We start from the raw sequence: 57671 nt of genomic DNA on the forward strand, positions 1-57671 counted from the left end.
CTGTTAGCTTATAACCATCATGACTATTTAGATAGTGCAATACGGCATCTATCTTCTGTTGAACACTATATTTTTTGCTCATATTTAACCCCCATAGTTGGTGTCCAACTTATGGGGGTCAGTTCATTATTAGGGGTTTTTCCTATTGAAACAACAAATCAATAAATGTACTGTGCAAAATGCACTTCTAGTAACTTTATTCCATGATGAGTGACGTGCGGGAAGTTGCACAAACAATGCCTTTACTGACATCGTTACCCTATATTATTATGTTTCAACGTCAGGTAAAGAATCATTCCTAGCTGCTCTGATGTTTGCAAAGACCTTACATTTTATACTCACCTTATCGTGCAGTGGAATTGCCATTGGTGTTGGTGTCCATTTTTCTAAAAGTTGGGGAAAAATGGACTTTCAATGTGCTAAAAAAATCTACGTCATCGGAATCATCTTCGCATTGATTTTAAGTACTATTCTAGTCATTATAATGTCTCATTTTTCTCCTTACATACTACTAAAGTTAGGTGCACAACAGGATATCGCATCAGTCGCGTATGAATACCTACTGATAGCCTTGCCAAGCACAATATTTCTATCTGTTGCACAAGTCTCTTTACAAATTCTACGCTCCGTCAGACGCAATCAAATAGCCCTTTGCCTGCTCCCTCTCACTAACACAATAGGGCGGATATTTCACCTTAACGCTGATGGATTTCAATTACTACAAACATTCACACATATAGGAGTGTTTCTATGGATTCCCATTGGATTACTCTTTGTTTCGATCTCTATCTTGCTTGTCATGAACCACGCAACCTATGTAACGCTCATTGCTTGGGCTAGAGCCACTGTAGCAACAATTCCACTTATATGGCTGGGAAGTAAGTTAGCTGGATCCTCTGGTGCTCTTATCGGGCAAATATTAGGTGCAGCTTCCTTGTCAATTATCGTATTTCTATTTTCTTTTAAAAAACTAGAGAGATATTTAAAAAGTCTAGAGCATAATTTTTAGTAAAGACTTATAGGAGAACTTTCTGGCACAACATCATTGAATACAGCATCCTCAACAAACCATCCCTTATAAAAAAACTATTTTATTTTAAGTGTAAAGTTGTTATGATGTTACCTACTTCTTCTCTTTAAAAAATTTCTCCACTTAACGACATAGCCCATGGATATTGTGACTCTTTTTATTGCACTTGGTGCTTTAATTGCTGGTTTTTCCCAAGGCATCTCTGGTTTTGGTTTTGGGCTAGTAGCCATGTCTTTTTGGGCTTGGGTCGTGGATCCTCAGCAAGCAGCTGCACTTTCAGTCATTGGAGGGTTCACTGGACAAATTATCGCTGCCTTTACTGTCCGTCGAGGATTTAACTTACGCTTATTGCTTCCTTTTATTGTCGGAGGACTTTGCGGTATTCCTATAGGGGTTTATCTTCTTCCCTACCTAGATATTTATAAATTTAAAGCACTTCTTGGTACTTTTTTAATTATCGTCTGCCCTTTTATGCTGTTTGCTGACAAAATCCCTAAGATGACCAAGGTGCATCATTTCTGGGATATAGTAGGAGGCCTTGGTGGCGGTGTTATGGGGGGCTTTGGAGGCTTTACAGGCACATTACCAGCCCTATGGTGTACCTTGAGAGGGTTTGACCGAGATACTCAACGGGCTATTATGCAAAATTTTAATTTTGCCATGCTGGTTGTGGTACTCATCAGCTATAGTGCCAAGGGTATCATACGAACAGAGATGCTGCCTACTTTTCTCATTGTCTCCCCTATCGTGATATGCACATCTTATCTTGGCACAAAAGCCTACCACCGTATCAGTCAACAACGATTCAGACAACTTATCTTATCGTTATTGACTTTATCGGGATTAACTATGCTAGTAACTTCTGTACCAAAACTCCTCTAGTGCTTAATCGTTGGTAGAGTCAAACTCTTTTAACTTTCGCGTTACTGTGTTACGCCCTATCCCTAGACGAGCTGCCACCTCAATCTTGCGACCTCGACATTGATTAAGAGCAGTTTCTAACACTGCTTTTTCAAATATGCGAGTCAACTCATCCATGATGTCTTGGTCTTGTGCAGCAAGACGACGTTGAACATCAATACGCAGTCCTTCTGCCCAAGGGGGTTCAGATGAAAAAACAGGCTCTTGATGAGAAGCAACGGAAGGCATGCCTAGTAGTGCCACATTAGCTCCTGTCAAATCAGCACTACTTGCCTCAGGATGCACCACATGACTACGCAAACTTGCCAACAGCTCTTGAGGCAAATCATCTAGCGTAATCAATGCAGCGGGAGACATGACTGTCAGCCAATGGCAGAAATTTTCTAATTGGCGAACATTACCTGGAAAATCAAAGCTCTTAAGTACATCAATTACCTCTGGACTTAATTGCTTTGCTGGTACTCCTAAACTTGCTGCAGAGGCTTGCAAGAAATACTGGCTTAACTGTGGAATATCATCTTTGCGTTCACGCAAAGGGGGTATACGCAAACGAATTACATTAAGTCGATGGAATAAGTCCTCACGGAATGTTCCTTGTTCAACTCGTGTTTCTAGCGGTTGGTGTGTTGCTGCAATAATGCGAACATCCACATGAACAGGTTGAGTACCGCCAATACGATAAAAACTTCCCTCAGCAAGTACACGCAACAATCTGGTTTGCAAGTCGAGCGGCATATCCCCGATTTCGTCAAGAAATAAAGTGCCACCATTCGCTTCCTCAAATCGTCCTTTACGCAACTGATTAGCACCAGTAAAAGCCCCTCTCTCATGTCCAAATAACTCTGCTTCTAATAAATCTTTGGGGATAGCAGCAGCGTTAATGGCAACAAAAGGCTTATTTGCACGACTACCATGCTCATGTACTGCTCGTGCAATTAACTCTTTACCTGAGCCTGATTCACCAGTAATTAACACTGTCACTTTAGAGGGGGCTAGACGTCCGATTGCTCTAAACACCTCTTGCATCGCCTTAGAATGTGACTGTGTCATCATTTTCTTGAAGGCAGGTACAACTGGCTCTGGTTCTGGCGCTGGTGGTTCATAACTGAGTGCCTTACCATGTTCGCAGGCTCGCTGAATAAGTGCAACTGCCTCATTGACATCAAAAGGTTTAGGCAAGTAATCAAACGCACCATCTTGAAAAGCAGTTACTGTACTATCCAAGTCAGTGAACGCCGTCATCACAATAACAACGACTTGGGGGTACTTTGTTTTAACTTTCTTAAGTAGCTCCAAGCCAGACATGCCACTCATACGAATATCAGTAAGCAATACATCCGGTATGTCAATCTCCAACGCTTGCCATAAATCCTCTGCTTGCTCAAAGAAGCGTGCAGCCATGTCAGAGCGTTGTAATGCTTTATCTAATACCCAACGGATGCCTTGGTCATCATCGACAATCCAAATCTTGCTCATGTTCTCTCCATGGGTAATAAAATCCTAAATTCTGTACGTCCGGGATGACTATCAAACTCAATCACCCCTCCTTGTTGACGTGCTAATTCCTGTGCCAAACTTAAGCCCAAGCCCGTACCATCAGGGCGACCAGTCACCAATGGATGGAAAACACGATCAATAATATGAGTAGGAATACCAGGACCATTATCAATCACTGAAAGCACAATGACCTGCTTATAGACCTTATCCAATAGGAATTGACGTGTTTTCACGCGGGTTCTCAAGATAATCGTAGGTTCACCTTGATTCAATTTTGCTTCTGGTGCACCAGATAACTCAAACTCGGCCTCTGTATGTCTAGGAGCTACTGTTGCTTTAGCGGCTCCCAACAAAGCCTGTGCTGCATTACGACAGATATTAAGGTAAATCTGAACAAGTTTTTCTTTATCTGCATAAATATCTGGTAATGAAGCATCGTAATCACGAATAATCGTAATCTTATCCTTGTACTCAGCACCTATCAGCATACAAACACGTTCGCAGACTTCGTGAATATTGAAAGAACTTAGTAACAGGCTAGCTTGAGCTGGACGAATCAACCTATCAACAAGTTGTTGAAGTCGCCCAACCTCGGCAACAATGACCTGCGTATATTCTCGATGCGCAGGATTATCTAGTTCCATTTCCAACAACTGTGCTGCCCCACGAATGCCTCCAAGTGGGTTCTTCACTTCGTGAGCAAGGTTGCGGAAAGTTTCTTGGTAAATATCAATTTCTCTTGCAAGACGCACATTACGATCTGAGATGGTTTGCTGATCAATAGGATGAAGCTCTACCATAAGTTTGTCATTATTACCATCGAAATGTAAAGAAACACTCACTAATGAAGCATCATCTAATTTTGCAATCGTCCCAGTAAACGTCACAGAGATTGCTCGCTGCGAGACAACAGTCTCAAATGCTTTTTGAAAATTCTCCTTATCTTCAAATAGGCTTGCCAAAGGCAAATCCTGAAAGGAGCGGCGAGAACGTTCAAAAAGATGTTGAGTAGCGATATTCACCCACTCAATTCGACCTGCACGGTCGGCAACGACCATGCAAGTCAGGAGTAAATCAAATGACTGCCAACCTTGGGCAGAATTCAACGATGGGTTCGACATAGTTTTCCTCCTGCAAAGTTGGCATTCAAATGGTTATAGAGAGTAGTACATATCAAACTCGATTGGATGAGTTGTCATGCGAAGACGTGTAACTTCTTGCATCTTAAGATCGATATAAGCGTCAAGCATATCATTGCTAAATACGCCGCCACGGGTCAAGAACTCACGATCTGCATCAAGAGCTTCAATGGCTTGCTCTAGTGAAGAAGCCACTGTTGGCACTTTCTTGTCCTCTTCAGGAGGCAAATCATACAAGTTCTTGTCTGCTGGATCGCCTGGATGGATTTTGTTTTGGATACCATCAAGACCTGCCATCAACAAGGCAGAGAATGCCAAGTATGGGTTAGCCATTGGGTCTGGGAAGCGGGCTTCAATACGACGACCCTTAGGATTACCAGTGTAAGGAATACGGATAGAGGCAGAACGGTTACGTGCTGAGTAAGCCAATTTAACAGGAGCCTCAAACCCTGGAACTAAACGTTTGTAAGAGTTAGTTGTTGGGTTAGTGATTGCATTTAATGCACGGGCATGTTTGATAATACCACCGATGTAGTAAAGCGCTGTTTCAGAAAGACCTGCATAGCCATTGCCTGCAAATAAGTTTTGACCATCTTTCCAAATTGATTGGTGTACGTGCATACCAGAACCGTTATCGCCTACGATTGGTTTTGGCATGAATGTCGCTGTTTTACCATATACGTGAGCTACATTATGGATAGTGTACTTAAGGATTTGATTCCAGTCAGCACGACGTACCAAGGTGCTAAATTTAGTACCAATTTCTAATTGACCTGCATTAGCTACTTCGTGATGGTGAATTTCTACAGGTACACCTTGTTGCTCAAGGATTAAGCACATTTCAGAACGCATATCACCAAATGAGTCTACTGGCGATACAGGTACATAACCACCTTTTACTCCTGGACGATGACCATGATTACGACCATCATTTTCTAATGCACTAGCACCAGCCGCTTCGTCAGAGAATACTTTAACAAAGCGATTGTACATATCATCACCCCATGATACGCCATCAAATACAAAGAACTCTGGTTCTGGACCAAAATAAGCAGTATCACCAATGCCTGATGATTTCAAATAGGCTTCTGCACGACGCGCTAAAGAGCGAGGGTCACGGTCATAACCTTTAAGATCTGAGGGTTCCACGACATCACATGTAAGAATAAGAGTAGACTCTTCGCGGAATGGGTCTAAACGTGCAGTTTCTGCATCAGGCACAAGCAACATATCTGATGCTTCAATGCCTTTCCAACCAGCGATAGATGAACCATCAAAAGGTTGACCTGATTCAAATTTATCCTCATCTACTGTGTGAGCAGGAACAGTCATGTGATGTTCTTTGCCCAAAGTATCTGTAAAGCGGAAATCAACGAACTTAACTTCGTTATCGCTCATTAATTTTAATACGTCACTTGCGTTTGCCATATTGATTTCTCCTAAAATCGTAAATAGTTGGTCTTGTTTGACCTATCGATTTACCTATAGCAATTATCGTGCCAACTTTTTTATGCCATAAAAAGGGCATTTATGCTTTAGGTAGGAGTATTGTTGCACTATTTTGGTGATTTATTCAAGTGTGTTCGTATTATTTTGGTGCAAATATGATTTTTTGCACCATTTTGGTGATTTTGGTTTGGGCTATTATCAATATTGAAATTACCGCAAGAATAGCTCTTGCAGGTCATTGAGATACCTCCAGCCTAGCTCCGTCGCCCGCAATCGCATTGGATCATCCACTAACAAACCCTTATGCACTGCCTCATCAATCATCCCCGTCATGATGCTGAGATTCACACCACAACGCTCAGCAAAATAATACGTTGGCACTCCTTGCTTGAGACGCAAAGCATTGAGCATAAATTCAAACGGTAATTCCTCTGGCATTAGCAACCGCTCCTCAGCGACATGTTCTCCTGTTGCCACCTTTGCCATCCAACTTTCAGGATTCTTTACTCGTGCGGTACGCACAATACGGTCATGAGAGGAAATCTTGCCATGGGCACCAGGACCTACTCCAATATAATCCCCAAATTGCCAGTAATTTAAATTGTGCAAACAGCGCGCTTGGTTCTGTGCATAAGCAGAGACTTCATATTGTTCAAACCCTGCTTTGGCTGTCTCTTCGATTAATAAATCTTGTATATCGCCAGCCAAATCATCGTCAGGCAAACCTTCTGGCGGATATTTAGCAAAAACGGTATTCGGCTCTAAGGTCAGGTTATAAAGTGATAAATGCTCAGTACCAAAAGACAGTGCAGTACTTATTTCTTGATGACAAGCCTCTAGGGTCTGATATGGCAATGCATACATCAAATCTAAATTAACACGAGAAAAATATTTCTGTGCAACATCAATCGCTTTTTTCGCCTGTTCACTGCTATGAATGCGTCCTAGACGGCGTAGACTTTCATCATCAAAACTTTGAATCCCCAACGACACACGATTAACCCCAGAGGCAGCAAAGTCGGCAAACTTTTCCACCTCAACGGTACCAGGGTTGGCCTCCATAGTAATCTCTGTTGCAGGAGCCAGGTTAAATAGATTACGCAACATTGTTAGTAACCCATCCATCGCCTTGGCAGACAATAAACTAGGAGTTCCTCCTCCGATGAATACTGTATGAATAGGTCGCCCCCATACAGATGGGAGTACGCCGATTAAATCCTGCTCCAAAGCACGTAGATAGGCCTGTTCGAGTTCTTCACCCAGTGAATGCTCCCCCCCTCTTATGGCATGTGAATTAAAATCACAATAAGGACATTTACGCACACACCAGGGTACATGAATGTAGAGTGATAATGGAGGCAAAGACTGGGTAAATTGAATTCCCTGTTGTAAGCTACGTTTTAACTGAATATCCTGCATGATAGTCTAGAGATACGCCTGTATTTCTACTAATAATTTACGTAATGCCTGACCTCGATGGCTGACTTTATTTTTTTCTTCTGGACTAAGCTCTGCCGCCGTTTTCCCTATATCAGGCAAATAAAAATAAGGATCATAGCCAAAACCATTTTTTCCAGCTGCCTCTTTTGCAATTTCTCCAGCCCAAAAGCACTGAGCTACAATAGGGCATGGATCATCTGCCGAACGGACAAAGACAAGACAGGCAACATAATAACCTTTTCTGTCATTAACATTTTCAAGGGCTTTAAGCAGATAGGCGTTATTTGCAGCGTCAGACTTCTCGCCCCCCTTGGTCACAGCATAACGAGCTGATAGCACGCCAGGCTCGCCATTTAAAGCTGGCACGACCAATCCTGAGTCATCGGCAATCGCAGGCAAGCCTGTCGCTTGACTAGCAAAACGTGCTTTGGCTAATGCATTTTCTAAAAAAGTGAAATAAGGCTCTTCACACTCTCCTACCCCTAAAGCACCTTGAGGAACTAGCTCAAAACCTAATGGTTGGAAAAGTTGCTGAAACTCCGCCAACTTACCCTTGTTATTAGAAGCCAATACGATTTTCTGCATTTTTAATACCTTTTGAATTTATTAATCCAAGCATTCATTACCCACAATGCACACAACAATTTAAGTATGCTTTTATGCATCATCACTCAATACATCACTGTGTAAATGATGGAGGGCATCTTAGACAAAGACATGAGACCAGTTTATACTGACACTCTAGCAGTATTTTGTGCCTTGACTAAATCTTGAATCCCTTGCTCAGCTAATCCTAACAAAGTATCCAGTTCTCTGCGTGTAAAGGCTTGCCCTTCAGCAGTACCTTGAACCTCAACAAAATGCCCAGCTCCAGTCATCACCACATTCATATCTGCATCACAACCAGAATCTTCTATATAGTCAAGGTCTAGCACGGCTTGCCCATTAACCGTACCAACAGAAATGGCAGCAACATTGTCTCGGAGAGGATTTTCAGTCAATACACCATCATCCAATAATTTCTGTACCGCATCTGCCATAGCAATCCAAGCCCCTGTGATACTAGCACAACGCGTACCACCATCTGCCTGAATCACATCACAATCCAAATGAATAGTGCGTTCACCAAGTTTCTCTAAATCAATGACAGCTCGTAAACTGCGACCAATAAGACGTTGAATTTCTTGAGTACGCCCTGTTTGTTTGCCTTTTGCCGCCTCACGATCGGAACGACTATGAGTTGCACGGGGTAACATACCATATTCTGCCGTCACCCACCCCTGACCTTTATCTTTTAAAAATGGGGGAACTTTGTCAAGTACACTAGCATTGCAGAGTACATGAGTATTGCCCACTTTAATCATTACCGAACCTTCTGCATAGGCAGTGTATTGGCGTTCGATAGTGATTTTACGTAGTTCGTTAGCTTGACGACCGCTATGACGTGAAGTAGTTACTTGTGACATGATAATCTGTGTTCCAATAAAATTATGTTATCCGAGATTGTAAACGATTCAACTGTTTTTTTCTTGCGATGTTTAATACTACAACTGCTAGTATAGCCTTTCAAAGAATTCATGCTCTTTATCAGAGAGTATTATGTGTGACAGTGTTGCAATTTCAATGTTTTACAGATAATAACACCTCTGCGAGTTTGGTAAATCAAGCAGGACACCGTTAACCAAATGGTTCACAAACATTGAGATTAGGGTATTGTTGTATGGTAAATCAAGTAGGATACCGTAAATCAAGTGAGACATCGTTGTGCAACCCTTTTCCCCTTGGTTAATACAATCGTCCTATCATGACATATTCGAGATATTTCCGTGACATTCGCAGCCATAAGGGCTACAATCCCTACCTATATTGTCGAAATTTCTTCACATTGATGCCTATTTCTTAACGCCTATTTCATTACCTACTCATGGCTAAATAAGCATCATCCTACTTTTTTAAGAGACACAGAATGACTATTTACAGCATGACCGCTTTTGCTAGCCAACAAAAAGAACATGAATTTGGCAGCATTACCGTGGAACTAAAGAGTGTTAATAACCGTTTTTTAGACCTGAACTTTCGTTTGCCAGATGAATTGCGTGCAACTGAAAGTGCTTTAAGAGAGCTCATTAGTACCCGTTTAAGTCGCGGTAAAATTGAAATCCGGGTAAGTCTTAATAAAAACAAAACATTAGCAGACATTACTTTAGATGAGAAATTGCTTACTGTGCTTTCTCAGCAATATGCACATGCTCGTGGCTTTATTCCCGAAACTCAAGCCCCCACCCTCTCTGAATTGATTAATCTCAGTCATCAACAACAGAGCCATAAAACCGATGAGTCCTGCGATATATGGTCAAATCTCTGCATAGAATGTGCCAATCAAGCTATTGATAGTTTCCTACTCAATCGGGCTCGTGAAGGGGAGCGCCTCGCTACAACAATGCTTGGCTATGTGCAGCAAATAGAAAAAATCCTGGTGACCGTGAGAGAACAACTGCCTCGCATTCACGAAGAATACCGAGAAAAGCTAGCACGTAAATTACGTGAAACACTAGAGTTGGTAGCTCCCAATGGTTTTGAAGCAATTAAGGGGGAGGAATTAAGTGCGCGGATTGCAAGTGAAAGCAGCTTGTTTAGTCTACGTATTGATGTGGCAGAAGAGTTAGACCGTCTTGATTCGCACCAAAAAGAATTAACACATTTATTGGCAATACAACCCCCCATTACAGAAACCCAAATTCCTAAAGCCAAAAATAAACAAAGTCTGGGGAAACGGTTAGATTTTCTTTTTCAAGAAATGAATCGCGAAATCAATACACTAGGTTCTAAATCTACTGCCATTACGATTACACAAGCAGTGATTGAATTAAAATTATTGGTTGAACAACTACGGGAACAAGCACAGAATATTGAGTAAACTTACTTATCTTATCTATAAGTAGATAACATAGTCACCAATGGGTTGGTAATGCACAATATGACTAATCATACTGTATATACCTACATTATGAGGTCAAGGCAATTTTTAATTGGATTATGTCACTGATTACGGTTAATCTTATTCTTGGGGATGATGAGGGTTTGCTAGATACAAGGCTACGCTCCCTCACCTCTACTGCTCAGTTTGCCTCGCTAACTCAAACTCCCATACTTACACAGCAAGGCTGGTGTCTTTGTTGTCAAATGCATAACGAGACCTCTGAAGTGCTGCGAGGTTTATTTATGCAAGCTTTACACAAACAAATCCCCCCCTTTTCACAAGTCTTTTTGCGTTGTGCTACTGGCATAGACCCTGCCAGTATAATTTATACCTTGTCCCAAGACTTTTTCTTAAAAGAGCGATTTCGCTGGGCTGGGGCCTTATTGCTTGTGAGCCAACCACTGGTAGATGAGCTCATTCATAAAGCTGGTGGAGACTATTGGGATATTAGCCAAATCAGCACTTATATTCCACTGTTTGCTAATGCAGATGTCATGCTATTTACCCAGGATGCTTTTAAACAACATGACAAATCCCTGTTTGAACAGTTAATGACCCAAGTCTATGAGCATATAGGCTGTTTCCAACCAGATATAGTGCCAGCCCCTCTACTACCTCTGGCAACATTAGATAAAGCCCTCCTATCAACCTACCAACATCAATGGCAAGAGCGAAAATCCATCAGCAAAAAGCATTCACTATTTCGGTAATTCAGTGCTTTTCATGCCTTGTTTTATTTATTGTGGTCCTTGTGACCAAACTGATTAAATGCGTTTAGCATAGAGTTTGTCTGACTTTGCATCTGCTCTTGCATTTGCAAAAAGATGTTCTTAGACTGCTCTACGTAGTTGTTCATCATCTTGTTAAAAGTGGGGGCTTGGAAATTCATAAACTGTGCCCAAGCCTCTGGGTTAAACTGCTGGCTATACAAGGCATCAGACTGATCACTCATGCGATTTTGCATCTCAGCCAATACTTGAAGATTCTTTTCTAAATAGGCACCCATCACACCCTGCATTGCATGTCCATAAAAACGAATAATCTGTTTGAGAGTGTTGGCGTTAAACATAGGTACCCCTTCACTCTCTAGCTCTAGGATAATCTGCAAAAGAATGTTACGCGTTAAATCATCCCCTTTCTTCGCATCCACTACTTGAAATGGTTCATTATCCAAAACAAACTGCTTAATATCAGCCAAGGTGATATAAGTACTCGTCTGGGTATCATAAAGTCTACGATTAGGGTATTTTTTAATAATGCGCATTGAATTACTCACTCAAAAATAAAAGTGATGCATCACCGACTCAGTGATACATCACTTATCTTTATATTAACTCATATGTAAGCCGCCATTGACAGAGAAATCAGCTCCTGTTGCAAAGCCTGAATCATCAGAGGCTAACCATGAAACAATAGAGGCAATCTCCTCTGGAGTACCTAGACGGCGAACAGGAATAGTCGATACAATTTGCTCTAACACTTCAGGGCGGATGGCACGCACCATATCCGTACCAATATACCCTGGAGAAACAGTATTAACAGTCACTCCACGACTAGCCATTTCCTGTGCCAAAGCCATGGTAAAACCATGAATACCTGCTTTTGCAGTAGAGTAATTGGACTGACCAAATTGCCCTTTTTGACCATTTACTGAACTAATGTTAATGATACGCCCCCAACGCTTTTCATACATAGCATCAATCACTTGTTTAGTGACATTAAAGAGACTATTAAGATTGGTATCCATCACAGCCGTCCAGTCTTCTAGGCTCATCTTACGGAACACTCCATCACGCGTAATACCAGCATTATTCACCAATACATCAACATCACCGTGCTCTTCTTTGACTTTATTAAAAGCAGCTACTGTAGAATCCCAATCAGACACATTACCCACAGAGGCATAAAAAGTAAATCCTAAAGCTGCTTGTTCATCTAGCCACTTCTGGTAGTTACGGCTAGGCCCTGCACCTGCAATCACTTTAAAACCATCTTTTGCCAGACGTTGGCAGATAGCCGTACCGATACCGCCCATACCACCCGTAACATACGCAATTTTGCGACTCATTGTAATCTCCTAAAAATAAAAACCTCTACTTATTCTGACTAGCTTAGCGATGTCTAATGACATTTTTGTTGCATTGTTTTTGACTTTATAAACACAACTAACCTTAGCTCTCCTCAGCCATTACTCACCCAATTATTGCACAGCCCGCACTTTCACGTAGTCACCTGGAGCATCTACACTCGGACGATATTGACGACTGCCAAGGGTCTTTTTAGCCTTAATCTTACGCCCTGCACGTGGAGCAAGCCACTCATACCAATTAACCCACCAACTGCCAGGGTGTTGGGTGGCATCTTCAAACCATTGTTCACTACTGAGATAGCCATCGTCATATTTGTATTCATTGGTCCAATAATGACGTTTATGGCGAGCAGGAGGATTCACCACCCCTGCAACATGACCCGAGGCTCCCAGACAAAATTGCACCTGACCACTCAAAATATCGCGACTAAGGTAGGCTGACTTCCAGGGAACGATATGATCATCTTTAGAGGCATATAAATAGGTATCCATATCCAAAGTGGATAATTTTAAAGGCTCTCCTAGCACAGTTACCTTGCCTGGTTGGCGTAAATTATTCTCTAAATAGGTGTTGCGTAAATACCAGGCATAGAAAGGACCTGGTAAATTCGTACTATCTGAGTTCCAGTAAAGAATATCAAACGGGACTGGTGTCTCACCTTTAAAATAGTTCTGAACTACGTAGTTCCAGATGAGTTCATTTGGTCGCAAAATAGAAAAGCTCGCAGCAAGATCCTTGGCAGGCATTAACCCTCCCTGCCCTATAGTCTGCTCTCTCATCACCACACTAGGTTCATCCACAAAAACATGCATTACACCAGTATCAGAAAAATCAAGAAAAGTAGTTAATAAAGTCATGCTATTGGCATAGTCTTGACCTCTAGCCTTGGCTACCGCCAATGCCGTCGCCAGCATGGTACCGCCCACGCAAAAACCTAAGGTATTAATTTTAGGTTGTTTCGTAATATCGCAAACAGCTTGGAGGGCTCGTATAACTCCTTGCTCCATATAATCGTCCCAAGTGAATAAGTCAGGCTGATCAACATCATTGGGCAAGGGATTACGCCAGGAGATTAAAAATACTGTATGTCCTTGCTCTACAGCACCGCGGACAAAGGAGTCATCTTCTTGTAAATCAAGGATATAGAACTTATTGATACAAGGAGGCACGACCAATAAAGGAATTTCATAAACCTGCGGAGTTAATGGCGAATACTGAATAAGCTCGATGAATGCATTTTTGTAGACCACTTTACCTGGAGTTACGGCTAAATTACGTCCTACTTCAAATGCCTGCTCATCGGTCTGAGTAATACGCCCTTTTTGCATGTCTTGGAGAAGATTCTGAAGCCCTTTTTGCAAAGACTCTCCATGTGTTTTTTCAAAAGTGGCGAGTGCATCAGCATTGAGTGCAAAGAAATTAGAAGGCGCCACTGCATCCACCCACTGATGCATTGCGAAAAGTAGCTTATCTTTAGATTCTGCATCCATCTCAACCTGTTCTAACATATCGAACAAAGTTTTAGAAGAAAGTAAATACAGGTGAGCTAGACTTAGTAGCTGCGGATTCTGCTTCCACGCATCACTACTAAAACGCTTATCTTTAATTTCTGGCAAAGTCCCAGCTGTCGCTTGGTTAAATACCTGCTGAAACCCATCCATAAAACTTTTTTGCAAGGATAACCAATGCTCAGAAGCACTCACCATGGATACAAGCCATGGATTTGTGGGGGGTAAATCTTTTGACGCACTCATATACACTCCTAGCTAGATGGGTACAGTGTAAATAATTTTATCACTTAGTGAAATAGGGATTTATACCCCCCTATACCCTAGTAATTCAGTGCGACTTTAGTAAGTTCCCGTTATGTTAGATGTTCTCCTAGCCATGCCAAGGTAACAATTCGCCCGGTGGGGTTTTCACGACGATAAGAAAAATATTTATCCTTTTGTAAATAGGTACACTGGTTACTCTGTATGACTTCGTTTAAACCCTTTTGACGCAATTTATATTCGGCAATACCTGCTAAATCTGCTAGATATTTACCTTTGGCCGGCTGCTTAAATTGTGGGCTAAATGAGTGGTTGTGGGACAGAGTATCACTTACTTTGTCATTATTTTTATGCAAAGCATGAAGTAAATGAACAAAACGCGTCTTAGACCAATCCACCTCCTCACCATAAGCGATAAAGAAGGTTTTTAATGCTGGGGTTGCTTGCACAAAAGCTGCATAGACCTCGCCTCCCACCTCAAAAACAGGTTGTGAAATAGCTGGCCCAATCCATGCTTTTAGCCTAGCATCTGGCACCTTTTGTCGCATTTTATCAACTAAATTCTCCAATACCCCTGCTTGTAATCCACGCCAACCAGCATGAGCAGCACCAACAATAGTGCCTGCGTCATCGGCAATAACAACAGGTAAACAATCTGCCGTCATAATGGCAAGTACTCGCCCCTGCTGCATGGTCAATGCTGCATCTGCCTGAGGAGGATATTCAAAAGTACTATCTGCATCTAATACAGCAATACCATGTACTTGGTTAAGCCAGATTGGGCGACTAGGCAAAGTAGCCTCAAGGACATGGCGGTTTGCTTGTGCATGTTCTGGATTGTCACCACAGTGCAAACCCAAATTAAAGCAATCAAAAGGGGCAACACTCACCCCTTTCATATCTCGTGTTGTCGTTCCGTAATTTACACCACTCCATTTGGTGCCTGTCACTAGTTCCATTGTTCTTTCTCTCTTTTGCAAAGAGCTGAATCAGTCCCATTGCACTATATCAATCACTGCCTGCATATCACTTGGCAGCTCTGCCTCAAACATTACCTCTTGCTCGCTCTCAGGATTCACAAACCTCAACTGGTAAGCATGTAACATCTGCCGCCCAACTGCAATATGACTACCATAAAGACTATCCCCCAATAAAGGATGCCCCAAATAACTCATATGCACTCGAATTTGGTGTGTCCGCCCTGTTTCCAATCGACACTCTACCAAACTCACTCTCTTTTCTTGCCTCTTATCTTGATAATTACCTACCCTTAAACAAGCATAATGTGTCAAAGCAGGTTTAGGGGCTATTGGTCTATCGACTGACATTCTCACCGGTACTCGAGGGTCGCGTCCTATCGGCAGGTCAACTGCCCCCTCGTCTAGCATCTCACCTTGAGCTAAAGCCAAATAACGGCGCCCCATGGTTCTTGCCTGTAATTGACGCACCAGATGCGTTTGTGCCGTCTCCGTACGAGCCACCACCAACAAGCCAGAGGTATCCTTGTCCAAACGATGCACAATTCCTGCACGAGGTACAACAGCTAATTCAGGATAACGATAAAGCAAGCCATTTAACAAAGTCCCATGCCAATTACCAGCACCGGGATGCGTAACAAGTCCTGCAGGCTTATTCACCACAATCCAAGCCGACGATTCTGCAACCACTCCAAACTCCACGGGTTCGGGAACAAATGCTTTACTTTGTTCACTGGCTTGTTCTATGACACTAATAACATCTCCCGGCCCTACAATTTGACGCACCTTTGCAGCCTTTTGATTTACCGTAACAAACCCATCCTCAATCCATGTTTGCAGACGTGCGCGTGAATGCTCTGGTAGCAACTTCGCCAACAGTTTGTCCAAGCGGTCTGCCGCTGTATCTCTACCTAAACGAAATATTTGAGGCTCTTTTACTGCGCTATCTGAGCTATCTGCATCATCAAGAATGTCTTCCTCCCATGACTCGCTCATCGGCGACGAGGGTACATTTATCTCTGTCTTTTTATCAATAGATAACTTCATAATATTAGATTTATACCAAAACTCTCATAGACTATTGGTATTATTTTACTCATTTCACCTTTTATCTTTCATCAAAGTACACCTTAAATTTTCTTTCTTTTTAAATGTGTACCTTAAACTCTTTTTAAATGTGTACTTTAAATTCCTTTTCAAATCCTCATTTTAAATCCTCTTTTTTATGCCCATTTTGCTGCTTAAGCTACCTAACCTGTCAATAATCCTCTTTTTTCCCTATAGTTTGAGTGTTTTTTGAAAATTTTGGGTGTTTTTCCAAAAATATTGCTTATTGTAAATCCCAATTTTCCTATAAGAGGAGAAAAATCACTATAATAACGTGTCCGTTCTCATCATATGCACCAAATTTTCATACGCCCAATAGGCTATGTGTGTTATGATGGGTGTTATTTTTCATTATTCACTAATATTTGCTATGAAAAGACTCTACAAAGGTAGCTTAATTATCCTAAGTACAGCCATTCTCGCTGGTTGTGGTATGTTTAAAAGTGAAGTTGACGAAACCAAAGGCTGGGCACCTGCCAAACTTTACGATTCAGCCAGAGAAAGTGTACGCGATGGTGAGTGGAAGGCTGCTCGTCGCTATTTAGGTGCTATCCAGGGTCGCCATCCCTACAGTCCTTATGCCCAACAAGCTTTAATTGACTTGGCATATGTAAACTGGAAAGACGATGACATTGATCAATCGCGTGCTGCAATTGACCGTTTCTTGGCTCTTTATCCCAACCACCCTAATACAGACTACATGCTCTACCTTAAAGGCATGCTGACATTCACCCCTCCAAGCTCTTTCTTATCAAGCTACACAGGTCAAGATCCTAGTGAACGTGACCCCAAAGGTCTACGCCAATCTTACCAAGCATTTAAAGAGTTAGTTGATCGTTATCCTGAGAGTCGCTATGCTAATGACGCTAGGTTGCGTTTGACTTGGTTGGTGAGCACAATTGCTGATAGCGAAGCCAACATTGCTCAGTACTACTATACTCGTCATGGCTATATTGCTGCAATTAACCGTGCCCAAGGGGTGTTAAGAGATTTCTCTGGCGTAACCGCTGCAGAAAAGGCTCTTTATATCATGATGAAATCCTATGAAGCCCTTGATATGACTCAGGAAGCAGCCGATACTAAACGTATCCTAGACCATAACTTCCCTGATAGCAAATACTACACCTATGGCATAGAGGGTGAACGTTCTTGGACAGACTTTTTCACTCCAAAATCTTGGTTTAAATAGTATTGATGCTTCTTTTCAGAAGTATTCCCAAAGGCACTTGCTGGAGCAAAGTGCCTTTTTCATTCAAGAGATAGCTTTTTCTTCAAAACGGTAATACTCCTGTGCAACTATCAACAATCAGCTATTACGGTGACAACAATAGCTATTCCTATTTCTCATAACCACTTTCGTTTAATAACTTTTATAACTATATTTTTAACCAGACATGATGATGGAAACAACTCTCGAAACTATTGACGAAAATCGCATTATTGAACAGTTAGCAACAGAACTTAATGTCCGTCCACAGCAAGTTGCTGCAACAGTAGAGCTACTCAATGATGGAGCCACAGTGCCTTTTATTGCACGTTATCGTAAGGAAGTAACAGGTGGTTTGGATGATACTGTATTACGCCACTTAGAGGTTCGTCTTGTCTATTTACGCGAGTTAGAAGCTCGTCGCCTTGCAATTATTAACTCTATTGTAGAACAAGGCAAAATGACAGATGAATTAATGGCTCAAATTCAAGCAGCAGACTCTAAACAACGTCTTGAAGACCTCTACGCACCGTACAAACCTAAACGTCGTACCCGTGCACAAATCGCAAAAGAGGCAGGCTTAGAGCCATTAGCTGACGAAATTTTAAACACTCCTGAGTGTGACCCTCTAGTGTTAGCAGCCAACTACCTCAATCCCGAGCATAAAATCGAAGATGCCAAAACAGCATTAGATGGGGCTCGTGATATTCTTGCTGAGCGTTTTTCAGAAAATGCAGACTTGTTGGCAGATATGCGAGACTATCTTCAAAAAAGTGGATACCTCTATTCCAAAGTCATCGAAGGCAAAGAGCAAGAAGGCGACAACTTCCGTGACTGGTTTGATTTCTCTGAAACAATACGCACTCTTCCTTCACACCGTATTCTTGCCTTATTACGTGGACGCACCCAAGGTGTATTAGATTTACGCATTGGTCTTGACCCTGAACAAGATGCTCTTACCCCTCATCCTTGCATAGAACGCATTAGCAATTTCCTTGAGTTAAAGGCTGAATATGGCGTTGAAGCAAGTCCTCGTGGTAAGTGGTTAGGCGAGCTATCTCGCTGGACATGGCGTGTAAAGTTGCTTCCCTCTTTTGAAACAGAGATTATCACTCAATTAAGAGAAAAAGCCGAAGAAGAGGCTATCAGTGTTTTTGCTGCTAATCTGAAAGATCTTTTATTAGCAGCTCCTGCTGGTCCTAAAGCTGTATTAGGTTTAGACCCTGGTATCCGTACAGGAGTAAAAGTTGCTGCCATTGATGCAACTGGCAAACTACTAGAAACTGCCACTATTTATCCTTTTGAGCCGCGCCGTGATGTAGCTGGCTCAATCAATACATTACTCGCGTTAATTGCTAAACACCAAATTGAATTAATTGCCATTGGTAATGGTACTGCCTCTCGTGAGACGGAGAAACTTGTTGGTGACTTATTGAAATCAATTCCTGATGCTGGTGTAAAGAAGATTGTAGTTTCAGAGGCTGGGGCATCAGTATATTCTGCCTCAGAACTGGCTGCCAAAGAGTTCCCTGAACTTGATGTAAGTTTACGTGGTGCTGTCTCCATTGCTCGCCGTCTGCAAGATCCATTAGCAGAATTAGTAAAAATTGAGCCTAAGGCTATTGGTGTTGGTCAATATCAACATGATGTAAATCAGCGCGAACTTGCTCGCTCTCTTGATGCAGTCATTGAAGATTGTGTAAATGCTGTTGGTGTAGATGTGAATACAGCTTCTGCTGCCCTATTAAGCCGCGTTTCTGGTTTGAATCAGTCACTTGCTCAAAATATCGTTAACCACCGTGATTTGCATGGTCGCTTCAACAACCGTAAAGCATTGATGGATGTCTCTAGATTTGGGGCAAAAGCCTTTGAACAAGCTGCAGGCTTCTTGCGTATCAATGGAGGGGATAATCCATTAGATTCCTCTGCTGTACACCCAGAAGCCTATCCAGTAGTTGAACGCATTGTAAGCAAACTACAGCAAGATGTGAAAAGTATCATTGGTCAAAAAGATGCCTTAAAAGGCTTATCACCAGCAGATTTCACCGATGAAAAGTTTGGTATTCCAACTGTCCGCGATATTTTTAGTGAAATTGAAAAACCAGGCCGTGACCCTCGTCCTGAGTTTAAGACAGCGACATTTAAAGAAGGGGTTGAAACCATTGATGATCTGGTAGTTGGTATGATTCTTGAAGGTGTAGTGACCAATGTAGCAAACTTTGGTGCCTTTGTAGACATTGGGGTTCATCAAGATGGTTTAGTGCATATTTCTGCATTATCGGACACCTTTGTTAAGGATCCAAGAGATGTGGTACGTGTCGGACAAACAGTCAAAGTAAAAGTGCAAGAGGTTGATGCCCCTCGCAAACGTATTGGTCTAACTATGCGTCTTAATGATGAGAGTATTCCTGTCAAACGTGGTGAAGTACGCCGTGATGGCAGCTCACGTCATGATGGTCGTATACGTCGAGATGCTAATGCGTCAAGCCAAGGGATGGGAGCAATGGCAGCTGCTTTTGCAAAACTAAAACGTTAAAAAACCGCTATTCATAGCATCCTTAAGTGATAACACCCCCATAAGTGGATTCAAGCCACTTATGGGGGCTGGTTTTATCTGATAAAAAAATGCTATTAGCACATTAGTTCCTACAGTGGGTTTAACCTACTCATGAGGGACTGTTTTAACTGACAGCTCCATAAAAGCCTTATCGTTTATGATGTGGACATAAGGCACAAATTAGCCTAACAAACTGATGCCAAACTAAACAGAGGCATCATTTTTCCTCAAAATCATCAAAACCCACTAACTGACTATGCTAATTCACATAGGACTTAATGAGCTATAGTCTGTATTAATCCCTCTTAATTTTTTGATGTCTATAGCCTATTCCTGCATCAGCCGTACCATATAGCCCAACAGAAGATTTCTTGTGAGGACCTTTACCCTGGGCATGTCCATAAGCACTATTGCCTGGGGGATAACGGTGTCCTGGAGGAACTGCACAAGCAGCCAAAGAAACGGCTATCATACCTACTACGCTGAGTTTTATTAAGTTTTTCATTACTATATCTCCATATTGTCTGTACTTACAGGATACTCAATATTCTATGATTTAACTTGGTGTACTAAAATCACTTAAGACATTGTAAAAAAGAAAAAAGGTGAAAAATCATTCAAACTTAAACAATTATTTCACCTTATATCACCATCAAAGGGTTAATACATTAGCAAAGCATTTAGTCTGACTGTTTTAAGCTCTCTGCTATTACAAATGATGAGCGAGGTCAGACCCCAATCACTTAGACAATATCCAACTTAGCAATGCCTAAAGCCAAAGTTTTAACACCTGCTTTAGCAAATACAATCTGGGCCTGAGCCTCTGAACCTTGACCTAGTACGCTGATAATAATTCCCTCTCCAAATTTGGGATGGGAGACATTTTGCCCAACTTTGAACAATTTATCTCCTACCTGGACACCTCCAGATGTTGCTGCATGTCTAGCATCCCTTGAACTAGAAGAGGTAGAGTATCCACTTTTTTGAGCACTCTCTCCTAGAAACTCAGCACTTCCCGCAGAGAAAGACTCAGCACCCCAACGATTATGGGTGGCAAATCCCCCACCAAAACTACTTGCCTCCCGTACACGAGGAGAAAGCCACTTTGTGTGTTCTTCAGGGATTTCATCAAGAAATTGTGAACGTATCGTATACTCTGTCTGCCCATACATCATGCGTACGTGGGCCCCTGTCAAATAAAGACGCTGTCTAGCTCGCGTAATCGCTACATACATTAGCCGCCGCTCTTCTTCTAGCCCACCATTTGCCACTATACTATTTTTGTGAGGAAAAAGTCCCTGCTCCATACCTGCAACAAACACAACATCAAACTCCAGACCTTTTGCTGCATGTACGGTCATCAACTGAATGGCTTGCTCACCTGCTTTTGCCTGATTATCCCCTGCTTCCAAACTCGCATGGGCGAGAAACTCAGATAAGGCAGAAACTTGTTCAGGAGGAGCTTGAAACGGTACCTCATCCTCTATACTCCCAGTGTTATCACTTAATGTCACCAGTTGAGCAGCTGGGGTATCCGAAAAAGCATACTCTACACAAAATACCTGAGCAGCATTAACTAACTCTTGTAAGTTATCCAGGCGATCTTCACCATCACGCTCTGACTGATAAAACGCTTCTAAACCCGTATCATGCATCACTTGCTGAATTAAGTCAGGAAGCGTTAATACCTTAGCCATCTCTTTAAGACGCTGAATTAAAGCAACAAAGTCTGCCAGCTTAGCAGCAGGCGCCCCTTTCAAGGCACCAATAGCCAAGGCTAAACTACACCCTATTTGACGAGAAGCATCACCGAGGTTTTCTAAAGTACGTGCACCTATACCTCTTGCTGGAAAATTTACCACTCGCAAAAATGAAGTATCATCATCCAAATTATGAATCAGTCGCAGGTAGGCTAGAACATGCTTAATCTCTTGGCGTTCAAAAAAACGCAACCCACCATAGACACGATAAGGCAGACCTACACTAAAAAAAGCATGCTCAATGACACGGGATTGAGCGTTACTGCGGTATAACACGGCTATCTGCTCTGGTTCCACACCCTCTCGCATCAAGGATTTAGCCTCATCTACAATCCATTGTGCCTCGGCACGGTCATCATTAAGTTCATTAATCCGTACAAGTTCACCCTCTCCTTGTGCTGTCCAGAGCTTCTTACCTAGGCGATCTTTGTTATGTTCAATTAATAGGTTAGCTGCACCAAGAATATGCTGATAGGAACGATAGTTTTGTTCAAGACGGATAATATTGCCTCTCGCATAGTCATGCTCATAGGACTGCATATTGCCAACATTGGCACCGCGGAAAGCATAAATCGACTGATCATCATCACCCACGGCAAAAATAGCATTATGCTGTCCTGCTAACAGGCGTAACCATTGGTACTGTAGGTCATTCGTATCTTGGAACTCGTCAATCAAAATATGAGAAAAACGACGCTGATAATGCTCCCGCACAGGTCCGTTATTTTTGAGCAACTCCACAGAGCGTAATAGCAATTCTGCAAAGTCTACTACCCCCTCTTTATCGCATTGGGTCTGATACAACTCATAAAGCTCTATACAGCGTACTTCCTCATTATCACGAGGCACCACTTCATGGGGACGTAAACCCTGTTCTTTACAGCGATTAATAAAGTGCTGAATATCTTTTGGAGGGAACTTTTCGGTATCAACATTATAAAGTTTTAATAAACGTTTGATAGAGGATAGCTGATCTTGCATATCCAGAATTTGAAAGCTCTGTGGCAAACCAACATCACGATAATGAGCTCGCAACAAACGATTGCAAAGCCCATGAAAAGTCCCCACCCACATTGCTCGAGTATTGATAGGCAACAAACTGCCTACACGTGTTAGCATCTCCTTGGCGGCTTTATTGGTAAAAGTCACGGCCAGGATACCCCCTGGACTAACCAAACCTTGCTCAATTAACCATGCCATGCGTGTGGTAAGCACTTTAGTCTTGCCACTACCCGCACCTGCCAAAATTAAAACGTACTGCGCATCGGTAGTGACGGCAGTACGTTGTTCAGGATTTAAAGATTCAATATCTATCATGCTGCGTATCGACGCAACCGCAGTGCAAACTCTTCAAGACTATGAACACCGCTTTGCTGCGCTTGTTGTAACCATAAACGTAAGTCGTTTAACAACTGCTCGCTACTAGCGGTAGAACTACTCCATACTCGCATTAACTCTTCACGCATTGCCGCTAATTGGGCTAATGCTTTGTTCTGACTAATGCCATGAGCAAGCTGTTGTTTTTGTGCCTCGCTAAGACCCTGCTCTGATTGGGTCACATGCTTGGAAACAAACATCACACTTGCTAACTCAGAAGCCGACTCGGGAATGTTTTTCAAACGAGAAATTTCTTGCAAGGCTGTCTGTTTGAGAATAGTCGCGTAACGAGCCATAATTTCATAACGATGTGTAATGATACCATGCAGCGTTTTCTCAGTGACCTCTTCTTCAATTTGTTTACTTAATTTTAATTTAGGTAAAACCTTTTTCACCTCAACCAAACCAAAGAACTTCAAGATGCAGATGTAAATCCAGCCCAAGTCAAACTCATACCACTTGCTAGAAAACTTCGCTGATGTTCCATAAGCATGGTGATTATTGTGTAGCTCCTCACCACCGATAATGATACCAATAGGAAAAATATTGGTGCTTGTATCAGGACTAGCAAAGTTACGATAACCAATATAGTGACCTATACCATTGACTACACCAGCTGCCCAGAAAGGAATCCATGCCATCTGTACTGCCCAAACACATAAGCCCATCGCACCAAATAACACCACGTCAATTACCAGGGTAATCATCACCCCCAAGGAAGAATGAGCAGAATACACATGTTTTTCAATCCAATCATCAGGTGTGCCATGACTATAACGCTTAATGGTCTCATGGTTAGTTGCTTCATCTCGATAAAGCTCTGCACCACGCCATAAGACACGACTGATGCCATAAATCATAGGAGAATGAGGATCCCCTTCTTTTTCGCACTTAGCATGATGTTTGCGGTGAATCGCAACCCACTCACGGGTAATCATACCTGTAGTCATCCACAACCAAAAGCGGAAAAAATGGGCTACGGCTGGGTGTAAATCAAGACCTCGGTGGGCTTGACTACGGTGAAGGTAAATCGTCACCGACGCAATAGTAATGTGCGTAAGCACAAGAGTAATGAGGATAACCTGCCATACGCTAAGCTGGAGTACACCAGCTGCCAAAAAATCAAAAAAGGATTGCATATTCAACTTTGTGATAAAAACCAAAAATCTTTTTAAAACAGATGTTTAATAATTAAAACACTGTATGAATTCATATTAGCATAACTGCTTAAGAAAAATAAGCAATAAACACGGCTGTTACTATTTTTATTACGTATCGACTTTTATGGATTAAGGAGGTTTATGCCAAACCTTGACTTTTTCTTGGGCTGTGTTAGAATTACGCTTTCTGTTCGGGGCGTAGCGCAGCCTGGTAGCGCACTTGCATGGGGTGCAAGGGGTCGCGAGTTCGAATCCCGCCGCTCCGACCAGTTTATTTTTGGAAGTCTAATAAAATCAATAAGTTATAAATTCAGCAATCTTCCAAATATGACTGGTTTTAACTGTTTTTTATATGCTTTTGCCACAATTGTGGCGTTACTCATATTTTTCCGATCTCATCATTACACATGGTTTTGCCACAATTGTGGCGTTACTCATATTTTTCCAATCTCACCATTACACATGGTTTTGCCACAATTGTGGCGTTACTCATATTTTTCCAATTTCACCACTACACATGGTTTTGCCACAATTGTGGCGTTACCAATATTAGACACCTTTGTGAGATTTTGATGTGCAATTACTTTTCTCCTAGGTAAAAACCTAAGCTAATGACAAGGTTTTCATATGAGTTCAGTTATAATGACGTGTATTTACAGTTAACCTTCTTATCCATACTATGTCCGCCCATCTCAAAGCCAAAATCACGCAACTGCGTCGCTTTCTGAAACACAAAGAACATCAAACATGGCGTTTATCTCAAAAAAGCATTGAGTTTACTTGTTTACTGGGCGGTGCTTTATTGGTAGCATTGGTATCATGGGGATTTGCTATGTTGGTAGAGTTTGGGTTGGAACTTAATACTGACTTAGTTAAGCACAATCCTCTTATTGCATGGGTACTACTCCCTTTTGGCATGGCAATCTTGGCATGGTTTACGAAAAAATATGCCCCTTATGTGGCCGGTAGCGGTATTCCTCAAGTAATCGCCTCGGTTGAATTACCTCATGGCAATCCCAAAGAAATGCTAGTACGGTTCGCTCAAACCATTTGGAAAATTCCTCTCACCTTTTTAGCTATGTGTTGTGGTGCATCAGTTGGTCGTGAAGGTCCATCTGTGCAAGTTGGGGCTGCAGTCATGCTTGCTTGGGGCAAATTTTGCCGTAAATATAACCTCGCTTTTAAAAGTCTCAGTTATAACGAACTTATTGCCACTGGTGCTGCTGGGGGACTTGCTGCCGCCTTTAATGCCCCACTAGCTGGAATTATCTTTGCTATTGAAGAGATTGGAAGAGGTACAACATTACGCTGGGAAAGACGAGTCCTGCTCGGTGTATTAGCTGCAGGTTTTATGCTAGTACTTATCCAAGGCAATAACCCCTATTTCCCCCAATATCAAGGAGTTGAATCTGTTCCCAATGTAGTGCTATGGCTATTGCTATGTGCTGCTGTGACAGGAATTACAGGTGGTTTATTCGCTCGCCTACTGGCTAAAGGAGTTGCCTCTTATGTCCCTAGTCGGGTGCGTGGTTTCGTCCGTCATCACCCTGTGATAACGGCCTTTTTCTTAGGGATTCTACTAGCTGTTCTGGGTACTTTCTCACAAGGTCAAACTTATGGCACGGGTTACAACGTCGTTACTACAGCTCTAGATGGTGGTGTCCTAGATATTTCATTGAGTATTACCAAATTTTTTGCAACGGTCTTTACCTATTGGACTGGTATTGCCGGAGGAATTTTTACTCCCTCATTAACTATTGGTGCTACGATTGGCAGCACTCTCTGGCAACTCACGGATGGGATTGTTGATCAACGCTTTTTGGTTCTTTTATCTATGGCAGCATTTTTAGCTGCTGCTACTCAATCACCCGTTACTGCTAGTGTGGTAGTCATGGAGATGACAAGCAGTCAACATGAGCTGATTTGGCTGTTGCCTACCTGCTTAATAGCCTCTCTTGTATCTCGGCAGTTTTGTCCCAAACCTTTTTATCATTTAATGGCAGCCCGTTTTCGCCAGCAAATTCAAGAGAAGTTAAAACAAAATTCTGTATAGTTTCTCATGATCATTTAGCATCTATGATAGTCTAATATTTGCAACTATTTAGTCTCTGGGATTATTTAACACCCACGGTTGTTTAACATTCACCGTTGTTTAGTATGTCAAGGGATATTTCTTCGCAAGTTTGCTATTCCTACCGTCTACTAAACAAAAAGAGGGTTTCAGCATCCATGTTACAATCACTTTCATATAGCTTGTCAAAATCGCATTATCTTTGTTACCGTAAAACCTTATCTTTTCTCTTAAAGGAAGTAGTTATGAAATTACATTACTTATTAGCTGTGGTTGGTTCTGTGGTATTATTAACAGCATGCAACGAGGATAAATCGGCTACCCCTGCCGCTCCTGTAACTGAACAAGCAGCCCCAGCTACAACAGCTCCAGCTACAACAGCTCCAGCTACAACAGCTCCAGCTACAACAGCTACCAACAGTAAACAAGCCAACACATCAGCACAGTCCCTACCAGTAACCTACAAGGGCACTATCTCTGGTTATGACTACAAAAGCTTTTCGTTTGAAGGGAAAAAAGGCCAAAAAGCCCTCATTACTATTAAATCTCAAGGTCATGCTGATGCTTTTCTCTATGGTTATGACGACTTTATTTCTGGTGAACCTTATACTTTGCCAGAAACTACCACATATGAAGTTCGTGTAGCTCAACCACGCAATTCCGCTCGCAAAGATGAAAAGTCATCCTATGAACTAACTATTCAACTCATTGAGTAATCCTATTCATCAGCAGATACTGTTCATGCTATCATTACTATCTAGTTGCCATCACTTTAGCATAAAGTCACTTGCCACCTAATCGTCTTCTGCACAAACCTGCAGTAGTATGATTAAAGGCTTACTTTACTCAGGTGACACAACCTTTGATTAACACCAACTTTAACGGTGATAATTTTCACAACCGTTTTCATTTAGCAGGACAAGTATCATGGCGGATTTAAGCAAAATCACATGTATTGAGGACTTACGTAAAGTTGCCAAACGTAAAGTCCCTAAAATGTTTTATGACTATGTCGATTGTGGTTCTTATACCCAATCGACATACTATGCAAATACAACAGATTTTGAACGCCTGAAATTCCGCCAGCGTGTTGCAGTAAACATTTCTAACCGTAGTACTGCAACAACCATGCTTGGTGAAAAAGTCTCTATGCCATTAGCCATTTCTCCAACTGGTATTACAGGTATGCAACGTGCCGATGGTGAAATTCTCGCTGCTAAAGCAGCAGAGGCATTTGGCATTCCTTTCACACTATCAACCATGAGTTGTTGCTCTATTGAAGATGTGGCAGCCAATACCACTCGTCCGTTTTGGTTTCAACTCTATATGATGAAAGATCGCGACTTTATGGCTCGTCTTATCCAACGTGCCAAGAAAGCAGGTTGCTCAGCACTAGTTGTAACCCTAGATTTACAGGTTCCAGGACAACGTCATTTAGATATTAAAAACGGTTTATCAACTCCCCCTAAGCCTACACTACGCAACCTACTCAACCTAGCCACTAAACCTGAATGGTGCTGGCATATGTTGCATACCAACCGTCGTAGCTTTGGTAATATTGTAGGACATATCCCCCAAGCGGATAATCTCAAGGTGCTATCTAAGTGGACGGTGGAACAATTTGATACCACTCTTAATTGGAACGATTTAGAGTGGATTAAGGAACAGTGGGGAGGCAAGATTATTCTCAAAGGAATACTTGATCCACGTGATGCTGAAATGGCTGTCCAGCATGGGGCTGATGCTATTGTTGTATCTAACCATGGGGGGCGTCAACTAGATGGGGCACCATCAACCATCCAAGCACTTCCTGCTATTGTAGAACGTGTCAAACAACTTGGCAGTTCTATGGAGATTTATATTGATGGTGGTATTCGTACAGGTCAAGATATTCTCCGTGCCTATGCATTGGGGGCTGATGCCGTGATGGTCGGTCGAGCATTCCTTTACGGACTAGGTGCTTATGGACAAGCTGGTGTTTATAAGGCATTGGAGCTATTGCAAAAAGAACTAGACATCAGTATGGCTTTCTGCGGTCATACAGATATTAATAAAGTAAATAAAGATATTTTGATTATCCCTAATGACTTTGCACAAAATCATTAATGGATTTATTAAATAGATGAAAAAAGGAGATGCTGATTACTTATCTCCTTTTTTCAATACGTAATTAAAGGGAAGATTTTTAATGTAAAGAGCCATAACTACTAATCACTTACCTTCTTTTTTCGATAAGTAATACCGCTTCCTCTCTTTTGCTGCCTCCACAAAAATGACTTACCTTAATACTAGGCTTAAATTATCTTGTGCAAGTGCTACATTCTCAGGCAAGACATGGGGATTTTGCATAATATAAGTGTCTACTTTGTGGTCGATATGTGTGAGAAATCCCTTTTCGGGTGATAATTGCTCAAGAATATCTAGTGCTGCCCACAAATCATTATGGTTCTTTGTTTTTTGCTTAATAGTATCATCTTTTTGTGACAACAGCCCTTCTCCCTGAGGCTCGTCTTGGTTTGTTTGATTTCTACTCTTGGCACTATGAGCACCTGAAGTTTTAGAATGACTTTGTTGTACAGATTGATTTCTCATACCAACATCATGCCCATCTAGAGCATCAGTACTGCTATCACATTGAGGCTGATACTTAGTTATTGCATCATGCTGGGGTGATAAATCTGATGGAGGATAAGAACAATCCAACACCACATAACGCAAAGGGATAGAACTTAAAAACTGCATTACCTCAGCCGACAAGCCTGCTGTATCGGTCAAATACGCCAAGCTCTCCCCATTCAGTGAAGAAATTAAATATCCCACCGTAGGGCGCGAATGCTGCAGTGGCAACGCCATCACAGAAAAGCCATATGAATCACCAAGCCGTTTTACCTCAAAGGGGGTAAAACCAGGCTGAAAGTCTAAAATACCTGGATGCTTATATAAATCAGCAAACCCTACTTCATCCACAGGACCATAAACAGGGATTGTTGCATCCACTCCCCAACGTAACTGTAATAGCCCTTGTGCATGATCGGCATGGTAGTGCGTTTGCAAAATCCCCTTTAGTTCATAAGCAAAGAAACGCTCTGTCAAATCCGTCAGACCACTATCAATCAACCACTTACCTGCGGATGTTTCAATCATTGCACTACAAGGACGACGCCTAAATGCTTTATCCCATCTTGCACGCTGACAGGCTGGACAAAAGCAATTATAAACTGGCACTTGAGAGGAACTCCCTGTCCCTAAAAAGGTAAATTTTAGTGCGGTGCTTTGCATCATGGTCAACATTCTCCTTTATGAATTGTATCCTATACCCACCATTATTTTTTCTTTTTTTTCTGCTATCCATCATTATTTGCTCCCTCTTTGTTCCGGCTACTCTCCATCTTATTTCCTTTACTACACTCTCATCCCCGATTCTAATATTACCCTCCTTACTAGTACTCTCTCCCTTTTAATCCAAATATCCATGCTCTACTGCATCCTTATCACTATTTCTATTTAATATGTCTTTTCACAATATTCATATAACAAACATATTTATCATATTTTTTAAACACTATTTAAATATATTTAATTCATACTTCTACACATCATCGCCTGAGATAAATCATCACTCTGAATATATTTATGACCTTGCATATCAGCGATAGTACGAGCAACTTTTAGCACTTTATGGCTTACCCTTGCAGACCAAGAAAACTTATTCATCGCCTGGGATAATAATGTGTTTCCTGCTTCATCCAAGCTACAGAACTCTCGTACTTGTGCATCACTTAAGTAGGCATTCAAAACCCCTTGCCTATGCCGTTGCAACTCCCTACATGCAGTCACTCGCTCTCGTACCACTGCTGAAGTTTCTGCCCTCTCTGCATTTAACCAATCCTTACCTACTGAATGCACTTGCAAATGCACATCAATTCTATCCAATAGAGGTCCCGACAACTTATTCTGATAACGGTTAATCTGATCAGGAGTACATTTACACATTTTCGTCGCATGTCCTAAATACCCACAAGGACAAGGATTATAGGCAGCAATTAATTGAAACCGAGCTGGATAAGTTTGTGTATGCTTAGACCTAGCAATATGAATTTCCCCCGTTTCCAGTGGCTCACGCAATGCCTCCAAAGTACGTCTATCAAACTCTGGTAACTCATCTAGAAACAATATTCCATGATTAGCTAAACTAATTTCTCCAGGCAAGGCTTTAGCTCCTCCTCCCACCAGAGCCACCATGGAACTAGAGTGATGCGGTGCACGAAATGGAACGACACCTACTAGAGGGGCATCAACCGACCGCACCAGGCTATAAATGGCAAGCACATCAAGTTGCTGCTGTTTATCTAATAAAGGCAATAAAGTCGGCAGACGGTGTGCTAGCATACTTTTACCCACTCCAGGAGCCCCAGATAGAATTAAACCATGTCCGCCACTAGCAACAATTTCCAGTACTTTACATGCATAAGGTTGCCCTCGAATATCGGATAAGCACACATCATTATAAGGAGCCTCAACCTCATCACTTGGAGCCTCAATAGGCAACATTTTCTGGGTACCTGCCAAATACTGCACGACCTCATTAAGGGTCTGAGCTCCAATCACCTTGAGTCCTTCAATCCTTGCAGCAACCTTGGCATCTTCTAGGGGTAAAACTAAAACTGCATTAGGATTCTGTTTGTAAATAGATAGGGCGATAATTAAAGGGGACTGTACAGAAATGAGTGCCCCAGTCAATGACAACTCTCCAATAAAGTACATCTGTGATAGATGTTGCTGATGCTCCTTGCTTACCACCAACTGCCCTGTCGCTATCAATACCCCTAAAGCAATAGGTAAATCAAAACGGCCGGACTCTTTGGGCAAAGAGGTTGGCGATAAATTGACGGTAAAACGCCCTGGGGGAAAATCCCAACCACAAAAATCAATGGCTGAACGTACCCGTTCCTTACTCTCTCGTACTCCCGTATCAGGTATACCTACAATATTGAAAGCTGGTAATCCTGCTGCTAAGTGAACCTCCACGCATACGGTTGGTGCTTGCACACCAGACAAGGCACAACTATATAAAATTGCCAAATTTCCCATATCTTCCCCCTCTTTTATCCCCTTTTGAGCAAATATATCCCCTGACTACACTTGCCAACTTAATCCATAACACATCATCCTACCCGTACAAACAATATCAGCCACATCCTAGATGACAAAGATTACTGCTACCACTTATAAAGCACTTCCAGTATGCCCTAATTTTCTCAAGAAAAAAATTAAGGTGGATAAATTTGTCCACCTTTTTTGTTGTTTTTTTAATCTAATTATTTGATTTTATTAATTAAATTTTGAATGCAATTCAAACAGAAGTGAATATATTACAACCCTAGGCAGGTAGGTTGATGATTCTTTGTTCTATTGTCCATGCATTTAAAAACCCCTATAGTTAGCATTTAACTTATAGGGGTCAATACAATCTTATTGAACTCAATCTACCACTTTAATTAAATCACTTTCCAGCAATGGATACTCAAACGCATTGGGAAGCTGATAATGCCACCACTCATACTTAATTTCTTTAAAGCCTGCATGCAACATAATACCAAGTAACACAGCACGGTTTCGCAAAACCTCCAATGGCAAGTTCTCATAATCTGTATGAGATAGCTCTGTCATATCATCAAAACCAGTACCCATATTAACCACATTCCCTTCTGCATCTAGCAAACCTAAGTCAACTGCCACTCCACGTGTATGTGCAGAACCCTGCTCAGGTGAGGTCACATAATGAGGGTCTGGAAGAAAATCCCATAACTTTTGTTGGGCTTCCCTAGGACGAAAGGCATCATAAATCACTAGTGTATAACCCAGACGCCTAGCATGTGCTGCTGCGCTACGCAAACACTCAGCCGCCTCTGGCAACAATGCACAGACAGCATTTTTATAAATAAGTTTTCCCGTAAAATTATCCGTAGTACCATAGGCTAAAGCAATCTTAACACCAAACTCTTCTTCGGTAATAATACTTAAATTCGTATTTGCCATATTCTTATCTCAATCAAATCAAAAAAGGAATAATTCGCCACTTAGTTGGTGACTTATTAATCATATTCCCAAGTAAAAAAGGTGTGACGATTACTCGCCATCACCCTCTTTGTTATTGTTGGATTATTTGTTTCCACCACCCATTCACACAGCCATTCTACTACGCAGCATCAAAGATGTTAAATGAGATGATTTACTCAGCATTTAACTGTGCCAAACTCTCTGCTAGCAATGCCAGTGCAGCTTCACGCTCCACATTAGAGCCTACTTGTACACTAGAAGCCACCACGACCCCATCTAGCACCACATCAAAACCACCATCAATACGTGTCATAATAGCCTTATCAATATCCATCTGCGTAATCGCTTTTATGCACACACCTGCATCTTTAGGATTTATAAAAGGTACAGACAATAACAACTCTTGTCCATTCGCAGCTATCAAACGGAATTTAAATTGTCCATCATCTTCTCGGAAACTAACAAAACGCGCTGATTTAGACTTTTTTGATTCTTTTTTGCTCACAGCAACCGCTGCTGCTGCATTACGCAACCCTACTGCCTCACGAATTTCTTGAATAAATGGAATAGCTAATTTACGTGCTTTGGCTGCACCGAGTTGTAAAATCTCCTCTATTTCTTGGGGTTTTGCAATCAATGCTTCATAACGATCACGCATAGGAGCAAGCATATCGTTTAGCAAACCAAATAATACTTCCTTGGCCTCCCCCCAACCTAAACCAGCTTCTAAATCAGCTTTAAATTGAGCTGTTTGGGCACTAGTTGCAAAAGCACGGTAGAGACTAAATAAATGTGAGCTTTCCGCATCTTTAGCTTCACCAGGAAGCTTGGAATCCGTCTGAATACGTGCAATAGCGGCTTTCAAGGCTTTCTCACCACCCTCAAAAAGAGGAATAGTATTGCCATAGCTCTTAGACATCTTACGCCCATCTAAACCAGGCAAGGTGGCAACATCCTCATCAACCTGTTCATATGGCAATACAAAATACTCACGCCCTTGTCCGTAATGGTAATTAAAGCGTTGGGCAATATCACGTGCCATCTCTAAATGTTGCACCTGATCTTTGCCAACAGGTACAAGATTCGCATTAAACATCAGAATATCTGCGGCCATCAAAATAGGGTAAGAGTATAAACCCATACTCACCCCTTCATCTGCCCCAATTTCTTTGGCGATATTTTGGTCTACCGATGCTTTATAAGCGTGGGCACGGTTCATCAAGCCCTTAGGCGTCATACAAGTCAAAATCCAAGATAATTCGGGGATTTCTGGAATATCAGATTGACGATAAAAAGTGACTTTCTCATAGTCTAGACCTGCCGCCAACCAAGTCGCTGCGATTTCTAAACGAGAACGTGCCACACGCACAGGGTCATCACATTTAATTAAGGCATGGTAATCTGCTAAAAAGAAAAAGGCATCCACTTCAGGACGACGGCTTGCCTCAATAGCTGGACGTAATGCCCCTGCATAATTACCTAAATGTGGAGTACCTGTGGTAGTAATACCAGTTAAAACACGTGTTCTTTTCATCATCTTCTCTTTATTCCATATGAAATACTTATCACATGATAGCGTTTCAAAACCCTCTATTTAATACAAAGTGCGCTCACATAATAGGGCTCAAAAAATATTCACAACACTTTATATGGGCTATACAATCAAATAAGCATCTCTAAATTCTGAATATCGTCACTAAGCAACGATACACTAGCCAATCTCATTATCCTAACACTTTACAATTATAAAGTCACAGAATGACGAGTTTCCGCTTCCATATATTCTTTAGATTGCATTTCTACCATACGTGACACTGTACGGTGAAATTCACTCGCTTGTACACCTTCTACATAAATCTGTTCTGGTTCGGTCTGAGCTGACATGATTAATTTCACCTTATGGTCATAAAGCACATCAATCAACCATGTGAAACGACGAGCTTCAGAAGCATCTTTAGGGGCTAATTTAGGCACATCGGATAAAATCAATGTTTCATAACGATTCGCTAATTCTAGGTAGTCATTTTGTGAGCGTGCTGTTCCACAAAGTGTCGCAAAAGTAAACCAAATTACCCCTCTTCCCTCTGCTACTACAGGTAACTCACGCCCCTCTACAGTCACTGTTTTTACTTCATTATGGCGTGTAGTAAGCGAGTCAAAAATAGCTTCTAGCTCTTTATTTGTCTCAGAAGTAATCGGAGTAAAGTACAACTTTAGCTGCTCTAATGTACGACGGCGATAATCCACGCCAGTATCCACATTGATAATGTCCATTTTCTCTTTAATCAAAGCAATCGCTGGCAAAATCCTATCGCGATGCAACCCATCTGGGTACAAGGTCGATGGCTCATAATTCGAAGTCATCACAAAACTAGTACCATTATCAAAAAGTTTTTGTAACAGACGGTACAGAATCATCGCATCTGCAATATCCGACACATGAAACTCATCAAAGCAAATAAGTTGATATTTTTCAGAAATATGTTTGGCAACAATATCGAGAGGATCTGCTTCTTTACTAATGGCTTGCAAATGGGCATGAACTCCGCGCATAAACTCATGAAAGTGAATACGGGTCTTACGCTGTAAAGGAACTGTATTGTAAAAAGAGTCCATCAAGAAACTCTTCCCGCGACCAACCCCTCCCCACATATATACCCCTCGGGGAGCTGTAGGAGCCTCAGGTTTAGCAAGTAAACGCTTAAAAAAAGGCTTTGGTGAGGGTGAAGGTAAATTTACCCAATCATCATAGAATTTTTGTAAACGTTCAATCGCCTTAACTTGTGCAGCATCAGGTTTATATCCCTTATCTGCAAGTGCTTTTTCATAATATTGAATAACGTTCATTTCAAATAATCATCCGTATAAGACAACAGGAATTTTTAAAGATGTGACATCCAGTGTTAACATCTCAACCATAACCTTTCATCAAGGTGAACATTGTTCCCAATAAAAAAGCTACAGCACTCATACATGAAAAAAGCCACCTTCTCAAAAGTCGGCGGCTTTTCGCGTATTTTCATATATTCTAAAGATAGTCCAATTAGGTGAAAGCTCTTCAGAAAACCACAGAGCTTTCACTTCATCGGTATCAATTTAGAAGTTTAATGAACGTTTATCCACCGCTAAAGCAGCCTCTTTTACTGACTCAGATAAGGTTGGGTGAGCATGGCAAATACGTGCAATATCCTCAGCTGCCCCTTTAAATTCCATGATTGTCACTAATTCAGAAATCAACTCTGATGCCATAGGACCAATGATATGTGCACCAAGCACTTCATCGGTTGTCGCATCAGCGATAATTTTCACAAAACCAGTGGTGTCACCTAAAGCACGTGCACGACCATTAGCCAAGAATGGGAAAGTACCGACTTTAATTGCACGACCTTCGGCTTTAAGCTGTTGTTCAGTTTTGCCAACCCATGCCATTTCTGGAGATGTGTAGATAACAGAAGGAATCGTATCAAAATTCACATGACCATGTTGACCAGCAATACGCTCTGCTACAGCAACACCCTCTTCTTCAGCTTTATGGGCAAGCATAGGACCGCGTACCACATCACCTACCGCCCATACGTTGGGCAAGTTAGTTTTGCAGTCACCATCGACTTCAATGAAACCGCGTTCATTTAAAGCAAGTCCTACTGCTGCTGCATTAAGACCCTCTGTATAAGGAACACGACCAATAGATACAATTAAACGATCCACTTCAAGAAGTTTTTCTTCGCCTTTAGCTGTAGTATAAGGTACTTTGACAGCTTTAGCAGATGTCTTGATTTCACCAAGTTTCACACCCACTTCAATCTTAAGGCCTTGTTTGTCAAAGGCTTTTTTCGCTTCTTTTGCAATCGCTTCATCAGCTAAAGCTAAAAATGCTGGGGCTGCTTCAAGAATAGTCACATCAGCACCTAAACGACGCCATACACTACCCATTTCTAGACCAATAACACCTGCACCAATCACACCTAGTTTCTTGGGTACAGAAGTCATGCTTAATGCCCCATCATTGGAAAGGATTTGTTTTTCATCAAATGGTAGGCCAGGTAAAGCACGAGGAGCAGAACCAGTTGCCACAATAACATGAGTAGCCACTAATTCTTCTGATTTCTTACCTTCTACTTTAATCTTGTAAGTACCGTCAGCTTCTTTGCCTACAAAAGAGCCTTTACCTACAAAGAAAGTCACTTTGTTCTTCTTGAATAGATATTGGATACCATCATTGTTTTGCTTAACAACGCTATCCTTACGACCAATCAATGTATCTAATTTGAGTTTTACACTACCCACTTCAATACCATGCTCAGCAAAGTGGTGTTGAGCTTGTTCATAGTGCTCAGAAGATTGTAATAATGCCTTAGAAGGAATACAACCCACGTTAGTGCAAGTACCACCAGGTTTAGCATTACCCTTTTCATCCACCCATGCATCAATGCATGCTACTTTTTTACCTAATTGTGCAGCACGGATAGCGGCAATATAACCACCAGGGCCTGCACCGATAACGACGACGTCAAATTGTGTTGCCATATCAATTCTTCTCTTTAAAATTCGTTAAAAGACAAGCGCCCCTAAACAACGAGGGGCGCCCTGCATCATCTCAAAATTAGATGTCTAACAATAAGCGTTGAGGATCTTCTAACGCTTCTTTCATCGCTACTAGACCTAATACTGCCTCACGACCATCGATAATACGGTGATCATAAGACATTGCCAAGTAGTTGATTGGACGGATTTCAACCTTGCCGTTAATCGCTACTGGACGCTCTTTAGTAGCATGGATACCCAAGATAGCTGATTGTGGAGGGTTAATAATAGGAGTAGACATCATAGAACCGAATACCCCACCATTAGAGATAGAGAATGTACCACCAGTCAAGTCCTCTAGACCTAATTTGCCCTCACGTGCGCGTACACCAAAGTCTGCAATAGCTTTCTCGATGTCAGCTAAGCTTAATTGGTCTGCATTACGAAGGATAGGTACAACAAGACCACGTGGGCTACTTACCGCGATACCGATATCAAAGTAACCGTGGTAAATAATATCTGTACCATCAACCGATGCATTAAGAATTGGGAAGCGTTTCAACGCTGCCACGGCTGCTTTCACAAAGAAAGACATAAAACCAAGTTTAACACCATGCTCTTTCTCGAATTTTTCTTTGTACTGATTGCGTAAAGCAATAACAGCGCTCATATCCACTTCATTGAAAGTAGTAAGAATAGCGTTATCCTGTTGAGATTGAAGTAAACGCTCAGCAATACGTGCACGTAGACGAGTCATAGGAACACGTTGCTCTGGGCGACCTTCTAAATTCATAGGAATTGGTGCTGGTGCTGGAGCTGGAGCAGCCTTAGGAGCAGCCGGTTTAGCAGAGGCTGCCTGTGCATCAGCTTTGGTAACACGACCATCACGACCTGTACCGGCTACATCAGAGGCTTTAAGACCTTTCTCTGCAAGAATAACGCTAGCTGCAGGAGATGCAATATCCCCTTTAGAAGCACTTGCTGGTGCTGGAGCTGCTGCAGGAACCGCCGCTGGTGCAGGAGCAGCTTCAGCAGCAGGTGCTGCAGCCGCTGCTTTGGCTTCTGTATCAATCTTCGCTAAAAGCTGACCTGAAGTCACTGTGCTACCATCACCTTCAACGATTTCAGTGATAACGCCAGACTCAGGAGCTGGCACTTCAAGAACTACTTTATCTGTTTCGATTTCAATAAGTGTTTCGTCTTGAGAAACTGCATCACCTACTTTAAATTTCCACTCTAATAATGTCGCTTCAGAAATAGACTCTGATAACTGTGGTACGACTACATCAATAATTGCCATAATTGAAATATCCTTTAAACTCTAAATTATTTAGTTAATACAAAGCCTTTCAAGCGACTAGCATAAGCCTGCTCAATTAATGCCTTTTGTTGTTCAACGTGTTTAGCCAAATAGCCAACTGCAGGAGAAGAAGAAGCTGGACGACCTGCAAATGCAAGTTTTTGACCTTCTTTCATGTTCTCAAAGATATGGTGTTGTACATAGAACCAAGGACCTTGATTTTGAGGTTCATCTTGAACCCAAACGATTTCCTTAGCATTCTTGTATTTAGCCAATTCAGCAGCGAAATCTTTATGTGCAAATGGGTAAAGCTGCTCAACACGAACAATCGCAACATCACTCGCTTCGCGTTCTTTACGGGCATGTACCAAGTCATAGTAAACCTTACCAGAGCATACGAGTACGCGCTTAACCTTGTCTGCTTTAATACCTGTATCTACTTCACCAATAATAGTTTTGAAGGAGCCTTCAGATAAATCGGTAATAGGTACACTAGCATCCTTGTTACGGAGCAATGATTTTGGCGTAAAGATAACAAGCGGTTTGCGGAACTTACGAATCATTTGACGACGTAACAAGTGGAAAATTTGTGCGCCATTAGTTGGTTGAACCACTTGCATATTGTTATCAGCACATAATTGTAAGTAACGTTCGATACGAGCTGATGAGTGCTCTGGACCTTGACCCTCATAGCCGTGAGGCAACATCATCACAAGACCACATTGGCGACCCCATTTTGCTTCCCCAGCCGCGATAAATTGGTCGATAACAACTTGAGCACCGTTGGCAAAGTCACCGAACTGAGCTTCCCAAATAGTTAATGTATTAGGTTCTGAGCAAGCATAACCATATTCAAAACCAAGTACTGCCTCTTCTGACAATACAGAGTCGATAATGGTGAAAGTTGCTTGGTTTTCGCTAACGTTTTGCAGTGGGATATAAGTACCATCATCCCAACGTTCACGATTTTGATCATGCAATACTGCATGACGGTGTGTAAAGGTACCACGACCCACGTCTTCACCAGTAATACGGATATTAAAGCCTGCACTGACTAAAGAGGCATATGCAAGATGCTCACCCATACCCCAGTCTAGTGGCAACTCACCCCGTGCCATTGCTGCACGATCAGCAAGTAATTTCTCAACAAGTTTGTGAGGTGTAAAGGTCTCAGGGATAGTTGTAATACGCTCGCCTAAGCGTTGCAACTCGGTAAGAGGAATAGCAGTATCTGCTTTATCTGTCCATTTAGCTCCCAAGAAAGGTGTCCAGTCAATTGCATATTTGTTCTTATAGTCAGTCAATACAGGCTCAACTGAGTCTTGACCTTTATCCATAAGAGCACGGTATTCTTTAACCATTTCTTCAGGCTCATCAGCACTTAATACCCCTTGTGCAACAAGTTTATCGGCATATAGCTTACGAGTACCTGGGTGTTTAGCAATCGATTTGTACATCAATGGCTGAGTCAATGCTGGAGTGTCTTGTTCATTGTGTCCTAATTTACGGAAACATACAATATCAATCACAACATCATGTGCAAACTCTTCGCGGTAATCCAATGCCAAACGAGAGACAAAAGCGACTGCTTCTGGATCATCACCATTCACATGGAATACAGGAGCCTCAATCATCTTAACCACGTCGGTACAATATAAAGTCGAACGTGCATCACGTGGATCAGAAGTTGTAAAACCAATTTGGTTATTAATCACCACATGTAAAGTACCACCAGTACCATAACCTCGTGTTTGTGCTAAGTTAAGAGTTTCCTGAACTACACCTTGACCGGCAAACGCTGCATCACCATGCACTAATACAGGCAATACTTCGCGCTTATTGCTACGACGCTCTTGACGAGCACGTGCACTACCCTCAACGACTGGGTTTACAATCTCTAGGTGAGATGGGTTAAATGCTAATGACAGGTGAACAGGACCACCCGCGGTAGAAATATCGCTGGAAAAACCGTTGTGGTACTTCACATCACCATCAGTAAGACCTTCGGCATGTTTACCCTCAAACTCAGCAAACAAATCGCCTGGTCGCTTACCCATCACGTTGATTAACATATTCAAACGCCCACGGTGTGCCATACCGACAACCACCTCTTGGACACCAACCTGACCACCATGGTTAACAATTTCATCCATACTTACGATAAAGCTTTCACCACCCTCAAGTGAGAAACGCTTTTGGCCCACGTACTTAGTATGTAAGTAACGCTCTAACCCCTCGGCTTCAGTAAGCTGTTTAAGGATATTCTTTTTCTCAGCAACAGAAAACTCTGCTGTACCTAAAGTACTTTCCAAACGCTCTTGAATCCAACGCTTGGCTTTAGGATCTGACATATGCATATACTCACTACCAATAGAACGGCAGTAAGTATCACGCAAGGCATTGAGAATTTCACGCAAAGTCATCGTAGACTTCTTAGTAAAGTAAGTATTGGTAGCAGAATAAACCTCGTCTAAATCTGCTTCTGTCAATCCATAGAATGCCAAGTCCAACTCTGGAATCTCAGGACGCTCACGACGTTTGAGAGGATCTAAATTAGCATAACGCACACCTAAAGTACGGTATGCTGCAATCAAAGACTGTACTTTAAGTTGTTTACTAGCAACCTCCAAGTTCGCTGGTGCTGCTTGTGTTAACAGAGTATTTGCCTTAGCGCGTTGGGCAAATGATGCAATAACAGAAGAGTGATTTTGATCGCGGGTTGTTTCCTTGCCGTCGACCGCTGGCAAATGACTAAGATTATCAAAATAATCACGCCACTCAGCATCAACAGATTCAGGATTTTCTAGGTACATTTCGTACAGTTCTTCAACATACGGAACGTTACCACCAAATAGATATGAGCTTTTGCTCTTTTCATCAAAAGTAGTAGTCATACGACGCTTCACCTTTATAAGTGTTTCACCATATATGGATGCAGGAAAACCTTCCGATTTACGGGCCTACCGACTTACGGATAGCGAGAAAAAGAAGGCAGATTTCTTATACAGATTAATAGGAATAGAAATCCGATTAGGCAGTAGTATAACTGAAATAGTCGGGAATGTGGCTTTTTGCCAGATAAAAAGTTTCTTTTAATGACAGTGATATGACGGATAAGAAAACAGGAATTAAAACGGTATAACAAAATCCCTACAATCCGCTCAAAAACAAGATTTTTTAAGCAAAAAACAGTAACATTGAGGATATTTAAAATTATCTTAAATTGTTTATTGATAGGACTTATTATGCCTACAGATTCTAAAAAATTAGCTCTCGATTATCACGAATATCCTCGCCCTGGTAAAATTTCTGTTACGCCTACTAAATCAATGGCAAACCAAGACGATTTATCTCTCGCCTATTCTCCTGGCGTTGCCCATGCCTGCATGGCAATTTATGAAGAAGGCAATGCAGCTGCCTCGCGCTACACATCTCGCAGCAACCTGGTTGGTGTGATTACCAATGGTACTGCTGTACTTGGTCTTGGTAATATCGGCCCTCTAGCCGCTAAACCAGTGATGGAAGGTAAAGGCTGCCTATTCAAGAAATTTGCAGGTGTAGATGTATTCGATATTGAATTAGCAGAAAACGACCCAGACAAAATTGTCGATATCGTATGTGCTTTAGAACCTACTCTAGGTGGTGTTAACCTCGAAGATATTAAAGCTCCTGAATGTTTCTACATTGAGAAAAAATTACGCGAACGCATGAAGATTCCTGTCTTTCATGATGATCAACACGGTACCGCAATTATTTCTTCTGCTGCGATTCTTAACGGTCTTAAGCTCATCGGCAAAAATCCTGCTGAAGTGAAACTTGTTTGCTCTGGTGCAGGTGCTGCTGCTATTGCCTGCCTAGACTTATTAGTCCGTGTAGGTGTTTCTCATCAAAACATTTACGTATGCGACTCCAAGGGTGTCATCTACAAAGGTCGTGACGCCAATATGGAAGAAAACAAAGCACGCTATGCACAAGAAACAGATGCTCGCACATTAGCTGATGTTGTAAAAGATGCTGATGTTTTCCTTGGTTGCTCTACTAAAGGTGTACTCACTGGCGAGATGGTCAAAACAATGGCGGATAGTCCCTTGATTCTTGCCTTGGCTAACCCTGATCCAGAAATTACTCCTGAAAAGGCTAAAGCTGCACGTCCTGATGTGATTATCGCAACTGGCCGTTCTGACTATCCAAACCAAGTAAATAATGTACTCTGCTTTCCATTTATCTTCCGTGGCGCCCTAGATGTAGGTGCAACTACTATTAATGAAGAAATGAAAATGGCTTGCGTACATGCGATTGCTGAATTAGCACAAGCAGAGCAAAGTGATGAAGTTGCTAATGCCTACAAAGGACAATCTCTAGAATTTGGTCCTGAGTACATCATTCCTAAGCCTTTTGACCCGCGTTTAATCGTAAAAATCGCTCCTGCTATCGCCCAAGCAGCAATGGATTCTGGTGTAGCAACCAAGCCCATCACCGATATGGAAGCGTACCGCACCCAGTTGATGAACTTCGTTTATCAATCTGGACAGTTAATGCGTCCATTATTCATGCAGGCAAAATCTTCGCAAAAACGTGTCGTTTATGCTGATGGTGAAGATGAGCGTGTATTACGGGCTGTCCAAACAGTAGTCGATGAAAAAATTGCCATTCCTATGTTAATTGGTCGTCCTAGCGTAATTGAAATGCGTGTCAAGAAACTCGGTTTGCGTTTACAAAACGGACAAAACATCACTATCGTCAACCCAGAAGATGACCATCGTTACAACGATGCATGGCAGTTATATTATAAACTTCGCAGTCGTAAAGGCGTCACCCCTGCCATTGCCAAGGCCATGGTCCGTAAGCACAACACCCTGATTGGAGCTATTCTACTGGAATTAGGTGAGGCCGACGCTATGATTTGCGGTACTAGTTCACGTTGGGAAAATCAACTTCACCACATCTCTGATGTGATTGGACTAAAGCCTGGTGTGAAGAATTTCGCAGCTATGAACGTAATCATTATGCCAAACGAAACCCTCTTCCTCACTGATACTCATGTCAACGAGAATCCAGATGCTGAAACTATTGCTGAAAGTGCCTTACTTGCAGCAGAAGAGATGGTACGTTTTGGTGTTAAACCTAAGATTGCCCTACTTTCACACTCTAACTTCGGTAGCCGTCCAAACAGTGCTAGTGCACAAAAAATGGCAGAAGCCCGCAATATCATATTAGAACGGGCTCCCCACTTAGAAGTTGATGGTGAAATGCATGCTGATGCAGCACTTAATGAACGTATCCGTCTTGAAGCTTGCCCAGAAAGCACATTGCGTGGAAGTGCAAACTTGCTCGTAATGCCTACTATTGAAGCGGGTAATATTTCTTATAATTTACTTAAGATGACTAGTGGTGGGGGTATTGCTTTAGGTCCTATCCTATTAGGTGCAGCAAAACCTGTACATATCATGACAACAAGTACCACTACTCGCCGTATCGTTAATATGACAGCATTAGCGGTAATTGATGCACAACAAAATGATTAATAATCGATTATCATCATTAATGAGTTAAAAAGGGTGAGCAATCACCCTACCCCATATCAGCAATGATGATAGGGTTAATCCATTAAAAAAGAGGGTATGCCCACCCTCTTTTTTTAATGCGTTACAGTGCAAATAGTTTGGTTAAATGTGCTTTATAATCTGCAATAAATCTTGGTACATCAGGTTCTTTGATGACGTTATTGCACATATAGGTAGGTAATGTTCCCATACCTAAAAACTCAAGAGCTTTATGGAAAGAAAAATAAACAGCATCTACACCCTTACCTTCAAAGAACTCTTCGGGATCAGTAAATGCCTCTAACGGTGCATTCCAAGTAAGTGAGAGCATGTGCTTTTTGCCTTGAAGCAAACCTCCCTTTCCATAATTTCTGGTTGGGTTATCGCGATGACGACCATCATTCGCATAAAGTGTACCATGCCCAGCAATAAATACTTCATCAACATACTTCTTAACAGTCCAAGGGGCCCCCATCCACCAAGCGGGCATTTGCCAAATCACTACATCCATCCACAATAATTTCTCTATTTCTTCGGCAATATCGTATCCATCCTCAATAACCGTTTCTTTAATCTGATGACCCGATGCTGTCAAAACTTCAAGAGCTACCGCATGTAGCTTATGATTTAATTGGCCTTCTGAACCAGCAAATGCTTTGCCACCATCAATTAAAAGGATATTCATTCATAACTCCTGCTTGAGATAAATCTGATTTAATTTTTTCTAAATAACGGGAGGTTACCACTCTCATGAAAATTGTTCTTAGTGTATCTGTATTGTCTATTGATGCAATATTGCAATAACGAAAGACACTTACTAAATGAGCTTTTCTATCGCTAATAAATATGGAGGAGAGTTAATCTGATTAATAAAATCATAACGCAACACCTGAAACTCTCGTTGATTGAGTTGACTTGCCCACTGACTAACAGCAATATCTTCTTGCCTACCTTCAGGATGCCCAGGGTAAATCACTGCCACAAGAAGCCCTTGCTTATCTAACAACTCAAGCGATTGTTTTAATGCTGTTAAAGTACTCTCTACCTGAGTAGTATATTGCTTATCCGCTCCTGGCAAATAACCTAGATTAAACATAATCACTTTAGGGGCAGATATATTCCAATGCTGTTGCATGTTTGCATGGCTATCATGAACAAATACAACTGGTCCAAGTGCATTATACTGCTGTAACAATTCTCGGCTCTTAAGAAATGCTTGTTCTTGCACATCAAAAGCCATAACGATACCCTGCTCCCCAACAAGTTGAGCAAGCATCAAGGTATCATGCCCATTACCCAATGTGGCATCAATCACATAATCGCCCTTTTTTACTCGCTCTCGCACCAACTGATGGGCAAAGCGTAATACAGGCATCAAGGTACTTTTCCAAGACCCCATAAACCACCTCTAAAAGAACAAAATACCCCACCAACCAAGGAGAGGTATTTTCTTATATAGGTATTGTGGTGAGGCAATACCACATATGACCAGAGTCGGATAATAAATATTTATGTTTTTTATTGTTGGGCAAAGCACTACCACCCTAAATAAGCACACCAATACTTATTATCCTCAAACAATTAGCTGTCGATATGCTCCACCATATAGTGGCGGACAGCCTCTACGTCACAATCCATCACTTGCACGCGCTGTGGTAAGTCCTTTAAACCCACTAAATGTGCTGGCACAGGAGCTGGTTGACCAATAGCCTCTTGAATAGTCTCCGTAAACTTGGCTGGTAATGCGGTCTCAAGCACTAGCATAGGAACACCGTTTTCCAAATGCTCACGTGCTACTTTAACCCCATCCGCTGTATGAGGGTCAAGCAAATAACCATGTTCCTCGTATTCACGCTTAATCGTAGCCAAGCGGTCTGCATGAGAGCTTTTACCAGCTACAAAGCCAAACTTCTCATGAACCTCAGTCAAACGATTGCTTAAATCAAACTGCCCCTTATCAGCTAACTCTTGCCATAATGCCTTAACACGCCCACCATCATTACCCATCAAATGGTAAATAAAGCGTTCAAAGTTCGATGCTTTGGAAATATCCATAGACGGACTAGAGGTTGCGTAAGTCTGTGAAGGCAAACGGGGACGATATACACCAGTATTAAAGAACTCTTCTAATACATTGTTTTCATTGGTCGCTACGACAAGACGACGAATCGGCAAGCCCATCATACGGGCAATATGTCCAGATAGCACATTACCAAAATTACCTGACGGCACAGTGAAAGACACTTGCTCACCCGCTTTCTTGGTAGCTCGCAACCAAGCCCAGAAGTAATATACCACCTGTGCAGAGATACGAGCAAAATTGATGGAATTCACCGCTCCTAGATGGTATTTTTCTTTGAAAGCTAAATCATTGCCCAGAGCTTTAACAATATCTTGGCATTCATCAAATACCCCTTTGACTGATAAATTAAAAATATTATCATCTTGCAAAGAGTACATTTGTGCTCGCTGAAACTCACTCATACGCCCAAAAGGAGAAAGCATGAAAACTTTAACGCCCTTTTTGCCACGTAGTGCATATTCAGCAGCAGAGCCTGTATCTCCAGAGGTTGCACCAAGAATATTCAATGTACGTCCTTGTTTTCCTAGCACATATTCGAAAATATTACCTAGAAACTGCATCGCCATATCTTTAAAAGCCAGTGTAGGACCTTCAGACAAACCAACAATAGAGACCTGATTGTCTAACTTTTTAAGTGGCACAATATCTGTAGACCGAAATGCTTGTGTATTATAGCTACGTCGGCACAACTCAGCTAAATCCCCCTTAGGGATGTCAGTAATAAAAAGACTTAATACCTCAGTAGCAAGCTCTGCATAATTCAGCGAACGCCAAGACTCCAATGTCTCTGTGCTAACTTGGGGCATAACTTCAGGCATGGCCAAACCACCGTCCCGTGCCAAGCCCTCTAACAATACAGCAGAGAATTCTACAGGCTCACCACCGCCTCGTGTTGATACATATTTCATGATAATTCTTCCAAACGAATAAAGGTCACTTTGGATTTAACAAAAGACAAGGATTCTATCTTCTGGATAGCTTCTACTACATTACCCTCTCTTGCTTTATGAATAAGGAAAATAATCGAAGCACCATCATCTTGAGGATCTTGAATCATCGAGTTAATTGAAATATTACCATCCGCTAAAATACGTGCAATATCCGCCATCACTCCTGGTCGATCCTCGACATGTAAACGTAAGTAGTAGGACGTAATAGTATCCTCAATAGGCAGGATAGGATAATCCGCTAAAGCGTCTGCTTGGAATGCCAATGGAGGTACGCGATGTTCAGGATCAGCCGTCTGTAAACGGGCAACGTCAACCAAATCAGCCACCACTGCAGAAGCAGTAGGTTCAGAACCCGCTCCAGCACCATAATAAAGTGTCTCGCCTACGGCATCGCCTTTAACAACAACAGCATTCATAGCACCTTCTACATTAGCAATGAGCTTATCTTGTGGCACTAGGCAAGGGTGTACACGCAATTCAACACCATCTTCTCGATGCTTAGCAATACCAAGTAACTTGATACGGTAACCTAGACGACCGGCTGCCACAACATCTTCGGGAGCCAAACGACTAATCCCCTCAACATATACTTTGTCAAATTGGACAGGAATACCAAAAGCAATCGAAGCTAATAAAGTTAATTTATGTGCTGCATCAACCCCCTCAATATCAAAAGTAGGGTCAGCTTCAGCATAACCTAAAGCCTGTGCTTGTTTTAACACATCGGCAAACGGCAAACCTTTCTCACGCATTTCAGTGAGAATAAAATTAGTGGTGCCGTTAATAATACCAGCAAGCCATTGGATACGATTAGCAGTTAAGCCTTCACGCATCGCTTTAATAATCGGGATACCTCCAGCAACAGCCGCTTCAAATGCTACCGTCACATGTTTTTCACTCGCTGCTTTAAAAATCTCATTACCATGCATCGCAAGTAATGCCTTGTTGGCAGTCACCACATGTTTGCCATTCTCAATAGCCTTAAGAACTAACTCACGAGCCAATGTTGTGCCACCAATCAACTCAACCACCACATCAATACTAGGGTCATTTACCAAACCCATCATATCATTGCTGACAGGAACAAGTTGACCAACAACACTAATTGCTTTGGAAGGTGTACGTGTTGCAATACGGACAATTTCAATACGACGTCCGGCACGGCGTGCAATCTCTTGTGCATTGCGAGCCAATACACGCCAAGTACCACTACCAACAACCCCAAAACCTAGCAAACCAACTTTAATTGAATTTAATTGACTCATTTCAGATAGCCATCCTTTTTAAACATATCCTTAATACCACGCACGGCTTGTTTGATGCGCTGTTCATTTTCAATCAATGCAAAACGAACATAATCATCTCCATACTCACCAAACCCAATCCCAGGAGAAACAGCCACCTTTGCTTGTGCTAATAATTTTTTAGAGAATTCAAGCGATTTTAAATGAGCGTATTGTTCAGGAATCTTGGCCCAAATATACATAGAAGCCTTGGGAATATCCACCATCCAACCAGCTTCATGCAAGCCTTTTACCAAGACATCACGACGTTTTTGATATTCTTGTACCACCTCTTTCACACAATCTTGAGGGCCATCAAGTGCGGCAATAGAAGCCACTTGAATAGGTGTAAAGGTACCGTAATCATGGTAACTTTTAATACGTGCAAGAGCATTCACAATTTCTGCATTGCCTACCATAAAGCCAACACGCCAGCCCGCCATATTGTAGCTTTTACTCATAGTGAAGAACTCAACCGCCACATCCTTGGCTCCAGGCACTTGCATAATAGACGGAGCCACATAACCATCAAAAGTGATGTCAGCATAGGCCAAATCATGTACTACAATGATGTCCTCTTCCTTGGCTAATTTCACAATACGCTCAAAAAACTCTAGCTCCACGCATTGTGCTGTCGGATTGCTAGGAAAACCAATAATGAGCATCTTAGGTTTGGGGAATGTATTATGGATGGCATATTCAATCTCTGCAAAGAAATCGATACCTGGCCCCATAGGAATAGAACGGATATTTGCTCCGGCAATCACCGCACCATAGATATGGATTGGGTAACTTGGGTTAGGAACCAACACAGTATCCCCTTCTGCCAATGTTGCCAACATCAAGTGAGCCAAACCCTCTTTAGAGCCAATAGTCACAATCGCTTCTGAGTCTGGATCAAAGGCTACATCATAGCGACGCAAGTACCAATCAGTAATCGCTTTACGTAGACGAGGAATACCTTTGGAAACAGAATACCCATGTGTATTAGGGCGTTGTGTCGCCTCAACCATTTTTTTCACGATATGCTCTGGTGTAGGACCATCTGGATTACCCATAGACATATCAATAATATCTTCTCCTCGACGACGCGCGGCCATTTTGAGCTCGCCAGTAATATTAAACACATAGGGAGGCAAACGCTGAATTCGAGGAAAGTTTCTCATTTTGATAACCTTAAAAGTAATGTAGAGTAAACCCTTAAAAATAGCGTATTTTCACCTCAAAGTGCAAGGGATTTTAGGCAAACACGAAAAAATATTTTCAGTTTATCAAATACCCCTCTCAGAAGCCTTTTCTTTTCTTCATTTAAACATCTTTATTTAAGTAGAATCACTACTCTTCAGAACTAATTCTTTAAATTTACCCATGTTGATGAAATTTAACGTAAAATAAGCGTCATAATAATGTCACAGCAATACTATAGAGGGAGGCATCATGCTGGATTTATTACTAGAACCCGTTAAAATGTTTATCGAAAATGGCATTGAAGGGTTTACAAAAAGCAAAGAGTTCCGAAACTTACAAATTTCTTATCTAGAGCGTTTGGTACGAGAGCTTCAATATAATCGTTCACTGATTTACAAAATAGAAAAAATAAATAAAGATGAGAAAAAAACGGAGGAAATAAAATCACACTCCACTATTGAACTAGTGAAACTGTTCAAGACTCGCACTTTTGATGATTTAGAAAATTATCCTATTCCATTATTTGTGATGCTTAAGAAAAAAAGTGATAACGAAAAAGAAAACACATTACATCCAGAAAAATGGCGTAATATCAAGCACCTTATGGACAAATACCCAAAGGTAAATTTTTATATCGACAAACTTCTGGAAACAAATACAGACTCCCTAGAAAAATTATTAGAACGTACTTATTATCGTCTCCAAATTACACAAGCACTTGTCAACTGCAAAGGCGAGGATTTACGATTTGATTATTTGGCATTTTTGCTTGATCAAACCAAATATGAGTTGCAAAAAGTTTTAAATGTCAGCAAGCCTAATGAGGGTACACCACCTTCCAACAATCAGGGCATGCTGGGGGCATTTAGCAATTTTGCCAAGAAGATGGGAAATGGATAATTTCAAAAAGACTTGGTCACTACGCTAATGGGTTTTGTAGGAGCGCTATTTTGTAGCAAGCACCTTACAGTTTTCACATTCTTTGTTTGACCTAGAGGAGAAATATCCATTTAACCATAACCCAATGTGGTTCAACAACGTCTCACCCTTGGGTTGCAATACAACATCTTTTATTAACGCTGTTTTATGAAGTACAACAACAACTTTTATTAACGCTGTTTTATGAAGTACAACAACAACTTTTATTAACGCTGTTTTAAACATCATGGAGGATAATATGTTTAAACACAACACGCTTTACCAACCCTCATTGGCAGAGGCTGGTATTATTGCAATAGTAACCATAGCACTGCTTTCTTTTCTGATTATTGGTACGGGCTGGGTACCTCATATTGGTATTGTTTTTGTCATGATTGGACTGCTACTTTATGGTCGTCTACGTGATGTTTCTTACGATGCCATGCAACAAGCCATGGCAAAAACACTCATGTCGAGTGTTGGTGCGGTTTATCTATTCTTCTTTATCGGCTTATTAGTCACTGCCTTAATTGTGAGTGGTGCAATGCCAAGTCTCATCTATTACGGTACCGAATTAATGAGTCCAAAGTGGTTCTATGTATCAGTATTTTTGATTACCAGCATTATCGGTATTTCTCTAGGCAGTAGTCTGACGACTGTCGCTACCCTAGGCGCCGCCTTTATGGGGATTGGCGAGGCTTTTGGAGCTTCAGCAGCAATTACAGCAGGAGCAGTGGTTTCGGGAGCCTTTTTAGGAGATAAAATGTCACCCCTTTCAGATACTACCTCTATCTCCGCCTCTATTGTAGGGATTGACCTGTTTGAACATATTCGCAATATGATGCGCACCACTGTCCCTGCTTTTATTCTATGTTGTGCTGCTTATGCAGGTTTAAGCCTAATGGGGGATGCTTCTCAAGCAGATATTTCTAAAATTGATGCTTTTAGAGAGGCTCTGGCACAAACACAACTAGTTCATGCTTACTCACTCATTCCTTTTGCTATTCTGATTGCTTTAGCAATTTTCCGTATTCCTGCCGTGATGGCAATTATCTATACCTCTATCACAGCTATGGTGATTGCTCATTTCACAGGGATTGGCGATTTTACTCAATATGGCAGCTACTTCTTCGGCGGTTTTAAACCAAATGCAGAATGGGCTCCAGATGTAGTTCGCATGCTATCACGTGGAGGTTTGGAAAGCATGTTTTTCACCCTCACCATCGTATTGCTTGCTGTAAGTATGGGGGGGCTGTTGTTTGCTCTTGGTGTCATTCCTCGTCTGCTGGCAGCTTTGGCTAATTGGCTCAGCAATGGACGCCGAGCCACTGTGGCTGTGGCATCGACAAGTATATTGGTCAATGTACTAATCGGCGAACAGTATTTGAGCATCTTGTTATCAGGGGAAACTTACAAACCTGTCTATGACAAGTTGAATTTGGCACGCAAACATCTATCTCGCACACTAGAAGATGCTGGCACAGTGATTAATCCACTAGTACCATGGAGTGTGTGCGGAGTCTTTATTGCTCAACAACTCGGCGTATCTGTACTGGCTTATTTACCCTTTGCATTCTTTTGTTATCTCAGTGTGATTATTACATTGTTATTGCCAGGCAAAGAAAATCCAACACAACAACCATAATAAAACCGGGGGGAGAGGCTATTTCCCATCCCCCCAATCTTGGATTTCCCTTGCTGACTTTCAACATACTTTTTTATCTCGCTCACCCCTCTGCGTTATAATGGGAGGTAAATTAGCCCCATAACAAGGAGTCCATGTGCAATTACACCGAGAACAACGCACCTCTCTAAACACTGTCACAGGTTACGGAGAGGACTATATAGAGGTCAATGATCAGCGTTATCACCACCCAATTTACTTCGCTCCAGAGGGCGAAATTCAAGCGTGGGAAATTACCCACTTCTCCCAAATCACCCTAGCAGATATTGAAAAAGCCGCTGGTTTAGTGGTTGAAAAACCGTCTGCAATTGATTTTCTAGAAGACAATCCTGCTCCTCGTTATACCCAAGCACCAGAAGTAATTATCATTGGTACGGGTAAGCGTCAGGCCTTTATCTCTCCTGCAATTCTTGCTCCTTTATTACATGCACGCATCGGTATTGAAACCATGGATTCCAAAGCTGCTGCACGTACATATAATGTGCTAATGTCCGAGGGACGCAAGGTGGCGGTGGCTTTATTGATTGACTGATAGTAGGTCCTCAAGGGCAATTAAACCCTATAGACTGATACCACCAAAACATTTCCCTCTCATTACCCAAATTCAAATGCATTTACAAGGTGTACGATGAGTCACAACAGACACTTGATTAATCGTTTGATTGACTTATTACATGGGTATAATGAAAATGCAAGGTGAAATGCAATCGCAGTAATAGATTTAAGTGATGTGAATAACAACTTACAGAAGGAGTAATTATGGTTGAAACTGGTAAAAAAGTCCCTGCCTGGACAGCACAAAGCAGTAATGGTGATATATCCTTGGCCGATTTTGCTGGCAAACGTTTAGTGCTATATTTCTATCCCAAAGACAGCACACCAGGCTGCACCACAGAGTCTCAAAATTTCCGCGATGCAGTAGATGCCTTTGCAGCAGAAAATGCCGTTATCGTGGGAGTTTCTCGCGACTCACTAAAATCTCATGCAAACTTCATCACCAAGCAATCTTTGCCATTTACACTTATCTCCGATCCAGAAGAGAAACTTTGTGAACTCTTTGGTGTCATGAAACTTAAAAATATGTATGGTAAACAAGTACGTGGGATTGAACGCTCAACTTTCTTGATTGATGAAAACGGCAAACTTGCCCAAGAATGGCGAGGTGTGAAAGTCCCTGGACATGTAGACGCTGTATTGGAAGCTGTTAAAGCGTTGTAAGTTCGCCTATTTGTTATCATTTTAAAAAGGAAATCATTATGCCTTTACCTCAAATGCCTCGTAAACGTGCAGATAAACTCAATATTAGTCTTGAGCCTAAAGCTACAGTACGTAGTAAACCTACTGCACGCACTCCCGATAGTGACATAGCATCTCAAGTGGCTAATACTGAGGCATTGCAGGTAGAGACTGCTACCCCAACAAGAAAATCCTTGCAGCAAGGCTCATCGATAAGCAAGACAAAACATCAGACTTCCAAAACAACAGATACAGTTTTAACTAAATCGACAAATAGTCGATTAACCTCTAAAGATAAACCTGTTACCCCACAACCATTAGCTGAAACTGGTAAGACAATCACTGATAAATCACCCATAACAAGTGCAACAGCGCTTAGTCAAACTAGCAGTAAACCAGCTAAAGCAGTTGTAAACAAAACAGCCAAGGAAAAATCAACGAAACAAACAACATCTATTTCAACACAAACTGTTCAATCAACCACCCAACAATCGTCTCCATCAGTGGCAAAGCAAACTACCACTACTAAACTTTTTGTCCTAGATACTAATGTCCTTCTTCATGACCCCACCTCCCTCTTTCGCTTTGAGGAACATGACATTTTCCTTCCGATGATTGCGTTAGAGGAACTTGACCAGCACAAAAAGGGTATGACTGAAGTTGCCCGCAATGCCCGTCAGGTCAGCCGTACCTTAGATGATCTCTGTGCAGATACTAGCCAGCTTTCACAAGGAATACCTCTTAATACTTTAGGCAACAAAGAAGCTCTTGGTCGTTTGTGGTTTCAAACAGGTAAACTTGATGACCCCCTTGCAATCGCATTGCCCTCGGGTAAAGCAGATAATATGATTCTCAGTGTGGTGCAGACCTTACAGAATCAATATCCTCACCGACAAGTTATTCTTGTATCCAAAGACATTAATATGCGACTTAAGGCTCGTGCCTTAGGCTTAAGCTCAGAAGACTACCTCAACGACCATATGGTTGAAGATTCTGACTTACTCTATGAAGGATACCGTCACCTACCTGACAACTTCTGGAATAAACATGGTAAAGGTATGGAGTCATGGACACAATCAGGTACTACCTTTTATAAAGTTCGTGGTCCATTAGTTCCTGAGTTTCGTGTTAATGAATTTGTCTACCTAGAGGGAGATCAGCCGCTCTATGCACAAGTCAAAGAACTTACTGGTAAATCTGCTGTATTAGCCACGATTCGCGACTATACGCATCCCAAAAATAATGTCTGGGGGGTGACAGCACGCAACCGAGAGCAGAACTTTGCTCTTAATCTATTAATGAACCCAGACATTGATTTTGTGACTTTATTGGGACAAGCAGGTACAGGCAAAACCTTGTTAGCACTAGCAGCAGGATTGACACAAGTACTAGAAACCAAACGCTTTACCGAAATTATTATGACACGTGTGACCGTACCTGTCGGCGAAGATATTGGTTTTCTACCTGGTACAGAAGAAGAAAAAATGCAACCTTGGATGGGAGCATTAGAAGATAACCTTGAATTCCTTAATACCCATGCACGCCAAGATAGTTCTATCCAATGGGAACGTAGTCTTAGCAAAGAAATCATCCAATCTTATATTAAGGTCAAGTCCATGAACTTTATGCGTGGGCGGACATTCTTGAACAAGTTTGTTATTATTGATGAAGCACAGAATCTCACTCCCAAACAGATGAAGACTCTTATCACACGTGCAGGCCCAGGCACAAAGATTATATGTCTTGGCAATATCGCACAAATTGACACCCCCTATCTTACCGAAGGTAGCTCAGGCATTACCTATGTTGTAGACCGTTTTAAAGGCTGGCCACACTCAGGACATGTAACCTTACAAAAAGGTGAACGCTCTCGTTTGGCAGATTATGCGAGCGACGCTCTATAAGGATAATTACCTATACAATTATCACACTCCATTAAGACAACACTATTCTTAATATAACGAAGCATAGGGACAGATTGTACCTAGGCGCGCCCCCACCATAGGGGGGAAATCATACCTAGGTACACTTTCTCTACTACAAGTACAAATCCGCATCTAGGGGCATTCCCTCAACGACAAAACACAGAAATAGTGTACAATGGGGTGAGTTTTACAGTTTTGCCACGAAAGAGTATAAATATGATGCAAACAGAGATTTTACCTACAGGATCCCTGCCTCCTATTCCTGCAAAACGCTACTTCACCATTGGAGAAGTCGCTGAACTATGTGATGTGAAACCCCATGTTTTACGTTATTGGGAACAAGAGTTTACTCAGCTTAACCCTGTTAAGCGTCGTGGTAATCGTCGTTACTATCAACATCATGAGGTACTGCTTATTCGTAAGATTCGCGAATTATTGTATGACCAAGGTTTTACTATCAGTGGTGCACGTAATCGTTTAAGTGATACACGCGATAGCAAGTCCCAAGTTGAAACAGCAGTACGCTTTAGCGCACAAGAAATCCAAAACCTACGCACGGAACTCAGTAAGGTAATTAAGGATTTAGATAAATTATTAGGATAAGATAACTAAAATACCCCCTACCTTCATAAGAAGATAAGGGGTATCGTGATTTAAGTGCCTATACACTATAAAACCGCCATGTGTACTTTACATCACATCGAAATCACGGCTAGTGTAGGTGCTAGGGTTCTCAATAACTGCTTTGAGTTTTTGGCTGGCATGGAAAGTCACCACGCGACGAGCATCAATAGGAATCAACTCACCAGTCTTGGGGTTACGACCTGGACGAGCAGGTTTATCTCGGACTTGAAAATTACCAAACCCAGACAGTTTAACCGAGTCTCCATTAGCTAATGACTCTCTAATTTGATCAAAAAAAGTATCAACCAGCTCTTTAGCCTCACGTTTATTAAGACCTACAAAGTCAAACAACATATCTGCTAAATCCGCTTTGGTCAGCGTTTTATTTTCCTCTTGCATTTTTATTTTCCTTATCGTTAACGTTGACGAATGCCAAACTGTGTTACCCAAGTTTCTAACACTTTTGCCATACATTGCTCTACGCGTGCGTCTTCTAATGTTACAGCAGCGTCTTGCAAAGTAAAGCGGAAAGCTAGACTGCGTTCTTGAGTTGTGCTCTTAGCATCCTTCCAAATATCAAATAGATTAATATCCTGAACAATAGCCAATTCTGGAGTAGACTTAACAGCCTTTTTAATCGCATCTAGCAATGATTGGACTTCTAATGTATTTGGTGCCCAAATAGCAAGGTCTCGAATCACCACGGGTTGATTAGACAACTCACGTGGTTGATGAAGAGGTAGCTTTTTAAGTGATGCAACTGTTACCTCAAATACTACTGGAGCATGGTTCAGTTCATAGGCTTGCACCCACACTGGATGCAACTCACCTACCATACCGATGGCTTGTCCGTTGAGTAAAATCTGAGCACTACGGCCTGGATGCAATGCAGGATGATCTTTGAGAGGAACAAACTGCAACTGACTTGCTAACTTACCATAGAGATTTTGAATATCTTTCTTCACATCAAAGAAATCGACTTGACGTGCTGGAACACCCCATTGCTCTGGATAAGCTAAGCCCCAAGAGGCACCAGCCAAGTGTAAGGGTTGATCTACATTAGCGACAGTTAAATCACCATCTTGAATCGCACTATTACGAGAGAATACTCGACCCAGCTCAAACACTTTAACACGATTTTGTTTGCGTTTGGCATTAGAAATAATATTAGCCACTAGACCAGCGATAAGACCAGAACGCATGACCGCCAACTGACTAGCAATAGGGTTAAGTAAGGCGATAGGGTCTTTATTACCCATTAAGTCCTCTTCCCATGCACGTTCAACAAAGCTAAAGTTCACCACCTCTTGATAGCCTTGCGAAGCCATCACCTGACGCATCACATGCTCACTACGCACTGTTTCATGGGTAGGCAACATCACAGCTGGTGCCAATGGAGCCACATCAGGAATATTGTCAAAGCCGTAGATACGTGCAACTTCCTCAATCAAGTCTTCCTCAATTTCAATATCAAAACGGAAAGATGGAGACTGAACTGTAAACACCTCATCCTGCTCGGTGAAAGATAAACCTAACTGAGTAAAGATATTAGCAACTTGCTCTTTGGACACTTGCACGCCAAGAATTTTTTGACAACGTGCAAGACGCATTTGTACGGGTTTACGCTCTGGTAAATTGATGATTTGGTCATCGACAGGACCCGCCTTTCCGCCGCAGATTTGTTGGATAAGACGAGTAATATACGCAATATGCTCTTGAATATTTTGGAAGTCCACACCGCGTTCAAAACGGTGGCTTGCCTCTGATGAGAATTTAAAACGACGGGCACGACCTGCAATCGCCTCGGGATACCAAAAAG

At 41.8% G+C, this 57671-nt stretch carries 45 protein-coding genes and 1 tRNA gene (1 of these 46 running past the window's edge); 17 read left to right on the forward strand and 29 right to left on the reverse strand.

Going from position 1 to position 57671, the window contains the following annotated elements:
- Positions 1 to 250: 250 nt before the first annotated feature.
- The gene (locus HKX40_RS04270; RefSeq protein WP_343042993.1) at positions 251 to 1009 is read left to right on the forward strand and encodes an MATE family efflux transporter; all 759 of its coding nucleotides are present in this window, start codon (positions 251 to 253) and stop codon (positions 1007 to 1009) included.
- Between the two features lie 159 nt (positions 1010 to 1168).
- Entirely contained in the window at positions 1169 to 1912 is a 744-nt protein-coding gene (locus tag HKX40_RS04275) for a sulfite exporter TauE/SafE family protein (protein WP_171588332.1), read from the forward strand.
- Positions 1913 to 1915: 3 nt separating this feature from the next.
- On the opposite strand, the gene ntrC is transcribed toward HKX40_RS04275, so the two are convergent.
- The 6 genes from ntrC to rph form a co-directional block, all read right to left on the reverse strand.
- Positions 1916 to 3427 (reverse strand): nitrogen regulation protein NR(I), encoded by a 1512-nt coding sequence (gene ntrC, locus HKX40_RS04280; RefSeq protein ID WP_171588333.1) that lies wholly within the window; start codon positions 3425 to 3427, stop codon positions 1916 to 1918.
- Positions 3424 to 4569 (reverse strand): two-component system sensor histidine kinase NtrB, encoded by a 1146-nt coding sequence (locus HKX40_RS04285; RefSeq protein WP_171588334.1) that lies wholly within the window; start codon positions 4567 to 4569, stop codon positions 3424 to 3426. Before HKX40_RS04285 ends, ntrC begins: the two co-directional genes overlap by 4 nt.
- Positions 4570 to 4602: 33 nt before the next feature.
- On the reverse strand, positions 4603 to 6015 hold the full coding sequence (gene glnA / locus HKX40_RS04290) for a type I glutamate--ammonia ligase (protein ID WP_171588335.1): 1413 nt from the start codon (positions 6013 to 6015) through the stop codon (positions 4603 to 4605).
- A gap of 231 nt (positions 6016 to 6246) precedes the next feature.
- Positions 6247 to 7455, reverse strand: a complete 1209-nt coding sequence (hemW, locus tag HKX40_RS04295) for a radical SAM family heme chaperone HemW (protein WP_171588336.1) — start codon at positions 7453 to 7455, stop codon at positions 6247 to 6249.
- 6 nt (positions 7456 to 7461) lie between these two features.
- Entirely contained in the window at positions 7462 to 8061 is a 600-nt protein-coding gene (gene rdgB, locus HKX40_RS04300; RefSeq protein ID WP_171588337.1) for an RdgB/HAM1 family non-canonical purine NTP pyrophosphatase, read from the reverse strand.
- Positions 8062 to 8204: 143 nt separating this feature from the next.
- Complete coding sequence (gene rph / locus HKX40_RS04305) at positions 8205 to 8942, reverse strand: ribonuclease PH (RefSeq protein WP_171588338.1); 738 nt, start codon at positions 8940 to 8942, stop codon at positions 8205 to 8207.
- A 500-nt stretch (positions 8943 to 9442) separates the two neighbouring features.
- Between rph and HKX40_RS04310 the strand changes: the two genes are divergently transcribed.
- Positions 9443 to 10393, forward strand: a complete 951-nt coding sequence (locus tag HKX40_RS04310) for a YicC/YloC family endoribonuclease (protein WP_171588339.1) — start codon at positions 9443 to 9445, stop codon at positions 10391 to 10393.
- A 119-nt stretch (positions 10394 to 10512) separates the two neighbouring features.
- The gene (locus HKX40_RS04315) at positions 10513 to 11166 is read left to right on the forward strand and encodes a hypothetical protein (protein ID WP_171588340.1); all 654 of its coding nucleotides are present in this window, start codon (positions 10513 to 10515) and stop codon (positions 11164 to 11166) included.
- A gap of 23 nt (positions 11167 to 11189) precedes the next feature.
- Here HKX40_RS04315 and phaR read toward each other — a convergent pair whose 3' ends face one another.
- The 5 genes from phaR to HKX40_RS04340 all read right to left on the reverse strand — a co-directional run bounded on the left by phaR (position 11190) and on the right by HKX40_RS04340 (position 16267).
- Positions 11190 to 11720, reverse strand: a complete 531-nt coding sequence (phaR, locus tag HKX40_RS04320; protein ID WP_171588341.1) for a polyhydroxyalkanoate synthesis repressor PhaR — start codon at positions 11718 to 11720, stop codon at positions 11190 to 11192.
- A gap of 66 nt (positions 11721 to 11786) precedes the next feature.
- Positions 11787 to 12524, reverse strand: coding sequence for an acetoacetyl-CoA reductase (phbB, locus tag HKX40_RS04325; RefSeq protein ID WP_171588342.1), 738 nt, complete (start codon positions 12522 to 12524; stop codon positions 11787 to 11789).
- A gap of 132 nt (positions 12525 to 12656) precedes the next feature.
- Positions 12657 to 14300, reverse strand: a complete 1644-nt coding sequence (locus HKX40_RS04330) for a PHA/PHB synthase family protein (RefSeq protein WP_171588343.1) — start codon at positions 14298 to 14300, stop codon at positions 12657 to 12659.
- A gap of 110 nt (positions 14301 to 14410) precedes the next feature.
- Complete coding sequence (gene pgeF, locus HKX40_RS04335; protein ID WP_171588344.1) at positions 14411 to 15277, reverse strand: peptidoglycan editing factor PgeF; 867 nt, start codon at positions 15275 to 15277, stop codon at positions 14411 to 14413.
- A 30-nt stretch (positions 15278 to 15307) separates the two neighbouring features.
- The gene (locus tag HKX40_RS04340; RefSeq protein WP_425500450.1) at positions 15308 to 16267 is read right to left on the reverse strand and encodes an RluA family pseudouridine synthase; all 960 of its coding nucleotides are present in this window, start codon (positions 16265 to 16267) and stop codon (positions 15308 to 15310) included.
- 505 nt (positions 16268 to 16772) lie between these two features.
- Here HKX40_RS04340 and HKX40_RS04345 point away from each other — a divergent pair.
- The gene (locus HKX40_RS04345) at positions 16773 to 17591 is read left to right on the forward strand and encodes an outer membrane protein assembly factor BamD (protein ID WP_171588345.1); all 819 of its coding nucleotides are present in this window, start codon (positions 16773 to 16775) and stop codon (positions 17589 to 17591) included.
- A gap of 208 nt (positions 17592 to 17799) precedes the next feature.
- Entirely contained in the window at positions 17800 to 20145 is a 2346-nt protein-coding gene (locus tag HKX40_RS04350) for a Tex family protein (protein ID WP_171588534.1), read from the forward strand.
- Positions 20146 to 20461: 316 nt separating this feature from the next.
- Here the strand turns inward: HKX40_RS04350 and HKX40_RS04355 are convergent, their stop codons facing one another.
- The 3 genes from HKX40_RS04355 to HKX40_RS04365 all read right to left on the reverse strand — a co-directional run bounded on the left by HKX40_RS04355 (position 20462) and on the right by HKX40_RS04365 (position 24442).
- On the reverse strand, positions 20462 to 20671 hold the full coding sequence (locus HKX40_RS04355) for a hypothetical protein (RefSeq protein WP_171588346.1): 210 nt from the start codon (positions 20669 to 20671) through the stop codon (positions 20462 to 20464).
- Positions 20672 to 20909: 238 nt separating this feature from the next.
- Positions 20910 to 23240: a UvrD-helicase domain-containing protein gene (locus HKX40_RS04360; RefSeq protein WP_171588535.1), complete on the reverse strand. Its 2331-nt coding sequence runs from the start codon at positions 23238 to 23240 to the stop codon at positions 20910 to 20912.
- Positions 23240 to 24442 carry a DesA family fatty acid desaturase gene (locus HKX40_RS04365; RefSeq protein WP_171588347.1) on the reverse strand — a complete coding sequence of 401 codons (1203 nt, stop codon included), beginning with the start codon at positions 24440 to 24442 and terminating at the stop codon, positions 23240 to 23242. Before HKX40_RS04365 ends, HKX40_RS04360 begins: the two co-directional genes overlap by 1 nt.
- Positions 24443 to 24655: 213 nt before the next feature.
- On the opposite strand from HKX40_RS04365, the gene HKX40_RS04370 reads away from it, so the two are divergent.
- The 4 genes from HKX40_RS04370 to HKX40_RS04385 all read left to right on the forward strand — a co-directional run bounded on the left by HKX40_RS04370 (position 24656) and on the right by HKX40_RS04385 (position 28640).
- A tRNA-Pro gene (locus HKX40_RS04370) sits at positions 24656 to 24732 on the forward strand.
- 410 nt (positions 24733 to 25142) lie between these two features.
- On the forward strand, positions 25143 to 26516 hold the full coding sequence (locus HKX40_RS04375) for a chloride channel protein (protein WP_171588348.1): 1374 nt from the start codon (positions 25143 to 25145) through the stop codon (positions 26514 to 26516).
- Positions 26517 to 26779: 263 nt separating this feature from the next.
- Positions 26780 to 27250: a hypothetical protein gene (locus HKX40_RS10605; RefSeq protein ID WP_216605166.1), complete on the forward strand. Its 471-nt coding sequence runs from the start codon at positions 26780 to 26782 to the stop codon at positions 27248 to 27250.
- A gap of 211 nt (positions 27251 to 27461) precedes the next feature.
- Positions 27462 to 28640: an alpha-hydroxy acid oxidase gene (locus HKX40_RS04385; protein WP_171588349.1), complete on the forward strand. Its 1179-nt coding sequence runs from the start codon at positions 27462 to 27464 to the stop codon at positions 28638 to 28640.
- Between the two features lie 171 nt (positions 28641 to 28811).
- Here HKX40_RS04385 and HKX40_RS04390 read toward each other — a convergent pair whose 3' ends face one another.
- The 8 genes from HKX40_RS04390 to HKX40_RS04425 form a co-directional block, all read right to left on the reverse strand.
- Positions 28812 to 29816 (reverse strand): MBL fold metallo-hydrolase, encoded by a 1005-nt coding sequence (locus HKX40_RS04390; protein WP_171588350.1) that lies wholly within the window; start codon positions 29814 to 29816, stop codon positions 28812 to 28814.
- 294 nt (positions 29817 to 30110) lie between these two features.
- Positions 30111 to 31625, reverse strand: coding sequence for a YifB family Mg chelatase-like AAA ATPase (locus HKX40_RS04395; protein ID WP_171588351.1), 1515 nt, complete (start codon positions 31623 to 31625; stop codon positions 30111 to 30113).
- Positions 31626 to 32015: 390 nt separating this feature from the next.
- Positions 32016 to 32573 carry a D-alanyl-D-alanine dipeptidase gene (ddpX, locus tag HKX40_RS04400; protein WP_171588352.1) on the reverse strand — a complete coding sequence of 186 codons (558 nt, stop codon included), beginning with the start codon at positions 32571 to 32573 and terminating at the stop codon, positions 32016 to 32018.
- A 193-nt stretch (positions 32574 to 32766) separates the two neighbouring features.
- Positions 32767 to 34131, reverse strand: a complete 1365-nt coding sequence (locus HKX40_RS04405) for a tryptophan--tRNA ligase (RefSeq protein WP_246233570.1) — start codon at positions 34129 to 34131, stop codon at positions 32767 to 32769.
- A gap of 206 nt (positions 34132 to 34337) precedes the next feature.
- Complete coding sequence (gene zapE / locus HKX40_RS04410) at positions 34338 to 35441, reverse strand: cell division protein ZapE (RefSeq protein WP_171588353.1); 1104 nt, start codon at positions 35439 to 35441, stop codon at positions 34338 to 34340.
- A 249-nt stretch (positions 35442 to 35690) separates the two neighbouring features.
- A complete protein-coding gene (lpdA, locus tag HKX40_RS04415) occupies positions 35691 to 37121 on the reverse strand; it encodes a dihydrolipoyl dehydrogenase (RefSeq protein WP_171588354.1) in 1431 nt (476 codons plus the stop codon).
- A 76-nt stretch (positions 37122 to 37197) separates the two neighbouring features.
- Positions 37198 to 38418, reverse strand: coding sequence for a 2-oxoglutarate dehydrogenase complex dihydrolipoyllysine-residue succinyltransferase (odhB, locus tag HKX40_RS04420; protein ID WP_171588355.1), 1221 nt, complete (start codon positions 38416 to 38418; stop codon positions 37198 to 37200).
- Positions 38419 to 38444: 26 nt separating this feature from the next.
- Positions 38445 to 41312 carry a 2-oxoglutarate dehydrogenase E1 component gene (locus tag HKX40_RS04425; RefSeq protein ID WP_171588356.1) on the reverse strand — a complete coding sequence of 956 codons (2868 nt, stop codon included), beginning with the start codon at positions 41310 to 41312 and terminating at the stop codon, positions 38445 to 38447.
- Positions 41313 to 41663: 351 nt separating this feature from the next.
- Here HKX40_RS04425 and HKX40_RS04430 point away from each other — a divergent pair, with 351 nt between their 5' ends.
- Positions 41664 to 43943, forward strand: coding sequence for an NADP-dependent malic enzyme (locus tag HKX40_RS04430; RefSeq protein ID WP_171588357.1), 2280 nt, complete (start codon positions 41664 to 41666; stop codon positions 43941 to 43943).
- 121 nt (positions 43944 to 44064) lie between these two features.
- On the opposite strand, the gene HKX40_RS04435 is transcribed toward HKX40_RS04430, so the two are convergent.
- The 5 genes from HKX40_RS04435 to alaC all read right to left on the reverse strand — a co-directional run bounded on the left by HKX40_RS04435 (position 44065) and on the right by alaC (position 49443).
- A complete protein-coding gene (locus HKX40_RS04435; RefSeq protein ID WP_171588358.1) occupies positions 44065 to 44646 on the reverse strand; it encodes an NAD(P)H-dependent oxidoreductase in 582 nt (193 codons plus the stop codon).
- Positions 44647 to 44778: 132 nt separating this feature from the next.
- The gene (gene mnmM / locus HKX40_RS04440) at positions 44779 to 45360 is read right to left on the reverse strand and encodes a tRNA 5-(aminomethyl)-2-thiouridylate-methyltransferase MnmM (protein ID WP_246233572.1); all 582 of its coding nucleotides are present in this window, start codon (positions 45358 to 45360) and stop codon (positions 44779 to 44781) included.
- A 182-nt stretch (positions 45361 to 45542) separates the two neighbouring features.
- Positions 45543 to 46952, reverse strand: a complete 1410-nt coding sequence (thrC, locus tag HKX40_RS04445; RefSeq protein ID WP_171588359.1) for a threonine synthase — start codon at positions 46950 to 46952, stop codon at positions 45543 to 45545.
- Positions 46949 to 48259 (reverse strand): homoserine dehydrogenase, encoded by a 1311-nt coding sequence (locus HKX40_RS04450; RefSeq protein WP_171588360.1) that lies wholly within the window; start codon positions 48257 to 48259, stop codon positions 46949 to 46951. Before HKX40_RS04450 ends, thrC begins: the two co-directional genes overlap by 4 nt.
- Positions 48256 to 49443 (reverse strand): alanine transaminase, encoded by a 1188-nt coding sequence (gene alaC / locus HKX40_RS04455; protein WP_171588361.1) that lies wholly within the window; start codon positions 49441 to 49443, stop codon positions 48256 to 48258. Before alaC ends, HKX40_RS04450 begins: the two co-directional genes overlap by 4 nt.
- A 271-nt stretch (positions 49444 to 49714) precedes the next feature.
- Here alaC and HKX40_RS04460 point away from each other — a divergent pair, with 271 nt between their 5' ends.
- From HKX40_RS04460 to HKX40_RS04485, 6 genes are all read left to right on the forward strand, one after another.
- On the forward strand, positions 49715 to 50365 hold the full coding sequence (locus HKX40_RS04460) for a hypothetical protein (protein ID WP_171588362.1): 651 nt from the start codon (positions 49715 to 49717) through the stop codon (positions 50363 to 50365).
- Between the two features lie 277 nt (positions 50366 to 50642).
- Entirely contained in the window at positions 50643 to 52028 is a 1386-nt protein-coding gene (locus HKX40_RS04465; RefSeq protein WP_171588363.1) for a Na+/H+ antiporter NhaC family protein, read from the forward strand.
- Positions 52029 to 52164: 136 nt separating this feature from the next.
- The gene (locus tag HKX40_RS04470) at positions 52165 to 52599 is read left to right on the forward strand and encodes an MTH938/NDUFAF3 family protein (RefSeq protein ID WP_171588364.1); all 435 of its coding nucleotides are present in this window, start codon (positions 52165 to 52167) and stop codon (positions 52597 to 52599) included.
- 224 nt (positions 52600 to 52823) lie between these two features.
- Positions 52824 to 53285, forward strand: coding sequence for a redoxin domain-containing protein (locus tag HKX40_RS04475; RefSeq protein WP_171588538.1), 462 nt, complete (start codon positions 52824 to 52826; stop codon positions 53283 to 53285).
- Positions 53286 to 53338: 53 nt separating this feature from the next.
- Positions 53339 to 55207, forward strand: coding sequence for a PhoH family protein (locus HKX40_RS04480; RefSeq protein WP_425500451.1), 1869 nt, complete (start codon positions 53339 to 53341; stop codon positions 55205 to 55207).
- A 237-nt stretch (positions 55208 to 55444) separates the two neighbouring features.
- Positions 55445 to 55831, forward strand: a complete 387-nt coding sequence (locus tag HKX40_RS04485; RefSeq protein WP_171588365.1) for a MerR family transcriptional regulator — start codon at positions 55445 to 55447, stop codon at positions 55829 to 55831.
- A gap of 87 nt (positions 55832 to 55918) precedes the next feature.
- Here HKX40_RS04485 and HKX40_RS04490 read toward each other — a convergent pair whose 3' ends face one another.
- Both HKX40_RS04490 and pheT read right to left on the reverse strand, forming a co-directional pair.
- Positions 55919 to 56251, reverse strand: a complete 333-nt coding sequence (locus tag HKX40_RS04490; RefSeq protein WP_171588366.1) for an integration host factor subunit alpha — start codon at positions 56249 to 56251, stop codon at positions 55919 to 55921.
- Between the two features lie 17 nt (positions 56252 to 56268).
- A protein-coding gene (gene pheT / locus HKX40_RS04495; protein WP_171588367.1) for a phenylalanine--tRNA ligase subunit beta crosses the window boundary here: on the reverse strand, positions 56269 to 57671 show its 3' portion. The gene runs 1006 nt beyond the window's last position; only the last 1403 of its 2409 coding nucleotides appear in the window; its start codon lies beyond the right edge, outside the window; the stop codon is at positions 56269 to 56271.

This window comes from Pelistega europaea (genome assembly GCF_013133775.1).
Taxonomy (GTDB): Bacteria; Pseudomonadota; Gammaproteobacteria; order Burkholderiales; family Burkholderiaceae_B; genus Taylorella; species Taylorella europaea.

Excerpts from the sequence above, each read along its gene's own strand:
- HKX40_RS04285 (WP_171588334.1), bottom strand. The coding sequence starts at position 4,569 with ATGTCGAACCCATCGTTGAATTCTGCCCAAGGTTGGCAGTCATTTGAT.
- HKX40_RS04490 (WP_171588366.1), bottom strand. The coding sequence starts at position 56,251 with ATGCAAGAGGAAAATAAAACGCTGACCAAAGCGGATTTAGCAGATATG.
- HKX40_RS04480 (WP_425500451.1), top strand. The coding sequence starts at position 53,339 with ATGCCTCGTAAACGTGCAGATAAACTCAATATTAGTCTTGAGCCTAAA.
- HKX40_RS10605 (WP_216605166.1), top strand. The coding sequence starts at position 26,780 with ATGAAATTACATTACTTATTAGCTGTGGTTGGTTCTGTGGTATTATTA.
- HKX40_RS04465 (WP_171588363.1), top strand. The coding sequence starts at position 50,643 with ATGTTTAAACACAACACGCTTTACCAACCCTCATTGGCAGAGGCTGGT.
- glnA (WP_171588335.1), bottom strand. The coding sequence starts at position 6,015 with ATGGCAAACGCAAGTGACGTATTAAAATTAATGAGCGATAACGAAGTT.
- zapE (WP_171588353.1), bottom strand. The coding sequence starts at position 35,441 with ATGAACGTTATTCAATATTATGAAAAAGCACTTGCAGATAAGGGATAT.
- alaC (WP_171588361.1), bottom strand. The coding sequence starts at position 49,443 with ATGAGAAACTTTCCTCGAATTCAGCGTTTGCCTCCCTATGTGTTTAAT.
- HKX40_RS04450 (WP_171588360.1), bottom strand. The coding sequence starts at position 48,259 with ATGAGTCAATTAAATTCAATTAAAGTTGGTTTGCTAGGTTTTGGGGTT.
- HKX40_RS04405 (WP_246233570.1), bottom strand. The coding sequence starts at position 34,131 with ATGATGAAAAGAACACGTGTTTTAACTGGTATTACTACCACAGGTACT.
- ntrC (WP_171588333.1), bottom strand. The coding sequence starts at position 3,427 with ATGAGCAAGATTTGGATTGTCGATGATGACCAAGGCATCCGTTGGGTA.
- HKX40_RS04315 (WP_171588340.1), top strand. The coding sequence starts at position 10,513 with ATGTCACTGATTACGGTTAATCTTATTCTTGGGGATGATGAGGGTTTG.
- HKX40_RS04330 (WP_171588343.1), bottom strand. The coding sequence starts at position 14,300 with ATGAGTGCGTCAAAAGATTTACCCCCCACAAATCCATGGCTTGTATCC.
- phaR (WP_171588341.1), bottom strand. The coding sequence starts at position 11,720 with ATGCGCATTATTAAAAAATACCCTAATCGTAGACTTTATGATACCCAG.
- HKX40_RS04385 (WP_171588349.1), top strand. The coding sequence starts at position 27,462 with ATGGCGGATTTAAGCAAAATCACATGTATTGAGGACTTACGTAAAGTT.
- HKX40_RS04425 (WP_171588356.1), bottom strand. The coding sequence starts at position 41,312 with ATGACTACTACTTTTGATGAAAAGAGCAAAAGCTCATATCTATTTGGT.
- odhB (WP_171588355.1), bottom strand. The coding sequence starts at position 38,418 with ATGGCAATTATTGATGTAGTCGTACCACAGTTATCAGAGTCTATTTCT.
- HKX40_RS04375 (WP_171588348.1), top strand. The coding sequence starts at position 25,143 with ATGTCCGCCCATCTCAAAGCCAAAATCACGCAACTGCGTCGCTTTCTG.
- rdgB (WP_171588337.1), bottom strand. The coding sequence starts at position 8,061 with ATGCAGAAAATCGTATTGGCTTCTAATAACAAGGGTAAGTTGGCGGAG.
- HKX40_RS04310 (WP_171588339.1), top strand. The coding sequence starts at position 9,443 with ATGACTATTTACAGCATGACCGCTTTTGCTAGCCAACAAAAAGAACAT.
- ddpX (WP_171588352.1), bottom strand. The coding sequence starts at position 32,573 with ATGGCAAATACGAATTTAAGTATTATTACCGAAGAAGAGTTTGGTGTT.
- HKX40_RS04350 (WP_171588534.1), top strand. The coding sequence starts at position 17,800 with ATGATGGAAACAACTCTCGAAACTATTGACGAAAATCGCATTATTGAA.
- phbB (WP_171588342.1), bottom strand. The coding sequence starts at position 12,524 with ATGAGTCGCAAAATTGCGTATGTTACGGGTGGTATGGGCGGTATCGGT.
- HKX40_RS04485 (WP_171588365.1), top strand. The coding sequence starts at position 55,445 with ATGATGCAAACAGAGATTTTACCTACAGGATCCCTGCCTCCTATTCCT.
- thrC (WP_171588359.1), bottom strand. The coding sequence starts at position 46,952 with ATGAAATATGTATCAACACGAGGCGGTGGTGAGCCTGTAGAATTCTCT.
- mnmM (WP_246233572.1), bottom strand. The coding sequence starts at position 45,360 with ATGGGGTCTTGGAAAAGTACCTTGATGCCTGTATTACGCTTTGCCCAT.
- HKX40_RS04365 (WP_171588347.1), bottom strand. The coding sequence starts at position 24,442 with ATGCAATCCTTTTTTGATTTTTTGGCAGCTGGTGTACTCCAGCTTAGC.
- lpdA (WP_171588354.1), bottom strand. The coding sequence starts at position 37,121 with ATGGCAACACAATTTGACGTCGTCGTTATCGGTGCAGGCCCTGGTGGT.
- rph (WP_171588338.1), bottom strand. The coding sequence starts at position 8,942 with ATGTCACAAGTAACTACTTCACGTCATAGCGGTCGTCAAGCTAACGAA.
- HKX40_RS04275 (WP_171588332.1), top strand. The coding sequence starts at position 1,169 with ATGGATATTGTGACTCTTTTTATTGCACTTGGTGCTTTAATTGCTGGT.
- HKX40_RS04435 (WP_171588358.1), bottom strand. The coding sequence starts at position 44,646 with ATGAATATCCTTTTAATTGATGGTGGCAAAGCATTTGCTGGTTCAGAA.
- HKX40_RS04355 (WP_171588346.1), bottom strand. The coding sequence starts at position 20,671 with ATGAAAAACTTAATAAAACTCAGCGTAGTAGGTATGATAGCCGTTTCT.
- hemW (WP_171588336.1), bottom strand. The coding sequence starts at position 7,455 with ATGCAGGATATTCAGTTAAAACGTAGCTTACAACAGGGAATTCAATTT.
- HKX40_RS04345 (WP_171588345.1), top strand. The coding sequence starts at position 16,773 with ATGAAAAGACTCTACAAAGGTAGCTTAATTATCCTAAGTACAGCCATT.
- HKX40_RS04390 (WP_171588350.1), bottom strand. The coding sequence starts at position 29,816 with ATGATGCAAAGCACCGCACTAAAATTTACCTTTTTAGGGACAGGGAGT.
- HKX40_RS04395 (WP_171588351.1), bottom strand. The coding sequence starts at position 31,625 with ATGGGAAATTTGGCAATTTTATATAGTTGTGCCTTGTCTGGTGTGCAA.
- HKX40_RS04430 (WP_171588357.1), top strand. The coding sequence starts at position 41,664 with ATGCCTACAGATTCTAAAAAATTAGCTCTCGATTATCACGAATATCCT.
- pgeF (WP_171588344.1), bottom strand. The coding sequence starts at position 15,277 with ATGGAACTAGTGACAGGCACCAAATGGAGTGGTGTAAATTACGGAACG.
- HKX40_RS04460 (WP_171588362.1), top strand. The coding sequence starts at position 49,715 with ATGCTGGATTTATTACTAGAACCCGTTAAAATGTTTATCGAAAATGGC.